Source organism: Achromobacter insuavis, from assembly GCF_902859645.1.
Taxonomy (GTDB): domain Bacteria; phylum Pseudomonadota; class Gammaproteobacteria; order Burkholderiales; family Burkholderiaceae_B; genus Achromobacter; species Achromobacter insuavis.
The window spans coordinates 1-56376 of the sequence record NZ_CADIJR010000042.1; the positions used below are offsets into that span (position 1 = coordinate 1).

At 67.5% G+C, this 56376-nt stretch carries 52 protein-coding genes and 1 pseudogene (1 of these 53 only partly in view); 25 read left to right on the forward strand and 28 right to left on the reverse strand.

The window, feature by feature from the left end:
- From H0523_RS19855 to H0523_RS19865, 3 genes are all read right to left on the reverse strand, one after another.
- The coding region (locus tag H0523_RS19855) for a hydantoinase/carbamoylase family amidase (protein ID WP_180180130.1) at positions 1-789 on the reverse strand (789 nt) is incomplete at its 3' end.
- Between the two features lie 26 nt (positions 790-815).
- Positions 816-2210 (reverse strand): MATE family efflux transporter, encoded by a 1395-nt coding sequence (locus H0523_RS19860; protein WP_054432243.1) that lies wholly within the window; start codon positions 2208-2210, stop codon positions 816-818.
- Between the two features lie 121 nt (positions 2211-2331).
- Positions 2332-3123, reverse strand: a complete 792-nt coding sequence (locus tag H0523_RS19865; RefSeq protein ID WP_054432242.1) for an enoyl-CoA hydratase/isomerase family protein — start codon at positions 3121-3123, stop codon at positions 2332-2334.
- 137 nt (positions 3124-3260) lie between these two features.
- Here H0523_RS19865 and H0523_RS19870 point away from each other — a divergent pair, with 137 nt between their 5' ends.
- A complete protein-coding gene (locus H0523_RS19870) occupies positions 3261-4172 on the forward strand; it encodes an SDR family oxidoreductase (protein WP_054432241.1) in 912 nt (303 codons plus the stop codon).
- Here the strand turns inward: H0523_RS19870 and H0523_RS19875 are convergent.
- A complete protein-coding gene (locus tag H0523_RS19875) occupies positions 4136-4861 on the reverse strand; it encodes a TetR/AcrR family transcriptional regulator (protein ID WP_054432240.1) in 726 nt (241 codons plus the stop codon). The two genes, H0523_RS19870 and H0523_RS19875, sit on opposite strands and share 37 nt — an antisense overlap.
- Before the next feature lie 157 nt (positions 4862-5018).
- On the opposite strand from H0523_RS19875, the gene H0523_RS19880 reads away from it, so the two are divergent.
- The 10 genes from H0523_RS19880 to H0523_RS19925 all read left to right on the forward strand — a co-directional run bounded on the left by H0523_RS19880 (position 5019) and on the right by H0523_RS19925 (position 16044).
- On the forward strand, positions 5019-6641 hold the full coding sequence (locus H0523_RS19880) for an acyl-CoA synthetase (protein WP_054432239.1): 1623 nt from the start codon (positions 5019-5021) through the stop codon (positions 6639-6641).
- Between the two features lie 166 nt (positions 6642-6807).
- Entirely contained in the window at positions 6808-8664 is a 1857-nt protein-coding gene (locus tag H0523_RS19885; RefSeq protein WP_054432238.1) for a phosphoenolpyruvate carboxykinase (GTP), read from the forward strand.
- Positions 8665-8730: 66 nt separating this feature from the next.
- Positions 8731-9360, forward strand: coding sequence for a class I SAM-dependent DNA methyltransferase (locus H0523_RS19890; RefSeq protein WP_054432237.1), 630 nt, complete (start codon positions 8731-8733; stop codon positions 9358-9360).
- Positions 9361-9941: 581 nt separating this feature from the next.
- Complete coding sequence (locus H0523_RS19895; RefSeq protein ID WP_054432236.1) at positions 9942-10730, forward strand: SDR family oxidoreductase; 789 nt, start codon at positions 9942-9944, stop codon at positions 10728-10730.
- 68 nt (positions 10731-10798) lie between these two features.
- On the forward strand, positions 10799-12040 hold the full coding sequence (locus H0523_RS19900; RefSeq protein WP_054432235.1) for a styrene monooxygenase/indole monooxygenase family protein: 1242 nt from the start codon (positions 10799-10801) through the stop codon (positions 12038-12040).
- Positions 12040-12543: a flavin reductase family protein gene (locus H0523_RS19905; RefSeq protein WP_054432234.1), complete on the forward strand. Its 504-nt coding sequence runs from the start codon at positions 12040-12042 to the stop codon at positions 12541-12543. Before H0523_RS19900 ends, H0523_RS19905 begins: the two co-directional genes overlap by 1 nt.
- Positions 12540-14171, forward strand: a complete 1632-nt coding sequence (locus H0523_RS19910; protein ID WP_369817065.1) for a phytoene desaturase family protein — start codon at positions 12540-12542, stop codon at positions 14169-14171. Before H0523_RS19905 ends, H0523_RS19910 begins: the two co-directional genes overlap by 4 nt.
- Positions 14168-15061 (forward strand): SphA family protein, encoded by an 894-nt coding sequence (locus H0523_RS19915; protein ID WP_054432233.1) that lies wholly within the window; start codon positions 14168-14170, stop codon positions 15059-15061. Before H0523_RS19910 ends, H0523_RS19915 begins: the two co-directional genes overlap by 4 nt.
- Before the next feature lie 170 nt (positions 15062-15231).
- Positions 15232-15606, forward strand: a complete 375-nt coding sequence (locus tag H0523_RS19920; RefSeq protein ID WP_054432232.1) for a glutaredoxin family protein — start codon at positions 15232-15234, stop codon at positions 15604-15606.
- A gap of 12 nt (positions 15607-15618) precedes the next feature.
- Positions 15619-16044, forward strand: a complete 426-nt coding sequence (locus H0523_RS19925) for a hypothetical protein (RefSeq protein ID WP_054432231.1) — start codon at positions 15619-15621, stop codon at positions 16042-16044.
- Positions 16045-16199: 155 nt separating this feature from the next.
- Here H0523_RS19925 and H0523_RS19930 read toward each other — a convergent pair.
- From H0523_RS19930 to H0523_RS19940, 3 genes and pseudogenes are all read right to left on the reverse strand, one after another.
- Positions 16200-17269: pseudogene (locus tag H0523_RS19930) on the reverse strand (AraC family transcriptional regulator).
- A 248-nt stretch (positions 17270-17517) separates the two neighbouring features.
- Complete coding sequence (locus H0523_RS19935; RefSeq protein WP_054432229.1) at positions 17518-17820, reverse strand: helix-turn-helix domain-containing protein; 303 nt, start codon at positions 17818-17820, stop codon at positions 17518-17520.
- A complete protein-coding gene (locus H0523_RS19940) occupies positions 17804-18187 on the reverse strand; it encodes a type II toxin-antitoxin system RelE/ParE family toxin (protein WP_082404564.1) in 384 nt (127 codons plus the stop codon). The genes H0523_RS19935 and H0523_RS19940 overlap by 17 nt, the downstream gene beginning before the upstream one ends.
- Positions 18188-18455: 268 nt before the next feature.
- Here H0523_RS19940 and H0523_RS19945 point away from each other — a divergent pair, with 268 nt between their 5' ends.
- A complete protein-coding gene (locus tag H0523_RS19945) occupies positions 18456-18632 on the forward strand; it encodes a hypothetical protein (protein WP_156333417.1) in 177 nt (58 codons plus the stop codon).
- Between the two features lie 37 nt (positions 18633-18669).
- On the opposite strand, the gene H0523_RS19950 is transcribed toward H0523_RS19945, so the two are convergent.
- Together H0523_RS19950 and H0523_RS19955 are read right to left on the reverse strand one after the other, a co-directional pair.
- Positions 18670-19122, reverse strand: coding sequence for a hypothetical protein (locus H0523_RS19950; RefSeq protein ID WP_054432227.1), 453 nt, complete (start codon positions 19120-19122; stop codon positions 18670-18672).
- Positions 19123-19312: 190 nt separating this feature from the next.
- Positions 19313-19774: a Rid family hydrolase gene (locus H0523_RS19955; protein WP_054432226.1), complete on the reverse strand. Its 462-nt coding sequence runs from the start codon at positions 19772-19774 to the stop codon at positions 19313-19315.
- A 218-nt stretch (positions 19775-19992) separates the two neighbouring features.
- Between H0523_RS19955 and H0523_RS19960 the strand changes: the two genes are divergently transcribed.
- From H0523_RS19960 to H0523_RS19970, 3 genes are all read left to right on the forward strand, one after another.
- The gene (locus H0523_RS19960; protein ID WP_054432225.1) at positions 19993-20892 is read left to right on the forward strand and encodes a LysR substrate-binding domain-containing protein; all 900 of its coding nucleotides are present in this window, start codon (positions 19993-19995) and stop codon (positions 20890-20892) included.
- A 153-nt stretch (positions 20893-21045) separates the two neighbouring features.
- On the forward strand, positions 21046-24306 hold the full coding sequence (locus H0523_RS19965) for a hypothetical protein (RefSeq protein WP_156350150.1): 3261 nt from the start codon (positions 21046-21048) through the stop codon (positions 24304-24306).
- Positions 24303-24812 (forward strand): hypothetical protein, encoded by a 510-nt coding sequence (locus H0523_RS19970; protein WP_054432223.1) that lies wholly within the window; start codon positions 24303-24305, stop codon positions 24810-24812. The genes H0523_RS19965 and H0523_RS19970 overlap by 4 nt, the downstream gene beginning before the upstream one ends.
- A 102-nt stretch (positions 24813-24914) precedes the next feature.
- On the opposite strand, the gene H0523_RS19975 is transcribed toward H0523_RS19970, so the two are convergent.
- From H0523_RS19975 to H0523_RS19995, 5 genes are all read right to left on the reverse strand, one after another.
- Positions 24915-26447, reverse strand: coding sequence for a surface lipoprotein assembly modifier (locus H0523_RS19975; RefSeq protein ID WP_231689906.1), 1533 nt, complete (start codon positions 26445-26447; stop codon positions 24915-24917).
- A 168-nt stretch (positions 26448-26615) separates the two neighbouring features.
- Positions 26616-27500: a hypothetical protein gene (locus tag H0523_RS19980; RefSeq protein ID WP_231689905.1), complete on the reverse strand. Its 885-nt coding sequence runs from the start codon at positions 27498-27500 to the stop codon at positions 26616-26618.
- A gap of 254 nt (positions 27501-27754) precedes the next feature.
- Positions 27755-30478: a TonB-dependent siderophore receptor gene (locus H0523_RS19985; protein ID WP_231689904.1), complete on the reverse strand. Its 2724-nt coding sequence runs from the start codon at positions 30476-30478 to the stop codon at positions 27755-27757.
- A 206-nt stretch (positions 30479-30684) separates the two neighbouring features.
- Complete coding sequence (locus H0523_RS19990; protein ID WP_054432222.1) at positions 30685-31680, reverse strand: FecR domain-containing protein; 996 nt, start codon at positions 31678-31680, stop codon at positions 30685-30687.
- Positions 31681-31696: 16 nt separating this feature from the next.
- Complete coding sequence (locus H0523_RS19995) at positions 31697-32218, reverse strand: sigma-70 family RNA polymerase sigma factor (protein WP_054460912.1); 522 nt, start codon at positions 32216-32218, stop codon at positions 31697-31699.
- A 266-nt stretch (positions 32219-32484) separates the two neighbouring features.
- On the opposite strand from H0523_RS19995, the gene H0523_RS20000 reads away from it, so the two are divergent.
- Positions 32485-33726, forward strand: a complete 1242-nt coding sequence (locus tag H0523_RS20000) for a phospholipase D-like domain-containing protein (RefSeq protein WP_156350148.1) — start codon at positions 32485-32487, stop codon at positions 33724-33726.
- 139 nt (positions 33727-33865) lie between these two features.
- On the opposite strand, the gene H0523_RS20005 is transcribed toward H0523_RS20000, so the two are convergent.
- Entirely contained in the window at positions 33866-34591 is a 726-nt protein-coding gene (locus H0523_RS20005; protein WP_156350146.1) for a hypothetical protein, read from the reverse strand.
- 206 nt (positions 34592-34797) lie between these two features.
- Positions 34798-35661 (reverse strand): pirin family protein, encoded by an 864-nt coding sequence (locus H0523_RS20010; protein ID WP_054432219.1) that lies wholly within the window; start codon positions 35659-35661, stop codon positions 34798-34800.
- A 313-nt stretch (positions 35662-35974) separates the two neighbouring features.
- On the opposite strand from H0523_RS20010, the gene H0523_RS20015 reads away from it, so the two are divergent.
- Positions 35975-36532, forward strand: coding sequence for a DNA-deoxyinosine glycosylase (locus H0523_RS20015; protein ID WP_082404562.1), 558 nt, complete (start codon positions 35975-35977; stop codon positions 36530-36532).
- A 46-nt stretch (positions 36533-36578) separates the two neighbouring features.
- On the opposite strand, the gene ccmI (H0523_RS20020) is transcribed toward H0523_RS20015, so the two are convergent.
- From ccmI (H0523_RS20020) to ccmA, 9 genes are read right to left on the reverse strand one after another with little or no spacing between them, the layout of a single operon-like run.
- A complete protein-coding gene (gene ccmI / locus H0523_RS20020) occupies positions 36579-37487 on the reverse strand; it encodes a c-type cytochrome biogenesis protein CcmI (RefSeq protein ID WP_054432218.1) in 909 nt (302 codons plus the stop codon).
- Positions 37484-38059, reverse strand: coding sequence for a cytochrome c-type biogenesis protein (locus H0523_RS20025; protein WP_082385668.1), 576 nt, complete (start codon positions 38057-38059; stop codon positions 37484-37486). The genes ccmI (H0523_RS20020) and H0523_RS20025 overlap by 4 nt, the downstream gene beginning before the upstream one ends.
- Positions 38049-38582 carry a DsbE family thiol:disulfide interchange protein gene (locus tag H0523_RS20030; protein WP_054432217.1) on the reverse strand — a complete coding sequence of 178 codons (534 nt, stop codon included), beginning with the start codon at positions 38580-38582 and terminating at the stop codon, positions 38049-38051. Before H0523_RS20030 ends, H0523_RS20025 begins: the two co-directional genes overlap by 11 nt.
- Positions 38579-40573 carry a heme lyase CcmF/NrfE family subunit gene (locus H0523_RS20035; RefSeq protein ID WP_054432216.1) on the reverse strand — a complete coding sequence of 665 codons (1995 nt, stop codon included), beginning with the start codon at positions 40571-40573 and terminating at the stop codon, positions 38579-38581. Before H0523_RS20035 ends, H0523_RS20030 begins: the two co-directional genes overlap by 4 nt.
- Positions 40570-41016: a cytochrome c maturation protein CcmE gene (gene ccmE, locus H0523_RS20040; protein ID WP_054432215.1), complete on the reverse strand. Its 447-nt coding sequence runs from the start codon at positions 41014-41016 to the stop codon at positions 40570-40572. Before ccmE ends, H0523_RS20035 begins: the two co-directional genes overlap by 4 nt.
- Entirely contained in the window at positions 41016-41204 is a 189-nt protein-coding gene (ccmD, locus tag H0523_RS20045) for a heme exporter protein CcmD (protein ID WP_054432214.1), read from the reverse strand. The genes ccmE and ccmD overlap by 1 nt, the downstream gene beginning before the upstream one ends.
- Positions 41204-42028 (reverse strand): heme ABC transporter permease CcmC, encoded by an 825-nt coding sequence (gene ccmC, locus H0523_RS20050; protein WP_054432264.1) that lies wholly within the window; start codon positions 42026-42028, stop codon positions 41204-41206. Before ccmC ends, ccmD begins: the two co-directional genes overlap by 1 nt.
- Before the next feature lie 5 nt (positions 42029-42033).
- The gene (ccmB, locus tag H0523_RS20055) at positions 42034-42774 is read right to left on the reverse strand and encodes a heme exporter protein CcmB (RefSeq protein ID WP_082404556.1); all 741 of its coding nucleotides are present in this window, start codon (positions 42772-42774) and stop codon (positions 42034-42036) included.
- The gene (gene ccmA, locus H0523_RS20060) at positions 42771-43397 is read right to left on the reverse strand and encodes a cytochrome c biogenesis heme-transporting ATPase CcmA (protein ID WP_054432213.1); all 627 of its coding nucleotides are present in this window, start codon (positions 43395-43397) and stop codon (positions 42771-42773) included. Before ccmA ends, ccmB begins: the two co-directional genes overlap by 4 nt.
- A gap of 400 nt (positions 43398-43797) precedes the next feature.
- On the opposite strand from ccmA, the gene H0523_RS20065 reads away from it, so the two are divergent.
- From H0523_RS20065 to H0523_RS20100, 8 genes are all read left to right on the forward strand, one after another.
- A complete protein-coding gene (locus H0523_RS20065; RefSeq protein ID WP_156333429.1) occupies positions 43798-43959 on the forward strand; it encodes a hypothetical protein in 162 nt (53 codons plus the stop codon).
- Positions 43960-43996: 37 nt separating this feature from the next.
- Positions 43997-45217 (forward strand): pentaheme c-type cytochrome TorC, encoded by a 1221-nt coding sequence (torC, locus tag H0523_RS20070; RefSeq protein WP_054432211.1) that lies wholly within the window; start codon positions 43997-43999, stop codon positions 45215-45217.
- 7 nt (positions 45218-45224) lie between these two features.
- Positions 45225-47735, forward strand: a complete 2511-nt coding sequence (gene torA, locus H0523_RS20075; RefSeq protein WP_054432210.1) for a trimethylamine-N-oxide reductase TorA — start codon at positions 45225-45227, stop codon at positions 47733-47735.
- A 64-nt stretch (positions 47736-47799) separates the two neighbouring features.
- Positions 47800-48462 carry a molecular chaperone TorD gene (torD, locus tag H0523_RS20080; RefSeq protein ID WP_231689903.1) on the forward strand — a complete coding sequence of 221 codons (663 nt, stop codon included), beginning with the start codon at positions 47800-47802 and terminating at the stop codon, positions 48460-48462.
- Complete coding sequence (locus H0523_RS20085; RefSeq protein WP_156350144.1) at positions 48441-49070, forward strand: tetratricopeptide repeat protein; 630 nt, start codon at positions 48441-48443, stop codon at positions 49068-49070. The genes torD and H0523_RS20085 overlap by 22 nt, the downstream gene beginning before the upstream one ends.
- An 87-nt stretch (positions 49071-49157) precedes the next feature.
- Positions 49158-49925 (forward strand): sulfate reduction electron transfer complex DsrMKJOP subunit DsrO, encoded by a 768-nt coding sequence (gene dsrO, locus H0523_RS20090; RefSeq protein ID WP_054432208.1) that lies wholly within the window; start codon positions 49158-49160, stop codon positions 49923-49925.
- Positions 49926-49938: 13 nt separating this feature from the next.
- Positions 49939-50973 (forward strand): NrfD/PsrC family molybdoenzyme membrane anchor subunit, encoded by a 1035-nt coding sequence (nrfD, locus tag H0523_RS20095; RefSeq protein WP_054432207.1) that lies wholly within the window; start codon positions 49939-49941, stop codon positions 50971-50973.
- Between the two features lie 37 nt (positions 50974-51010).
- A complete protein-coding gene (locus H0523_RS20100) occupies positions 51011-54199 on the forward strand; it encodes a tetrathionate reductase subunit A (protein WP_156350142.1) in 3189 nt (1062 codons plus the stop codon).
- Positions 54200-54256: 57 nt separating this feature from the next.
- On the opposite strand, the gene ccmI (H0523_RS20105) is transcribed toward H0523_RS20100, so the two are convergent.
- The 3 genes in view from ccmI (H0523_RS20105) to H0523_RS20115 are tightly spaced (each overlapping or abutting the next) and all read right to left on the reverse strand, a layout consistent with a single transcriptional unit that may run on beyond the window.
- A complete protein-coding gene (gene ccmI, locus H0523_RS20105; protein ID WP_054432205.1) occupies positions 54257-55558 on the reverse strand; it encodes a c-type cytochrome biogenesis protein CcmI in 1302 nt (433 codons plus the stop codon).
- Positions 55555-56121 (reverse strand): cytochrome c-type biogenesis protein, encoded by a 567-nt coding sequence (locus H0523_RS20110; protein WP_231689902.1) that lies wholly within the window; start codon positions 56119-56121, stop codon positions 55555-55557. Before H0523_RS20110 ends, ccmI (H0523_RS20105) begins: the two co-directional genes overlap by 4 nt.
- Positions 56118-56376, reverse strand: partial view of a DsbE family thiol:disulfide interchange protein gene (locus tag H0523_RS20115; protein ID WP_054432204.1) — the 3' end only. 263 nt of this gene lie beyond the right edge of the window; the window shows 259 of its 522 coding nt (coding positions 264-522); its start codon lies off the right edge, out of view; the stop codon is at positions 56118-56120. Before H0523_RS20115 ends, H0523_RS20110 begins: the two co-directional genes overlap by 4 nt.

Consider the following 56376-nt stretch of genomic DNA (forward strand, 5'->3'; position numbering starts at 1 on the left):
GGCGGCGCTGGCCTGGCGGCTGGCGGCGTCGATGATGCGGGCCGCGCCCACCAGGGCGTCGCGGCGGATGTCCATGGGCGTGGTGCCGGCGTGGTCGGGCTGGCCTTCGACGGTGATCAGCACGCGGCGGATGCCGACGATGTTGGTGACCACGCCGATGGGCAGCTGGCGGCTTTCCAGCACGGGGCCTTGCTCGATGTGCAGTTCGACGAAGGCGGCGGTGCCGTCGGGGCCACGCAAGGGCTGGCCCAGCGCGGTCGGATCGCCGCCGATGCGGGCGATGCCCTGCGCCAGCGTCTCGCCGTCGGCGTTGCGGGCGGCCAGCATGTCGGCGCTGAGCTGGCCGCTCAGGGCGCGGCTGCCGACGCAGGAGATGCCGTAGTCGCTGGGTTCTTCGGACAGGAAGTCGATGACTTCGAACGGATGCTCCAGTTCGATGCCGTGTTCCCGCATCGTGTGGGCGACCTCGATGCCGGCCAGCACGCCGATGATGCCGTCGAAGCGGCCGCCGCTCATGACGGTGTCGCAGTGCGAGCCGGTGGCGATGGGCTTGCGCTGCGGGTTGCGGCCGGCGCGGGTGCCGATCAGGTTGCCGCCGGCGTCCAGGCGCGTGGCCAGGCCGGCGGCCTCGAATTCACCGCGCAGCCAGTCGCGCGCTTCGAGGAACAGCGGCGAAAAGGCGCGGCGGGTCCAGGGCTGGTCGGGCAGGGTGTAGCGCGACAGGGTCTCGACACGCGACCACAGGCGTTCGGCGTTCAACAGGGGAAAAACGGGCAAGGCGGTGGGCATGGAAGTTCCAGGAAATGCATCGGCGATTATGGCATGTGGGACACGCGCCGCCCGACCAGGCCCAGCGGCGCGCGCCGGGCCCAGCGTTGCATCATCAGCACCGCCACCACCGCCAGGCCGATCGCCAGCCCGCTCCAGATGCCGACCCCGCGCCAGTCGGCCCGGAACGCCAGCCAGGCGCCGCACGGCAGGCCCACGCCCCAGTAGCCGATGGCCGCGTAGATCATCGGCACGCGCGTGTCGTGCAGGCCGCGCAGCATGCCCGCGCCCAGCACCTGCGCGCCGTCGACGATCTGGAACACCGCCGCCACCGCCAGGTAGCTGACCGCGAAGGCCAGCACCTTGGCATTGGCCGGATCGTGCACGTCCATGAACACCGACACCAGCGCGTACGGCACGGTCAGCATCAGGGCCGCGGCGATCACCATCGAGCCGATGCCCAGGCCGAAGGCGCTCCAGCCGGCGCGCGTCACGCCCGCGCCGTCGCCCGCGCCCTGGGCGTAGCCGACCCGCACCGTGGCCGCCTGCGCCACGCCGTAGGGAATCATGAAGGTCACGCTGGCGATCTGGATGGCGATGGCGTGCGCCGCCAGTTCGGCCTCGCCCAGCCAGCCGATCAGGAAGGCCGCGGCGTTGAAGATGGTGACCTCGAAGGCGGTGGCCACGCCGATCGGCAGGCCCAGTTTCCAGAACGCCTTCAGGCGCGGCCAGTCGGGTTGCAGCAGGTCGCCGAACAGGCGATAGCGGCGGAAGCGCCGGTCGCGCAGCACCACCACGACCATGCCCACGAACAGGCTCAGGCTGGCGACCGCGCTGGCCACGCCCGCGCCGATCAGGCCCAGCGCCGGAAAGCCGAGGTTGCCGAACACCAGCACCCAGTTGCCCAGCACGTTGAACAGGATCGCGCCGACCGCCACGATGAAGGCCCAGCGCGCCTGCTGCAGCGCGGCCACGAACGAACGCAGCACCAGGAACCCCAGGAACGGCGGCATGGCCCAGAGCAGGGCGCGCAGGTACTGGCCGGCCGGCGCCGCCAGTTCGGGCGGCTGGCGCAGCAACAGCAGGATCTGCTCGCCATACCAGAGCGCCAGGCAGCCCGGCACCGACACCAGCGCCGCGGTCCACAGGCCCTGGCGCACGGTGCGGCGCACGTCGCGCACCGAATTGCGGCGCGCGCCTTCGGCCCGCGCCGCCATCGGCGCGGTGGCGCTGACCAGGCCCAGCGCGAAGAAGGCGATGGCCGAATACAGATTGGCGCCCAGCGCGCTCGCGGCCAGCGGCTGCGAACCCAGGTGGCCGATGAACATCACGTCCGTCACCGTCATCGCGATCTGGGCGAGATTGGTCAGCACCAGCGGCAGGCTCAGCAGCAGGGTGGCGACGATTTCACGTTTCCAGGCGGCGCGGCGAAGGGCGGGCATGCGGCTTCTCTTGTGGACGAAGCCCGCATCTTAAACGTCGTTCGGGGTTAACCCGGATATTTCCCCTGGCCCGGGCGGGACATCGCGGCGGCGCGTGCGCGACGGGCGCGTGCGCCGCGCGTCATGTCGCGCGCCAGGCCGGCGGGCGCTTTTCCAGGAAGGCGCTCACGCCTTCCCGCGCTTCGTCCGAGCCGCGCACGGTAGCGATGCGCTCGACCGAATCGGCAATCAGCGCGGCATCCAGCGGCTGGCCGGCGAAATCGCGCACCAGCCGCTTGCTGGCCTGCACCGCCTGCGGGCCGTTGTCGCACAGCGCGCGGCACACGGCCTCGGCTTCGTCCTGCAATTGCGCCGCCGGCGCCACGCCGTGCAGCAGGCCCATGCGGTAGGCCGCCGCGGCGTCGAAGCGCTCGGCGGTCAGGCAATAGCGGTTGGCGGCGCGTTCGCCCAGGGCGCGGATCACGTAGGGGCTGATGGTGGCCGGCAGCAGGCCCAGCCGGGCTTCGGACAGGCAGAACTGCGCGTGGTCGGCGGCGATGGCGACGTCGCAGGCCGCCACCAGGCCCAAGCCGCCGGCGTAGGCGTCGCCGTTGACCGCGGCCACCACCGGCTTGGGGCAGGTCCAGATGACGCGCAACATCTCCGCCAGGCGGGCGGCGTCGGCGCGATTGTCGGCGTCCGTCAGCGTGCCCATCTTGCGCATCCAGTTCAGGTCGCCGCCGGCGCAGAACGCCTTGCCCGCCCCGGTCAGCAGCAGCACCCGCACCGCCGGATCGTCCGCCGCCGCGCGCACCGCGGCGGTCAGGGCCGCGATCAGCGTCTCGTCGAAGGCGTTGCGCAGGTCGGGGCGGTTCAGCGTCAGGTGGGCGATGGGGCCATCGCGGGTCTCCAGCAGCGGACTGTCCGGCGTCATGCGTGTCTCCAGATATTGATTTCAACTCAATTAATAACCCGGACTGATTGAGCGCAGATATAGGGTATTACGCCAAGTCAGGATATTTATCTGGAGGATATTGAGTTATCCTCAAAAAAATAACGATGGAGCGAGACATGAGCCATTTCCCCGACGCCGCCGGCGCCGCGGCGCGCTACGCGTCGGTCTTCCGGCCTGGCCTGTTCGACGGCAAGACCGTCATGGTGACCGGCGGCGGCAGCGGCCTGGGCCGCTGCACCGCGCACGAACTGGCCTCGCTGGGCGCGCGCCTGGCGCTGGTCGGCCGCAAGCCGGAAAAGCTGGAGGCCGCGCGCGATGAACTGGCGCGCATCTACCCCGAGGCCGCCGACCGCATCACGCTGCACGCCTGCGACATCCGCGGCGAAACCGGCGTGCGCGGCGCGGTGGCCGACGCGCTGGCCGCGCATGGCGCCATCGACGGCCTGTTCAATTGCGCCGGCGGCCAGTTCCCGGCGCCGCTGGACCAGATCAGCTTCAACGGCTGGAACGCGGTGGTGCAGAACAACCTGCATGGCACCTTCCTGATGGCGCGCGAGGTCTACACCCAGCACATGCGCCAGCACGGCGGGGCCATCGTCAACATGCTGGCCGACATCTGGGGCGGCATGCCCGGCATGGGGCATTCCGGCGCGGCCCGCGCCGGCGTCTGGAACCTGACCGAGACGGCGGCCTGCGAATGGGCCCATGCCGGCGTGCGCGTGAACGCGGTGGCGCCGGGCTGGATCGCCTCCAGCGGCATGGACAGCTACGACGAGGACTACCGCGCGGTGCTGCGCGGCCTGGCCGCCAAGGTGCCGTTGCAGCGCTTCGGCACCGAGGCCGAATTGGCGGCGGCGGTGGTGTTCCTGCTGTCGCCGGCGGCGGCCTTCATCAACGGCAGCGTCATCCGCGTCGATGGCGGCGTGCCCAACGCGCGCCATTCCTGGACCCTGCCGCCGGCCGCGCGCGGCGACACCTACGACGGCTTTCCTCAGTACGCGCCGCCGTCCTTGTTCTCGGCGGACTGAAGCCGATGCAGGGCGTCTTGCACCTCGCCGCGGAACTGCGCCAGCGCCAGGGCATCGCGCCGCGGCGGCTGCAGCGCCTGCCACAGGAAGTCGACCAGGTGGTCGGCGGTGGCGGCCACGTCGACCCGCGCGCCGCCCAGGATGGCGTCCCACAGCACGTGCTCCATCGGGCCATAGACCGCCGAGCGCAGCAGGCGCAGCGGCATGTCCTGGCGGATATGGCCGTCGGCCTGGCCCTGCGCCAGGATGCGCATCAGCGGCGCGGTGTAGCGCCGTTGCAGGCCGGCGTAGATCTCGCCGAAATCGTCATTGCGGGCGCGGCCTTCGGACAGGATGAACGCGCACAGCCCGGTGCCCTCGGCCAGCAGGTGGCGCAGGTGGGCATGCACCAGGTAATGCAGCCGGGCGCGCGTGCCCTGCACCAGCGGCAGGTTGTCCTCGACCTTGGCGATGATCTCGTCGTACCAGTCGCTGATGACGCGCACGCACAGCTCGCGCTTGCCGCCGAAATAAGTGAACACCGTGCCTTCGGACACGCCCAGCCGCTGCGCGATCTCGGTGGTGGTGGCGGCCTGGAAGCCGGCCTCGGAAAACACCTGCCGCGCGACCCGCAGGATGTCCCGTATCCGTTGCTCGGACTTGGCGCTGGCCGGCGGGCGGCGCATCGGGACGGCGGCGGTTTTCTGCATAGGTGGAGGCGGGGCGATGGGAAGTGGCCGGGGCTTACTATCATAACGACCCGCGGCGCCGCGCCTTAAAGACACGCGAACACGAGACCCGCGACCACCAGAACCGCGAACACAAGAACAGCGAACAAAAGAACAGCGACACGGAGACCTGAGCATCATGCTGTCCAGAACCGAGACCTACGCGCAGTTGGCGTCTTCCTTCCAATGGCGCGTGCCGGCGGCCTACAACATCGGCGTGGACGCCTGCGACAAGTGGGCCGACGGCAGCGGCCGCCTGGCGCTGATCCACGAGAAAAGCGACGGCAGCCAGACGCGCTACAGCTTCGACGATATCAAGGCGCGCGCCAATCAGCTGGCCAACGCGCTGCGGCGCCAGGGCGTGCGGCGCGGCGACCGGGTGGCGGTGTACCTGCCGCAGGCGCCCGAGACCGCCGTGACCCACATCGCCGTCTACAAGATGGGCGCGGTGGCGGTGCCGCTGTTCACCTTGTTCGGCGTCGACGCGATCCAGTACCGCCTGGCCGACAGCGGCGCCGCCGCGCTGGTCACCGACGCCGAGGGCTGCCGCCGCCTGCAGGAGATCCGCGCGACGCTGCCGGCCCTGCAGACGGTCTATTGCATCGACGGCCCGGGCGAGGGCGGGGCGCTGCCGCTGCACGCGTCGCTCGACGCCGAGTCCGAACTGTTCGAGCCCGAGCCCACCGCGGCCGACGACCCGGCCGTCATCATCTACACGTCCGGCACCACCGGCAAGCCCAAGGGCGCGCTGCACGCCCATCGCGTGCTGCTCGGCCACCTGCCGGGCGTGGAGATGTCGCACGAATTCTTTCCCGAGCACGCCACGCTGATGTGGACGCCGGCCGACTGGGCCTGGATCGGCGGCCTGCTGGACGTGCTGCTGCCGGCCTGGCACCACGGCGTGCCGGTGCTGGCGCGGCGCTTCGAGAAATTCGACGGCGCCTCGGCCTTCGACCTGATGGCGCGCCATGGCGTCACCCACACCTTCCTGCCGCCCACCGCGCTCAAGATGATGCGCGGCGTGGCCAGCCCGCCCGCGCCCGGCGCGCTGGCGCTGCGCTCGGTGGCCAGCGGCGGCGAATCGCTCGGCGCCGAGCTGATCGACTGGGGCCGCCGCGTGCTGGGCGTGACCATCAACGAGTTCTATGGCCAGACCGAATGCAACATGCTGGTGTCGTCGTGCTCGTCGCTGTTCGCGCCGCGCATCGGCAGCATCGGCCGCGCCGCGCCCGGACACCGGGTCGCCATCGTGGATGAGCAGGGCGCCGAAATGGCCGATGGCCAGGAAGGCAACATCGGCGTATTGCGGCCCGACCCGGTGATGTTCCTGGGCTACTGGAACAACCCGCAGGCCACCGCCGAGAAATTCGCCGGCGACTACCTGCTGACCGGCGACATGGGCGTGCGCGACGCCGACGGCTTCATCCGCTTCGTCGGCCGCAACGACGACGTCATCACCAGCGCCGGCTACCGCATCGGCCCCGGGCCGATCGAGGACTGCCTGCTGGGCCACCCGGCCGTGCGCATGGCCGCCGTGGTGGGCGTGCCCGACGCCGAGCGCACCGAGGTGGTGATGGCCTACGTGGTGCTGCACGATGGCGTGACGGGCGACGAGGCGCTGGTCAAGGCCCTGCAGGCGCACGTGCGCACCCGCCTGGCGGCGCACGAATACCCGCGCCGCATCCGCTTTGTAACCAGTTTGCCCAGCACCGCCACCGGCAAGATCATCCGCCGCGCATTGCGTGACGGCAGCTATGCCTGAGCCGCGCCGGCCATTGAAAAAAGCGATGACAAACCCGGTGACAAACTCGTCCGTTTGGTCGGGTTGACGGCCGACCGGCCGCTGCAAGTATGATGGCGCAAACATGTATACGGCCCCACTCAAAAGGGGCCGTATCGCCATTAGCCTTAGTATGGAGATAACCCTAATGAATAAGCCCTTGGACGGGGGCCTGGCGGCCTTGAACGTACCCGCGTACGTCAAGCACCGCGGCCTGATCGACTGGGTCGCCAGTGTGGTGGCGCTGGCCAAACCGGATCGCGTCGAATGGTGCGACGGTTCGCAGGAAGAATACGATCGCCTGTGCGAACTCATGGTGCAGGCCGGCACCATGCGCCGGCTCAACCCGGCCAAGCGGCCCAATTCCTTCCTGGCCTGTTCCGACCCGTCGGACGTGGCGCGCGTCGAAGACCGCACCTTCATCTGCTCCGACCGTCCCGAGGACGCCGGTCCGACCAACAACTGGGCCGACCCGGCCGAGATGCGCGCGACGCTCAACGGCCTGTTCGACGGCGCCATGCGCGGCCGCACGCTGTACGTGGTGCCGTTCTCGATGGGGCCGCTGGGTTCGGACATCGCCCACATCGGCGTCGAGCTGTCCGACAGCCCGTATGTCGCGGTCAACATGCGCATCATGACGCGCATGGGCAAGCAGGTCTACGACGTGCTGGGCGCCGACGGCGACTTCGTGCCGTGCGTGCACTCGGTCGGCAAGCCGCTGGCCGCCGGCGAGGCCGACGTGGCCTGGCCCTGCAACGCCACCAAGTACATCGTCCACTTCCCCAAGAGCCGCGAGATCTGGAGCTTCGGTTCGGGCTACGGCGGCAATGCGCTGCTGGGCAAGAAGTGCTTCGCGCTGCGCATCGCCTCCACCATGGGCCGCGACCAGGGCTGGCTGGCCGAACACATGCTGATCCTGGGCGTGACCTCGCCCAAGGGCCGCAAGTACCACGTCGCCGCCGCGTTCCCGTCGGCCTGCGGCAAGACCAACTTCGCCATGCTGATCCCGCCGCAGGGCATGGACGGCTGGAAGGTCACCACCATCGGCGACGACATCGCCTGGATCAAGCCGGGCGCCGACGGCCGCCTGCACGCCATCAACCCCGAGGCCGGCTATTTCGGCGTGGCCCCGGGCACCAGCGAGCAGACCAACTTCAACGCCATGGCCACGCTCAAGGCCAACGTCATCTTCACCAACGTCGCCCTGACCGACGACGGCGACGTCTGGTGGGAAGGCATGACCGACACGCCGCCCGCGCACCTGATCGACTGGCAGGGCCAGGACTGGACCCCGGCCATCGCCCGCGAGACCGGTCGCAAGGCCGCCCATCCCAACGCGCGTTTCACCGCCCCGGCGGCGCAGTGCCCGTCGATCGACCCCGAGTGGGAGAACCCGCAGGGCGTGGTGATCGACGCCTTCATCTTCGGCGGCCGCCGCTCCACCACCGTGCCGCTGGTGACCGAGGCCCGCAGCTGGGTCGAAGGCGTCTACATGGCCGCCACCATGGGCTCGGAAACCACCGCCGCCGCCGTCGGCCAGCAGGGCGTGGTGCGGCGCGATCCGTTCGCCATGTTGCCGTTCTGCGGCTACAACATGAGCGACTACTTCAACCACTGGCTCAACCTGGGCAAGCAGCTCGAAGCCGCCGGCGCCACGCTGCCGCGCATCTACTGCGTCAACTGGTTCCGCAAGGGCCCCGACGGCAAGTTCGTCTGGCCCGGCTTCGGCGAGAACATGCGCGTGCTGCGCTGGATGCTGGGCCGCATCGACGGCCAGGCCAGCGGCGTCGACCAGGTGTTCGGCGTCTCGCCCAGCTACCAGGACATCGACTGGACCGGCCTGGAGTTCAGCCCTGACAAGTTCGAACAGGTCATGTCGGTCGACGCCGGCGCCTGGCGCGACGAACTGGCGCTGCACGACGAGCTGTTCGGCCAGCTGGCCCAGGGCCTGCCCGAAGACCTGCCCGCCACCAAGGTCAAGATCGAAGGCCGCCTGGCCGCCTGAGGCCGCGCTCGATCACAAACCCGCGCACCGTGACGTGCGCGGGTTTTTTTACGGCACAATCGTTCTATGAAACTCGACGCCGAAGACCTCGCCAAGATTACCGAACTGACCCTGGCCCACTACGAAGAAAGCGCCCGGTCCTTCGAGGAAGGCACGCGCGACCACGACGTCAGCCAGAACATCGCCGCGCTGCTGCGCCACATCGAGGGCGAGCCCCCCTGCGACATCCTCGACCTCGGCTGCGGCCCCGGCCGCGACCTCAAGACCTTCGCCGCCCTCGGCCACCGCCCCGTCGGCCTGGACGGCACCCCCAGCTTCGTCGCCATGGCCCGCGCCGCCAGCGGCTGCGACGTCTGGCACCAGGACTTCCTGCACCTGCAACTGCCCGCCGCCCGCTTCGACGGCATCTTCGCCAACGCCGTCCTGTTCCACGTCCCCACCCAGGAACTGCCCCGCGTCCTGCGCGACCTGCGCGCCACCCTCAAACCCCGCGGCGTCCTCTTCAGCTCCAACCCCCGCGGCGGCAACCAGGAAGGCTGGAACCGCGGCCGCTACGGCGCCTACCACGACCTGGACGGCTGGCGCACCCTGCTGCAAGCCGCAGGCTTCGAAGAACTCGAACACTACTACCGCCCCGACGGCCTGCCACGCGAACAACAACCCTGGCTCGCCAGTGTGTGGAGAAGGGCGGACTGACCGCACGACGCGATACACGCATCACCCGCGCGCAGCGCATCCTCCCGCCTTCACACACCCAGACGCCCATCGCGGCCGCCTGCGCGGCCACGATGGGCAGCCCTGAAAATTCCCTTCCCCGATCACAGGTCCAGCAGCGCGACAAGCCAAGACGCACGTAGCCCCTCGGGCGGGCGCAGTCGGTGGCGGGCAACCTCGATGCGCCCGAGGGAATCTGAAGGCAGTCGCCGCAGGCGACAACGAAGATGACAACGGGGGGGGCCGCCTAGGCAAGTCCGGAGCGAACGCTCCGGACCGCAATCGTGGGCGCCCGCCACCGACTGCGCCCGCCCGAGGGGCAGCCTACGAAGCAGAGCCAGCCTACAAAGCCCATCACCCCGATCACCCCCTTCCCCAGGCGAACAAAGCAAAGCAAAAACCGGATACCCACCGCAGCCACCGGCCACTCCCCCTGGATCCCCGTCAACCCACCCCGCAATACCCGCACTCCCCGGATACCCGCCGCCAAATCCGGCTACCGCCCCGCCCGCGCCCGCCCTCAACATCCGCCTCACGATCTCAGCAACCCAAGAGGCAAGCAAATGAAGGGACTGGCCCACAAAACCGCCATCGTCACCGGCGGCGCCACGCTGATCGGCGCCGGCGTCGTCGCCGCGCTGCGCGCCAAGGGCGTGCGCGTCGCCATCTTCGACATCGACGCCGACGGCGCCGCCCGCGTCGCCGCCACCGACCCCGACGGCATCCGCGCCTGGCCGCTCGACATTACCGACGACGCCCAGCTGGCCCGCGCCGTCACCGAGGTCGCCGCCCACTTCGGCCGCATCGACTACCTCGTCAACCTCGCCGCCACCTACCTCGACGACGGCGCCGCCTCCGGCCGCGCCGACTGGCTGCGCGCCCTGGACATCAACGTCGTCAGCGCCGTCATGGCCGCCCGCGCCGTGCATCCGCACCTGGTGGCCGCCGGCGGCGGCGCCATCGTCAACTTCACCAGCATCTCGTCGCGCGTCGCGCAGACCGGCCGCTGGCTCTATCCGGTCTCCAAGGCCGCCTTGCTGCAGGTCACCCGCAGCCTGGCGATGGACTACGCCGGCGACCGCATCCGCGTCAATTCGGTCTCGCCCGGCTGGACCTGGTCGCGCGTGATGGACGAACTGACCCATGGCGACCGCGCCAAGACCGACCGCGTCGCCGCCGACTTCCACCTGCTGGGCCGCGCCGGCGATCCGGCCGAGGTGGCCGAGGTGGTCGCTTTCCTGCTGTCGGACCACGCCAGCTTCGTTACCGGCGCCGACTACGCCGTCGACGGCGGCTATTCCGCCATGGGCCCCGAACAGGCCCGTCCCGCCATCCCGCGCCTGGCCGAATAAGGCCGGCCTTACCGCTCATCGGGCCGCCAGGAACCCGGCGGACCCGCACACCAAACAGGAGATCCATCATGCGTCGAATCGCGATCGTCGGAGGAGGGCAGGCCGGCCTGCCGTTGGCACTGGGCCTGCTGGACAAGGGCTACGAGGTGACCGTGGTCACCAACCGCGAGCCCGATGACATCCGCCGCGGCAAGGTCATGTCCAGCCAGTGCATGTTCGATGCCTCGCTGCAGATCGAGCGCGACCTGGGCCTGAACCAGTGGGAAGCCGACTGTCCGCCGGTCGAAGGCATCGGCCTGGCCGTGCCGCATCCCGAGCGCCCCGGCCACAAGCTGATCGACTGGGCCGCGCGCCTGGACCGTCCGGCGCAGGCGGTGGACCAGCGCATCAAGATGCCGGCCTGGATGGAATTGTTCGCCGCCCGCGGCGGCCGCCTGCTGATCCAGGATGGCGGCGTGGCCGAACTGGAGCTGCTGGCCGCCTCGCACGACCTGGTGCTGCTGGCCGCCGGCAAGGGCGACGTGGTCAAGCTGTTCGAGCGCGACACCGCGCGCTCGCGCTTCGACAAGCCGCAGCGCGCGCTGGCCCTGACCTACGTGCACGGCATGCGCCCGGCGCCGGTGTTCTCGCGGGTCGCCTTCAACCTGATCCCCGGCGTCGGCGAGTACTTCGTGTTCCCCGCGCTCACCACCACCGGCCCCTGCGAAATCATGGTGTTCGAAGGCGTGCCGGGCGGCCCGATGGACTGCTGGCGCGATATCAAGACGCCGCAGGACCACCTGGCCAAGAGCCTGGACATCCTGCGCACCTTCCTGCCCTGGGAGGCCGAGCGCTGCGCGTCGGTCGAGCTGACCGATGCCAACGGCATCCTGGCCGGCAGCTTCGCGCCCACGGTGCGCAAGCCGGTCATGACGTTGCCGTCGGGCCGCCTGGTGTTCGGCCTGGGCGACGCCGTGGTCACCAACGACCCCATCACCGGCCAGGGCTCGAACAACGCCACCAAGGCCTGCGCCGTCTATCTGGAGGCGATCCTGGCGCGCGGCGACCAGGCTTTCACGGCCGAGTGGATGCAGCAGACCTTCGAGCGCTTCTGGGACTACGCCAGCGCCGTGGTCGACTGGACCAACTCGATGCTGCTGCCGCCGCCGCCGCATCTGCTGCACCTGCTGCAGGCCGCCGGCGACGCGCCCGCCCTGGCCAGCGCCGTCGCCAACGGCTTCAACCATCCGCCCAACTTCTTCCCGTGGTGGACCGACGCCACCGCCTGCGAGGCCTTCATCGCCGCCAAATCCACCCGGGCGGCGGCGTGATGGCGGCCCTGGACTGGGGCAGCACCGACCTGCACCCCAAGGTCCTGCGCGGCGTGCTGGGCAGCTACCCGACCGGCGTGGCCATCGTCGCCACGCGCTGTCCGGACGGCCGCAAGGTCGGGCTGACCATCAACTCCTTCGCCTCGCTGTCGCTCGATCCGCCGCTGGTGCTGTGGAGCCTGGTGAACCGCTCGCCCAACCTGGCGGCGTTCCGCGACTGCGACCACTTCACCATCAGCGTGCTGGCCTGCGGCCAGGAGGCGCTGGCGCGGCGTTTCGCCGATCCGGCGGTGCCGGACAAGTTCGAAGGCGCCGAGCTGCACGAGGTGCCCGAGGGCGTGCCTGCCATCGCCGGCGCCGTGGCCACGCTGGTCTGCGCCAACGACCAGCAGAGCCCGGCCGGCGACCACCTGCTGCTGTTCGGCCGGGTGCTGCGCGTGGCCAGCCTGGAGGCCACGCCGCTGGTGTTCCATGCGGGGCGCTTCACGGCGCTGACCCTATGATGCCCTCATCTTCCGCGTCCGGCGCCCAGATCATCGTGGTGGGCAGCGGCATGAATTCGCTGGTGTGCGCCGCGCTGCTGGCGCAGCGCGGCAAATCGGTGCTGGTGCTGGAGCGCAACGACCGCCTGGGCGGCTGCATCCGCACCGAGGAATTGTTTCCCGGCTACCGCCACGACGTGCTGTCGAGCTGGTATCCGCTGTTCGTCGGCGGCCCCGCCTACGCCGCCCTCAAGCCGGCCCTGCAGGCGGCCGGCCTGGAATTCGCCCAGTGCGACTACACCACCGGCCTGGCGCTGCCCGACGGCAGCGGCATCGCCCTCAAGCAGGACATCGCGGACAGCGCGCGGCGCCTGGACGCGTGGGCGCCGGGCGACGGCGCCGCGTTCGGCGCCATGGCGCAACGCCTGTTCGGCGAAGACGCCGCGCTGACCTTCGGCCTGCTGGGCCAGAACCCCTATGGCGCCGGCATGCTCAAGCTGCTGTTCGGCGAGTGGCGCCGGCGCGGCCTGGACGGGCTGATGGCGTTCGCCGCCGATTCGCTGGAGAGTTTTCGCCGCTGGTCCGACCGTGAATTGCAATCCGACGCGGCGCGCGCGCTGATCGCGCCCTGGGTGCTGCACACCGGCCTGGGACCGGACGACGCCTGTTCGGCGCTGATCGGCAAGCTGACCTTCGCCGCGGTGGTGGCCGGCGGCATGCCGGTGGTCAAGGGCGGCAGCCAGGGCGTGGTGGACGCCCTGGCCAAGGTCATCGAGCACCACGGCGGCCGGCTGCAGACTGGCGCCGCCGTCGAACGCATCCTGACGCATGGCGAAGGCCGCCGCCGCCGCGCCGTCGGCGTCATGGCCGCCGGCCGCGAGTACCGCGCCAGCGAGGCCGTGGTCTGCAACGTCACGCCCGGCCAGCTGTACGGCACGCTGCTGCCCGACGCGCCCGAGCCGCTGCGGCGCCGCGCCGCCGGCTACCGCCATGGCCGCGGCGGCATGCAGATCCATTTCGCGCTCGACGCGCCGCCCGACTGGCGCACGCCCGAACTGCGCCACGTGCCGCTGGTGCACCTGACCGAGAGCATGGAGCAGGTCTGCGCCTCGGTCACCGAAGCCAACAACGGCCTGTTGCCGGCGCGGCCGACGCTGGCCATCGGCCAGCCGGTCGCCGTCGATCCGTCGCGCGCGCCGGCCGGCGGCTGGATCCTGTGGGTGCAGATGCAGGAGCTGCCGGTGCGCGTCAAGGGCGATGCCGCCGGCCTGATCGACACGCCCGCCGACGGCCGCTGGACCGAGGCCCTGCGCGAGGCCGTCGCCGACCGCGTGCAGGCGCGGCTGGAACCGGTCATGCCCGGCCTGGCGCAACGCATCGTCGGCCGTCGCAGCTACTCGCCGGCCGACCTGGAGGCGCTGAACTGCAACCTGGTGGGCGGCGATCCGTACGCGGGCATCTGTTCGCCCGACCAGTTCTTCTGGCTGCGACCGTTCGCCGGCAGCCAGGGCGCGCGCGGCCACCGCACGCCGCTGCGCAACCTTTTCCACATCGGCGCCGCCACCCACCCGGGTCCCGGACTGGGCGGCGGTTCCGGCTATCTCGTCGCACAACAACTCGCGCCCCGCGGGGGCAGGAGCGGAACATGAGCAGACACCTGACACGCCGGCTGGCTTGCGCCGCGGCATTGGCGCTGGCCGGCGGCGTGGCGCAAGCCACCGAAGGCGGCGGCCTGGGCATCTATCCGGACGGCCTGGAGAACTTCATGTCGGGCGCGCTGCCGCCGCCCGGGGTGCACATGCTGGTATACGGCGGCGGCGCGCGCTACGACAAGCTGCGCGGCAACGATGGCGAACGCCTGCCGGTGCCGGACTTCAAGGTCGACGTCAACGTGCTGGCCCCGCGCCTGATCTGGGTCACGCCGCAGCAGGTGCTGGGCGGCCAGCTGGCCTTCCATGCCATCACGCCGCTGCTGGACGTCACCTTCAAGGCCGGCGGCCAGCGCTACCGCAGCACCGGCCTGGGCGACATGACGCTGGGCGTGGCGCTGGGCTATCACCTGTCCGAATCGCTGCACTACGTGGTCGGCCTGGACATGTACGCGCCCACCGGCGAATACGACCGCAAGGACCCGTCCAGCCTCGGCAAGAACTACTGGACCGCCCAGCCCGTGTTCGCGCTCAGCCGCATCAGCCCGGACGGCTTCAACGCCGACCTGAAGCTGATGTACGACTTCAACTTCCGCAACTCCGCCACCGACACCCGCTCGGGCCAGGCCATCCACGCCGACTACGCGGTGGGTTGGGGCGTGGGCAAGGGCTGGGTGCTGGGCGTGGGCGGGCATGCCTTCCAGCAGGTCACCGACGACAACGGCCCCAACAGCGCCGCCGGCCGCGCCCGCGCCTTCGGCGTGGGGCCGTCGGTGCGCTACATGAACGACCGCGGCTGGCTGTTCACCGCCAAGTGGCAGCAGGAATTCCAGGTCAAGAACCGGCCGGAGGGCGCGCAGCTGTACGTCAAACTGGCGATTCCGTTCTAGGGCCCGCGCCTGGCTCCTTCCAGGATAGACAGGCCCTGGGGCTGCGTGCGGCGGGCCGGCCCGGCAGCGGGCCCGCCGCGGGGGAAGGGGGCGGCAGCAAGGCGGACGCCGCCCGCCCGTCGCCGCGAATGGGCTAGACTCAAGGCTCTCTTCGTTTCAAGTAGCCATCCATGATTGTCAAAGCCTTGCGTGTCGGTGTGGGTCAACTGATTGTCCTGGGCGATGCGCTGACGCGCCCGCGCCCGCAGCAACGCTCGGCCCAAGGCCAGGCCGCCGTCGACCGCGAGGCGGCCGCGCTGTCGCTCTACCAGTTCCATGCCTGCCCGTTCTGCGTCAAGACGCGGCGCGCCATCCACCGCCTGAACGTGCCCGTTGCGCTGCGCGATGCCAAGGGGGATCCCCAGGCGCGCGCCGAATTGCAGGCTGGCGGCGGCAAGGTCAAGGTGCCGTGCCTGCGCATCGAGGAAGCGGGCGGCACGCGCTGGATGTACGAGTCCAGCGACATCATCGCCTACCTTGAACAACGCTACGCGAACGTGGCCTGACGCGGCGGCCTCATGACACGCCCCGCCCGCCGCCTGGCTCTCCTGACCCTGTGCGCGGCCGTGGCGCTGGCGGGCTGCGACTCGTCGCTGCCGCCGTCGCCCGCCGGGTCCAGGCTCACGGCGGAGACCCTGGCCACCCAGGAAACGCCGCCCGAACTCCAGTTCAAGGGCGCCTTGGCGGGCAAACCCATCCACCTGCTCATGCATGAATGCAAGGTCTACAAGGTGGACCCGGCGGAAGGCGGCAATGTCGCCTGGACGCTGGTGCTGGAAGGCGATTTCTATCTGCTGCCCACCGCCTGCGTGCGCCAGGAACTGACGGCGGGCAAGGGCTTCGTGCAGGCCTTCATCGGCCGCCAGGCGTTCGGCGCCGGCGGCTGCTGCACCGGCACTCCGCAGTACCGGTCGACCGACGGGCTGACCTGGAAGCCGCGCTGAACGCCACGTTGAATGCCGAACTGAATGCCGCAATGAACGCCATCAGCGTGAGCGGACGATCGTTTGCGGTTGGCCATCCCCAGGGTTGTTTGAACGCAAGGCCTGGCCAGTCCTGACAAAGTTGCCGCTTCCGCCGTGCCGCCGCGCGTGCCGCGTCAGCCGTGCCGCCGCACGCTCTGGCTGGGGCTCTCGCCGTAGCGCGCGCCTTGTAGCCGGCGCTGAAACGCCCCAGGTGCGCGAAACCCCAGCGCAGCGCCACCCCCGCGACGTTCTGGCATTCACCCGCCACCAGCTCGGCGCGCGCCCGTTCCATGCGCAGGTCGCGCAGATAGTGCATGGGGCTGATCCCCAGGAATTCCTTGAAACCGGCATACAGGCTGCGCACGCTGACCCCCGCGATGCGCGCCAGCTGCTCGGCGCTGACCGGCTCGTGCGCATGCGCCTGCAGATAATCCTGCACGCAGCGCACGTGGCGCGGCAGCACCGCGCCGCGGCGGCCCGCCGGCGCGGCGCTGTAGTTGTGGGGCAGGGTGGACAGCAGCGTCGCCGCCACCAGCTGTTCCATCTGGTGCACGATCAGCTTGTGCTGGGCCAGGTCGGCGTGCTGCGACGAACAATCCAGCAGATACGCCATCAGGCAGCGCCAGGCCGGACACTCGCGCCAGCGGAACCCCAGCTGGAAGCGCAGCGGCCGATCCAGCGTACAGCCCAGGTGGCCCACCAGCGTGCGCTCCAGCAGCGAGCGGCCCACCCGCAACATGAACTGGTCGTTGTCGTCGGCCCAATGCATCGCCAGGTCGTCATCCGGGCTGACCACCGACGCCACGTCCGGCGTCGAATCCACCCGCTGCGGCCCGCTCTCGATCAGCGCGGTGCCCGACAGCGGCATCTGCACCAGGAAGAAGTCCTCCAGCGGCCCCGGCCGAATCTCGACATTCGCCCCGTAGCGCAGCCGGTTCAGCGACACCTCGCCCAGCGGCTGGTGATGCATGCGCGCGTTCAGGCGCTGCGTCGACCCGACCACGCCCAGGTGGTGCGGCCGCATCACCCGGCCCACCATCGCGCGCGCCTCGTCCAGGTCGCCCGAGGCGAACAGCTGTTGCGCCGGCGTCGCCAGAATGGTGTCGATGCGCCACCCCGCGGCGCCGGCCATTGCCCCGGCGGCCGGGCGCGGCTCGGCGGGTTGCCATGATGTCTCGGCATCGGACTGCGTCGTGTTCAGCATGGCCGGGATTCCTTGCTCAGGTCCTGATGTCCGGCGGGCAGCGGCCGCCGGTTCCCCTGGCGGCCACGTCCGTGGCGCGCCTTTATGATGGTCCTCATAGTAAAACGCCGCGCCCCGCGCGGGACTGCTGGAAAACCCGTCCCGGCGGGCATGGGACTATCCGTTTTTTGCGCTGGCTGTCCGTCGTGTGCGGGAAAGCGGCCCCGGGGCCGGCGGCTGTCGTCAGGGGGCCGGGCTGGCCCGTGCCCTCAGAGGATGGCCTGCAGCCCTTTGTCGGCGATCAGGTTGAGCAGCTTGAGCGCCGGCCCGGTGGGGCGGGTCTGGCCTTGTTCCCATTTGCGCACGGTCGAGGCGGTGGTGTGCAGGTGCAGCGCGAATACCGGCTGGCTGAAGTTCAGGGATTCGCGCAGGCGGCGGATGTCCGTCGCATCGAGGTCACGGACCGGCGGAGGGCAGAGGCTGTCGAATTCGCGCAGGGTGACCTTGCCGACCGCGCCCGCGTCGTGCAACGCGGCCAGATCGTCGCGGATGTCCTCAATGATCTTGCTCACAATGGATCTCCAATAGGATGCCGGATCCGAGCGCTTTCGAGATGGCGTCGGGGGATAGTTCGAGGAATACCCGTCCTGCGAATTGCAGTGCCTTCTGTTCCTCCGGCGCTATGTTTTCCTGGTCGCTCTTGGAAAAGCCATGCAGAAACACATAGCGGTGGCCAAGGCGAGCGGAAAGCAATGCGCGATATCCATGGCTTTTGCCCCCGCCTGGCCAGGCCACTCGTTGTTTGTAGAGCAGGCCTCCCAGGCTGGCGTCGATCAAGCCGTGTTCCATTGCCCTGACCGCCATGCAGAGTGCGGCGTCAGGCAGGCGTTCCTCTGCCTGCCATCGGGCAAAGCGTTTTCGCTTCAGGATGCGTTTCATCAGTGTTCCTAAATGTACCCGCTTCGGGCATGATTTAAAGCACCCGAGTGGATATTTCCTCGAGGCTTTCGTCCTATTCTCGAAAATGCGGCCAAGGGGCCACGTTGGCCCCTGCGCGTGTCGCGTGAGGCGGCCAGTGCTGATGTGCAAACGTAGCGCAGATGGGCAAGCTTTGTGAGGGATACCGTGCTCAACATGTCCACGTTGATGGCGCACTGGAGGACCCGGGAACGGATAGGCGGCAATTGGCGCAACCGGGTGCAAGCTGATGTGGGAGCGCGACATCTGCTATGTCGCCAACAATTCTCGCTGGCGCGTGATGGCCGAGACCTCGAACCTGATCGAGACCGAGTATCCGGACAAGGGCTATTACGGCCTGGCCTACAGCATCGCCCGCGCCAAGCTATACATGAAGACCGGCAAGCAGCTCACTGACGCGCGCTGAGGCGGCGCGGCGGCGTGGCCGGCAGGCAGGCCGCCCATCAACGCTTGAGGCAGCTGGACACCGACTCGGTCAGTCGGGCCATTTCCTGGTCGACGCCGAGATCGGTGCAATAGGCGCCGGCGCCGCGCAACGAGAGCGCGAGCGTGGAGGCGCGCTTCGAGACCTCGGCTTTCAGGCGAAAGCCGCTGGTGTTGGGGCTGCTGTAGTGGGTGGTTTCGAGCACCCCGGTCTTGGCGTCGCGGATGGCATGGCCCTGGTCATATTCCCGCCCGGCCGCCGTGCTCGCGGCGGTTGCGCGGTCGATGCACGCGAACACGTCCTCGGTGGCGGCGTTCTGTGGAATCTGGAGCGTGGCGCTCTGGCTGGGGCCGAGCGCGTCGCAGAGCGTCGAAGACGTCGAGCAGCCGCCCAACAGGACAATGATCGCCGCCATCCCGGCCAGCCTGCCTTTCAGGCGGCCATGCGCCTGGATCCCGCCAATACCCGCCATCGCCGTGACCTCCCCCGATCGCTATGCAAACAGACACCCATGGGCTGGCGCACAGGCGGGTGTCGCGTTGCGCTCCCGGTCGGCATGCCTGCCATTCGAGCCTGCATTCTAGAGACTGCGCGACGTGGCGGTGTAACGAGTGATGGCGGTGTGTCTCTTTGTCCTTGGAAAAGCGTGCGGATCATCGGGCTCACCCGTTCACGACCCTCGCCGCCGTCACCGTCACTTCGACCAGCCAGCCGGGTTCGACAAGGCCCACCACCTGCGCCCGAGTCCGTGTGGGCAGATGGGGTTGCGCGCTTGAGCCGAAGTAGTCGGCATAGACGCTCGAAAACGCGCCGTAGTCCGGCGGGCCGGTCCTGGCGGGTTCCACGACGAAAAGCGCTTGCACGGCAATCACATCGCCCAGCGCATACCCTTTGCCTTCCAGGATGGCCTGAATCTGGTCGAACACGCTTCTCGTCTGCGTGCGCAGGTCGCCGAAATAGCCCACCGAGTGGGGTTCGGCGTCGAGATTCGACGGCAGTGCGCCGACGCCGCTCAACGTGATGGTCCGGGCGCTCGCGGGGACTTCAATCGCTTCCGCGAATTCCCGAGCCCACGATGCCTCGAGGCGCCTGGGGGTAGGGTGCCGCACAATGGCGTCGCTCATTGGATTCTCCAAAGGTGAATTGACCGCCTGCCACGAGCGCCATCCACCTGGGATGCGCCCGCTGATAGCCCGCTCATCGGACCGCCGGAATGCTCAGGGGAGGTCAGCGCATGATGGTACGTAGATGTCGATCATCTGAAAAATGAATTAATTCGATAAAATCGTTCGATCCTGTCGATGGATAGCGCTGCCTTGAACCGGGATTCAATGAGAGACAGATGGAACTGCGCCACCTTCGCTATTTCTTGACCATCGTCGAACTCGACAATCTGTCGCGCGCGGCCGAGAAGCTGTGCGTTGCGCAATCCACGCTGTCGCACGCCCTGCGTCAACTTGAAGAAGAATTGGGCATCGCGTTGTTTGACCGGGTAGGGCGGACCATGCGCCTCACTCAGGCCGGTCGGGTGTTCCGCGACTATGCGGCGCGAACATGCAATGAAGCGACGCGGGCCAAGCGGGCGATGCAGGAGTTGAACGAGCTCGACGCGGGTACCTTCACCTTGGGCGCCATCCCGGTATTTCCCCTGGCATTTCTGCCGCGCACGGTCTCGGCCTTCAACCAGCGACACCCGAAAGTGCGGATCGTGGTCCAGGATCTGCTCGCGGCGCAGCTCGAGGAAAAACTGGCGCTGGGTATGCTCGATCTTGGCATCGCCTTTCATCCGGCCTCACGCGACGACGTCGAATCCGAACCTCTTTTTTCTGAGCGGCTGGTCCTGGCGGTGGGCCGCGAGCACCCGTTCGCACGGAAGCGTCGGGTTCAGTGGAGAACGCTCGATTCGATTCCGCTAGCCCTGTTCCCGCCGAAATTCTCGACGCGCATCCTGATCGAAGACGCGTTCAAGGCCGCCAATGTGCAATTGCAGGTAGCGGTGGAAATGGATAGCACGGAGTCGCTCCTGGCGGTCGCCGCGGAAGGGCAGCTTGCGACCATCGTCCCTGAAACGGCGGCGACGGGCTTCGAGCGCGTCAATCTCATCCCTATCACGCAGCCGGAATTGTCCCGGCAACTCGGCTTGCTGTGGCCGAAGGGAGCAGGGCGGACTCGCGCCGCGACGACTTTCGCCGGGATGCTCAAGGAAATGTCCATGGCCGTGAGAAAGGGCCAGAAAGCGTGAGGGGATAGACCGAGGAACACCTCTCCAGCGAATTGCAGTATCGGTGGCGGATGCAAGCAGACCGCTTGAGCGAATCGTTTTACTATCGCCGTTGACAATTCCCGGCCGCGCTGTGTGAATGGCGCCGCGCCCAATCCTACGCACGCTTACCGAATGACCATGACGCCCTCACGGAAAGAACAGCGCCCGTCCGCGCGGCGCATTCTCGCGGATGTTGCTCCCCTCAGCCATGATCAACGCTACAAACGCATGGTGGCGCTCGGTCGTGAATCCCTCACGAGTGCGCCTCTGGCTGAAGACCTGCGGTCATTGGCGCAATCGGAGGTCCACTACGAGCGGCTGTTGGCGTTGATGTCGGTCAGTGGCTCCCATGCGACGGATCTGATCGTCACGATGCTCGCCGATCCGTCGCCCATGCTGGCATTGCGTGCCGCCCGGCTGGCGGCGCGTGTCGTGCCCGACGAGCTGCTGGTCCGGTTGATGCCGGACATGACGAAGGCGTGCCGCCGGGATCTTTCCAGCCAGCTCTGGCGAGCCGGGCGCGGACAGGTGAACGATGCCGTCTACCCGACACTTGACGGTGCGGCGCGCCGCCATCTTCTGCCGTGGACGACCGATGCGTTCATCCGCGGCAATCTGGACGCGGAGCTGCTGGCCGCGCTCGAGGCGCCGCAGTGGGCGGCATTGGCGCAGCGCTTGCCGGGATTCGTGCGCGACCAGCTGGTGCAGGCGCTGGAGACGTCCGGCAATCCTTCCTACGTGTTGCGGCTTGCCGTCCGAGCTTCGCTCTATCGCATGTTGCGCAGCGACCGGGCGGCTGGGTTGAGCCTGTTGCGCGTGGCGGTTACCCGACTCCCGGTGAGTGATCTTCCCCTGACGCGCTATGCCTCCTTCTTCCCGAAGGAAATCGGCGCCATTGTCGAAGGCCTGGGAAGCAGGCAGCGCATTCCCTTCACGCCGCGAGCCTTGCGGCGCCTGGACGCGCCCGCGCTGTGCAGGCTGTTGTCGGTCGACGCGCTGCCCAATTTGCAGGCGGTCTTCCCGCAGCTGCGCGCAAGCCAGCGGGACGCGCTTTACCGCCATGGCGGCGAAGCCTGGCGCCGGGACAGCGGGGCCTTGCCGTTTGAGTTCGTGCGGGAGCTGTCCAGCGCCGCCCGGCAGGCCGAAGCGCGCCATGCGTTTTCGCTGCGGCTGCTGGCTGCCGAGCCGATGATCCGCTTGCCGTATCTATCCTGCCTGCCGTTTCAGGAAGCGCTGGCCCTGGCCCAGCCTTTCCTGTCGCAGCCTGATGGCGAATTGCGCGCGCAGGCCGTGGCGGCGGTGGTGGGGGCAGGGAGATACGAGGCATCCAGCTTGTCCGCCATCCTGGACTTCTGCCGGGCCCGTGAAAACGAGCAAGACCCGGTGCGGCTTGCCATGCTGACCGCCCTGGCGGCGCTGCCGCCTTCGCGTTGGGAAACCCGGCATCTGCCCGGGTTCTCCGCGCTGATCGATGCCGCGCTGCGTGCCAGGGACTGCTCGCACCAGACCATGCTGGCGGCCACGCAATGGTTGATGGCCATCATCGCCACCCATGCCGCTTTCGTCGTCGAGACGCTGCCTCGCCTGGTCGAGCGCATGGGCAGCATGGGAAATCTCCGCTACGGGTATTGGGAATCCCGTATGAGCGACAACGAATTGCTTGAGATCGCCCCGCATCTGATGGGGTTGCTCCAGACATGGATCCGGCGCGATCGCGGCCAGATTGCGCTGCAACTGGTCTTGGGCTTCGGATGTCGCGCCAAAGCCGTGGATCTGTTCGTCGACATGCTGGCCGGCCTGACCCGGGACAAGCGTGGCCATGTGGCGCGTTCGGGGCTGGAGACGCTGGTGAGGCTCGGACTCAGCAAACGGGTCGCCGAGTTGGTCCCCCAATTGGTGGGAGACGATCCGAGCTGGATCCAGGTTTCGGCGGTTTCCTCGCATCTGCATGTGCGCAGGCAGGACCTGCTGACGCCGTTCCTGAGCGCCCGCGTCTACAAGGGGCGGTTTCCGAGCGGCAAGGCGGCGTTTCTTCCCGCCTATGACAGCGGCTTCTCCCGGTGGACGGCCGCCCAGCAACAATGCTATGCCGGCGAACTGCTCGATATCCTCACGAGCCCGCAACGCAACGCCTGGGAACTCTACGGTTGCGTCCAGCGATACGCGGCCATGCCGTCCATCGATCTGGCGCCGCTCTTCGACTTCGCGCGGCTGGACGCGCCTGACCAGGGACTGCGTGACAAGACGCTGGAAGTGCTCGGGCGCGCCGATGCGGGACGCGGCGTGGCAGCGCTGATGCAGGCATTGGATGACGGCCGGGCCCGCATCGCCATCTATGCCTTGCGTCGATCCCTGATGAACCTGCCCCCCGCGCGGGTCTTGGACCTGCTCGACCGCGTGCCGCGCGGCAAGATCACCGTGGCCAAGGAGATCATTCGGCTCGCTGGCGATCTGAGGACGGACGGCGCCTTCGCATTCCTGACCCGGATCGAAGCTGAACCCAGGCTGCATCCGGATGTGGTGATCGCCTTGATGCGGGCGTACTGGAACTTCCTTGATCGCCCTGAGGTCTGGCAGCGATTGCACGCCGCCGCCCGCAACGAGCAGCCTGCGCTCGCGCGCGCAACCATCCGTATTCCGCCGGTGGGTCTTGCCCCGGACGGCCAGCGCGCATTGAGCAGGCATCTTGCATTGCTGCTTGGACATCCCGACGCGCAAATCCGCAAGGAAACCCTGGAAAGACTGATCGCGATGCCGCCGGGGGAAGGCGAGCCGACGCTGTACCAAGCGCTGGCCGCGCGGCTCGATGACGTCGATGTCGCGCTGGTTGAACTGGCGGCGCGCGCGCTGCTGGGTATCTATGCGGGCAGCTTGCCGCGGGAGCTGGCAGGCGGTTTCGCCGGCTTGACGCGGGCGCAGTCATTGGCTGCCGTTGTCGATGCGTATCTGTGGCAGTTGCACCGTGGCCAGCTGGAACTGGCCGCGTCGGCGAACCTGCTGGTCGAGGCCCTGCTGGCCAGGCGCTGGCATCCGGGGCTGGCGCTGCGGCTCGCATTCTCGGTATTGAGTCCGGAGGCCGCGTTGACGACCGCGCGGCAATTCGATTCTTCGGAATTGCTGCATCCCGGCGTCGTCGGGGATGTCCTGGATTCGCTTGCAGAGACGGCGGCTGGTGCGCGCCCGGATCAACTCATCCAGGTCGAAGCATTGCTGGGGGCCGAGGGCAATGCCCGCATGCGGCGGATCGGCCTGGGCTTGCTGCGCGAAATGTCGACCCGGATTGGCTGGACGGAAGACATGCGCCAGCGGCTGGGGGTCTATCGGAATGACAAGGATGGCTGGGTTTCCGACGCGGCCGACCTGATTACGTATCCGGATGAGGTTTCCGAATGAAGCGATTCCTCGTCGCCCATGATTACGGCATGGGATCCCTGTGGTGGTGGATAGAGGCGCCTTCGGAAGCGGCGATCGTCCAGACCTATGCCGAAGTTGTGGTTGTCGACCAGACCGAGGTGGATCCGGGGAGGTTTACGGACATTCCGTCGATTCGCATCGGCGATCCCGCTCCCGCGGGCCTTGACGACCTGCAAGCGCAGCGCCGCCTCCAGCGCGCCAATCCGAAATTCGGCGCGCTGGTCGGGCGAGGCAACGTCTACATCAAGCAGGAATTTCCTGAAGATCAGGAGACCTATTTCGTCGAGTACGACGAAAAGGGGTATCGCACGCGCCAGGTCGTTGTGTCGGCCAGTGGCGACGCGGAAAGCACGGGTCCCGAGGATTGGTGTTTCAATCCGCCGGAAGACTTGTGGGACCCGGAACTTGCCGAGCGTGAAACCACGCGGGAGGCGTTCGAGTCTTGGTGGGCACGCGCTCGCGCGGCTGGGCGTCTTGCGCCGTGACGACTTTCGCCGGAATGCTCAAGGAGATGTCCATGGCCGTGAGAAAGGACCAGAAGGCGTGAGCATGGACGGATTTGCGTTAGTCGCCGACATGGCTGCCTTCTAGAACCGCCTCTCCAGCATCAGGCTGACCTCGGTCCGGTCCCGCGCATACATGGGCAGATTGCTGGTGATCTTGAGGTAACTGAGGTTCAGCTTCGGCTCCAACCCGGCGATCTTGAAGTCCGGCGTCCAGACCGAGGCGTCCACGCGCAGCTCATGATCGCGCCGCCGCTGGTTCAGGAACAGGGCATAGGGCGCCTCATACGCCTGTCTGCCATAGCGGGCGCTCAAGCGCGTGCCCAACATTTGCCCGAAGGTCTTGACCACGCCCAGCTGCGCCCAGGGAAAGCGATAGGTGTATTCGCCCGCCGCCACCGCCTCGCGCTGCAGCCCGACGCTGGCGTAAGCCAACAGCGCGGGCGAGAACACGCGGATCGCCGTCAGCGACAGCACGTCCAGATGGCCGTCATAGGCGGCATAGGCCCGGTCGTCATAGCCGCGCTTGAGCCACAGCCAGGCCCCCATCAACTGCCACCCCGGCGTTGGCCGCCACCCGTACTCCAGGCTCAAGCCGCGGTTGTGGCTATAGCGCCGGCTGCCCATCCAGCTGCGGCCCGCCTGGGGCGTCGCGGCAAACCAGCGCGTGGCATCCTGCCACTTGTAGCCGCCGCGCAAGGTCAGGGAGCGGTCGCTGTAGTCGCGTTGCACGCGATACGCGGTGCCGTCGATATCCGCGCCCAGCGTGTAGTAGTGATGCCCGCCGAGATTGCGTTCGACATTGGCGCTGCCACTGTATTTCAACCCCCAATCCGCCTTGGGCAACGCGTCGCGGCCCTTCGCGAACGGCACCCACAAGGGACCTTGCCGTGTCGCGACCGGCAGGTACAGCATCGGGTCGCGGTTGGCCGAATTGACGTTGTTGCTGTAGACCGTGCCCGCGCCCAGACGGAAATTCCAGCGGCGCTGCTGCGCCAATGCCTGACGGTAAAGCATGACGCTGCGCTGCGCCGCCGGCTCCAGCGACCCCAGCCGCAGGTCGGCCAGCTCGGCGTCGGACTGCGCGAATTGGCGATCCTCCATCAGCATGGTGGCCAGTTCCAGCCGCACGTAGCCCAGGTCGGGATGCTGCGCCACCAGCCGGCGGTACAACGCGATGGCCTCGGCCAGCCGCCCGTCGTGGCGCAGCAGCGCGCCATGCACGTAGTCGCGCAGGATCGGATCGACGCCGGCCATCCAGGGGTAGAAGCGCATCACCCGGCGCAGGGTGCTCCAGTCCTCTTGCAGCATCGCCTGGTTGAGGATGCGTTCGGTCAGCCTGAGGTCGTGGGCCAGGTCCTGGTCGGTCAGTTCGACGGGCGGCTGGGCCGGTTGGGTGGGCGGGCGGTGCGTGATGGCGGGCGTGGGGCGAGGGGGAGGGGGGAGCGTCGGGGTGTCCGGCTCCAGGGGGCGGACGGGAGCCGGCAGGACGGCGGGTGACGGCGTGGCGGGTTGGGCCTGGAGCGTAAGCGAATAGCTCGTGACCAGCAGGCTGATGACGATTGCGGTGAACAGTGAATGACGGCGAGAGGGGTCGGACGAGAGAGGGTGCGGCACGGGCCTCCCGGATGCGGCGGCTTGAATAGGCAAAAGGACTGCAGGGGAATCCCTGCAGTCCGTGATGGGAGCGATCGCAATTCAGCAACGGCGGTATCAAATAGAAGTGCGACTGAAGTGATATCTATTCAATATTGAAACGTCGCCTGTTGGATCTTTCCGTGATGGTTACTGTTTTGCGCCGATGACAGCGACGGAGCCGATGCGCTCCGGCAGCCCTTCGATGGAGCCGGCAATCTCGGCACCCTGCGGGCCGAAGAGAGTCAGGCTGTAGGTTGGGTTGCTCGTCGGACCTTTGATGGCGTTCCATGCCGCAGGATTACTGACGTCAGCATTGGTGATGGTGACATCGCCATCGAATACCAGGCCGTTGCTGGTAGTGGCCAGCGCGGTGGGGTCCAACTTGCCGTTGGTGATATCGAAGAAGATGTCCATGCCAGTCGATGACTGCGATGCCGGAATCTTGAGTTCGTTCAATGAGAACGACCCTTGACCCGTAGCAGTACTCGGTCCGGTTACTGCCACCTGATAGTCGAACATGCCGCGCGGGAAGTTGCTGAAAGTCACGCCGGCATAGCTGTAGGTACCATTTACAAGCGTGCCAGGCATGGTCTGTTCTCCGACGACGCTCTTTACGAAGTGGCGCGCTTCAGTGCCTCGCGAGAGATTGACCACCGCTGCCGAGTAGTTCTGGCGATAGACGCGGTAGACAACGGGCGCCCGGGCCGACGCCGAGCCATCGTTGGAAGTCAGGCTCAAGTCATCGTTGTGGCCCTGGCCACCCTTGCCGTTCTTGCCATACAGCGTGAAAGGCTGCAAATCCTTCAGGTCGAACAGGTCGGCGACGCTGGTGCCGGCCTGGCCCGGTACCGTTACGGCGGTCGATGGGCCGTAGGTCTGGCCGTTGTAGTTGAACGATCCGAGATAGGACACTTCCGGATCCTGATTACTGGGTTCGTTGAGGTCCAGTTGATTCCAACCGGCAAAGGCGGTGCTGGCAAAACCCAACGCCAGCAACGCGCTGGAGAGGTGGCTGAGCGTGCGCATAGACATGATGACGTTCCTTGATAGAAAGGGTGAACAAGCCTCGCGGGAAAAATTGATCGGTTCAGAGGCTTGATGCCAAGTCCGGCGAGATTGACCCGCCGGGTGTCCGTGTGCGATTGGTTTCGGACGGTGGCAATGAAGAAGACACGCTGCCCACCCCTAAAGGGCAAAGCGAAACGGCATAGCCGCACCGGTATCGCCGAAGATCGGACGCACTCCTGGTCGAGAGTGGCTCCCTGCGGGGTTTGCCCGTTGAACCGTCACAGGCGATAACCCAGCGTCAAAAGCGCATTGCGCGGCGCGCCCGAAATGAAGGATCTTTCGTGTTGGTAGTAGACCTTGTCGAACAGGTTATTGATGTTCAACTGCATGCTGAAGCGCTTGTCAATCTGGTAGCGCGCCATCAGATCGACCACATAGTAGGGGTTCTGATGCATCAGATAGTCTTGGCTCCGGGCAGTGATGTTCACGGGAATCCACGTGGACTGTGTGCGGCTCTGCCAGCGAACGCCCGCGCCCACCGTGAGCCGCTTGATGCGGTAGGTCGTAAATAGCTTGAGGGATTTTTCGGGTGCGCGATAACTATTGGTGTAATCGTCGCGGGCTGCGAGCAGCACTTCACCTGCCTTCAGGGGAGGCGGGATCTGCTTTTGTTTTACATAGCCCGCCGACACGTTCCAGTTAGGCGTGATGGCGCCCGTAACATTGAATTCCCAGCCATAGACTCTCCAGCCGTCGTTATCGGTGCCAGAAGCCGCAGGGTCATTGGTCTGGTGAGGAAAGTCCTTCTGTCGCATTCTGAAGTACGACGCAGCCACATTGAGCCTATCGTCGAAGAACGCGCCTTTGACGCCTCCCTCCTCGGTGATCGAACGCACCGGGGGAAGATAATCGCCGGTCATAATGTTGGTTCCGCCATTTTCATCCGGATAGCGGATATAGGACGTGGCATAGCTGCCATAGGCATTGATCTGAGGCGTTAACTCGACGATCAAGCCTGCGTACGGCAGGAATTTCGGACGCATTGTGGGATTGCTTTTGTTGGGCAGGAAGGTCCAGCCTGGCCCGCAATTTCCTTCGAGGCAGTCGGTCTCGACATGGTCTGCTTCCGTATCCTTGGCCCAGCGGCCACCCATGATCAGATGCACGCGATCAATCGGGCGCAGGTGGCTGGAAAAATAATATCCAGTCTGCCGTGCTTTCGTCGTGTAGCGCTCGCGGGCGGTGTACATGTCCTGTCCCAAATCCTCCCAGGTCTCGGGAGGGCGGTTGGTCCAATCCGCGATAGGGGCGGCATTGGTAGGAAAAAGAGCACGACAGCCGCGACGGGGATTGCACCTATCAAATGAAAGGGTGGAAGAATCGGATGTGCCAGTGCTGGCGTATCCGCCATAGACCATGTGGTGCAGGTTGTAGGCATTGGCCCCGAAGACAAACTCTTGCCGTCTTCCCAGTAGCTCGATACTGCCTTTCAAATGCACGTCAATGGCATTGATGATGTTCTCTTGATTGTCGCGTTTCGCAACGTAGCTGGCGACTCCTGCCTGGGGTAGGTAAAAGCGGGTGCCCATTTCCCCATAGAGTTTGTCGTCCGTGTTGCTGGCATAGTTGTAGCTTGCCTTGAGAGACCAGTCATCGTTGAAATCATGGTCCCAGGTCAGGAAGAGATTGGTGTAGTTGCGATGCGTATGCGACCAAGGCGTGGCGTTGTTGAAGCTGCGTGGGATGCCCGTGGTGGGAAACACGGTGACGCCTTTTGGCACATCGCGCAGGCCTTCCGGCAGATCTTTCGGTACCCGGCTGTTAAACACTTCCGAAAACCGCGCCAAGCCATGCGGCGAGGCGCCATCGAGTTTGAAATCGAATTGCGTTACTCCCGCGGTGATTCGATTGTTTTCGGTCACATCCAGCTGGCCGATCAGCGATACCGCGCTTCGGTCACTCTTGACCCGTTCGACCCAGTGATTGCCTTTTTGTGCGGCGGCCGCGATTCGCACGCGCAACCTGTCATTGATCGGCGTGGAGAGGTCCAGCTCGGCGCGGCGATTGTTCCAGCTGCCGTATTTCAGGTTCGCCGACAGGTGACGATCCAGATAGGGATGTTTGCGCACGAAGTTCAGACTGGCCGAAGCGTCGCCTTCGCCGCCGGTCAGGCTGGTGGAGCCACGAATCACGTCGATACGTTCATATAGAAAGGAATCCTGCATGCCGATGTCGCCATTCGACGAGCCGGACAGGATATAGCTGCTGGCCATGACTCCGTCCATCTGCACCGATCTGACAGGAAAGGTGCGCGAGTAGACCGGTTGGCTGCCAGCGCCTTCAACGCCAGCGGTCACCAACGTGATGCCTGGAGTCTGGTCAAGCACCTCGCTCAGCGTCAACAACCCCTGATCCTGAATCTGCTGCGCCGTGAACGTGGTGATGCTCTGCGGCGTTTCCTTCGGCGCCAGGTCTAGCTTGGTGGCGCTGGACGTGCTGCTGACGGTGTAGCCCCGGTTGGGCGCGTCGCCTTCGCGGTAGCCGCTGACGGTGACGGCGTTCAGCTGGGTCACATCGGTGGCGTCCGAGCCTGCCGCCTTCGGCAAGCCGCGCAGCATGTAGCGCCCCGGCGCACGCGCCACCGCTTCGAATCCGCTGCCTTGCAGGATGCGGCGGAAACCCGCCTCCACCTCAAAACTTCCCCGCAACCCGGCGGATTCCTTTCCCGCGAGCAGCGAGGCGTCGAACGACAGGCTGACGTCGACCGCCTGCGCGTACTGGTTCAGCACCGTGGTCAGCGGACCGGCCGGGATGTCGACCTGCAAGGTGCTGGCGGTGAGGCCTGCCGACGGCGTTTGCGCCTGGGTGGCGCGCAGCGGCGTGAAGGCGGCCAACAGGCATATGAGCGTGAGATTCAGCGTGAACTGGCGCGCGCCCGGCGCGGCATGGTGCGAGGAACGGCCAGGCGCGCAGGCCGGCGAAGCGGAGGAGTGATCGTGCATGGACATATCGCGGCAGAGTGATTGAACGGGAAGCGAGGCCATGGCCGGAACCGGTTCGGTTCGCGTCCATGGCGAGCGCCATCGTCATTGAGGACACGCGACGTGCTACGAAAGTGCAAATGCGATTGAAAAAAATACTTATGTGATCTTTTTGCGCTTGACCCGTGGCGTCAGGCACGAGGCCGCCTCCTGCGCCACCGCCCCGGCTACGCTCCTGGGCGCGCCAGCACCGTCACCCAGTAGCGCGTATGCCGCCGCACCTGCACAGGGAAACTGTCCGAGATTGCTTCCAGCGCCTCGTCGGTGTCCCGCAATGAGAAGACCCCGGAGACCTTCAGATCGGCCACCGCCGGATCGCACCGCAGGATGCCGGGCCGATAACGCGCCAGTTCGGCGACGACCTCGGCCAGTGGCCGATCCTCCACCACCAGGCGGCCGTGCAGCCAAGCCTGCGCATCCACGGACGCGGCGCCCACCGGCCCCGCGCCGTTGGCATCGAACGACACCGCCTGACCGGCGCGCAGCAGCACCGCAGGGATGCGGATCGACGGGTGATCCTGCGTCTGGCCGGGCAGGATGGTGGCCGACTGTTGCAACACCTGCACCCGCGTGTCGCGGGTATCCAGCCGCACCGTGAAGCGGGCCTCCTGCGGCAGGATGTCGCCATGCGGCGTGCTGACGACGAAAGGGCGCGGCATGGCCCGCGAGGTCTGGTCCTGATGGACCTGCATCAGGATCTCGCCGGCACGCAGCACCACCCGACGCCGCGCATCGCTGAAATCCAGCGTCACGCGGGTGGCGGTGTTCAGATAGAGCTGCGAGCCGTCGTCCAGTTGGAATTGGCGCAGCTCGCCGGTCGCGGTCTGCCAGGTGCCCGGCTCCCCTGACCGCATGACGCCATAGGCGCCGGTGGCCAGCAGGCCCATCCCCATCAACGACAGCAGGCTGCGGCGCTGTGCGCGCCGGCGCGCGGACGGGGTGAGCACGGCCGTGGCGACATTGGCCGGCACGCGGCTGAAGGCGCACCGCATCTTCTGCAGCCGTTCCCAGGCCTGGCGATGCGTGGGGCTGGCGTCGAGCCAGGCCTGCCAGTCAACGCGATCGCGCGGCGTCGCGTCCTCTGCCATGAGGCAGGCAAACCAGCGGGCGGCTTCGTGTACGGCCGATTCCTCGGCGGACGACGGCGGGCGGGACTCGGCCATGCAAACTGCCCGGGGATCAGAAGGCCGCCAGGCAGCAGTGCGCCATGGCGCGCGCGATGTAGTTCTTCACCGTGCGCAGCGAGACATTCAAGTTCAAGGCGATCTGCGTGTAGGGCAACCCCTGGAACTGCGACAGCACCAGTGCCTGCCGCACCTTCGGGTCGAGGCCGTCGAGCATGCGATCGAACTCGAACAACGCCTCGCGCACCAGCGCCTGGGTTTCGAGGGAAGGCACGTGCTGCGGCGGCAGGGTGGCCAGGACTTCGAGATAGGCGATTTCCAGCGCCTGCCGCCGGTAGAAATTGGCCACCAGCCGTCCGGCCACGGTAGCCAGATAGGCGCGCGGTTCGCGCAGGGGGGAGGTGTCGATATGGAGGGGAGTGGCGGCGCACAGCACGCGGACGAAAGTGTCCTGGGTCAGATCGTCGGCGTCTTCGGCGCGGCGGACTTTAGTGCGAAGCCAGTTGCGCAGCCAACCGTGATGCTCGCGGTATAGGCCACCGACCTGGTGGGCGGTGGGGGCGAGGCACTTTTTCATGGGGTGGGGACGGCGGGGGTGAAGTGCGAATGGGAATTGGTTTGTTTTTATAGTCGATGGGGTGGGGGGATGGGCGGGGGGTGGGGGAAATCGGGTTTGTCTGACGCCGGAGGCGGACTGGCGCGGTTACGAAAAGTCTATTGCTGGTCTTCGAAGATATTTCGAAACCAGCCACTGGCTTTGATGTCAGTTGTCTCGCACTTAAGTTCTCCAATTATCAGCCGATACAAGAATATAGATAAAGTTCTAATAGAGTAAGAGAGGCGATGATGAGACCGGTGAGAATTTTGACTCAGTCTGGCACGGTGGCAAACGTGATCATTCAGCAGCTCCAGACATGTCAACGAGCCTGGATAGCCGTGGCTTGGGCTACGGAGAATGAAGTTTTTTATGAGTTGCTAAAACAAGAGAGAAAACTTGAGGTCGTAGTAATTGGCACGCACGGGTCTCTTACCGCGCCAAGCTGTATAGAGCGGTTGGCGACATGCAATTGGGTCTCATTTCGTAGCGCGAAGGGTCCGCTCTTTCATCCGAAGCTTTACCTGTTCGAGCATGGTGACCGATACACGGCGATCGTGGGCAGTCATAACATGACGCGAGGAGCTTTTCAAAACAATATAGAGCTCAGTACCGCCTCTGAGTTCGAAAAAAACGATCCTACCGTCCTGGCTCTCCGCCAGTTTGTCGAACAGTCAGCGAAAGGGCCGTGCATCACCCCTACGGCCGCATTCATCAGTCACTATCGAGCGAGCCATCGCGCTGCGCAAAGTCAGCGGAAAACAATCGACGAACTCTATCAAGCCGAACCAGACCGCATGGAAGAAAAGGTGCGAACTGATGCGCCTATTCATATGGAATGGGATGATTGGCTGGCCAAGGTGAATGCCGCACCGAATAATGGCTGTTCTCGCCGGCTCGATATGTTGGATCAAGTGCAGACGTTGCTGAGGCAACCCGGCGGATTCTTGAAGTTGTCCATTGAAGATCGAAAGCGAATTGCCGGTACGACTACAGCACGGCCTAAACAAGCTGACGACATAGACTGGCATTTTTTTGGGGCCATGACTTCTGCGCATCGTTTCGGTCATTCGTACGCCCACTTAATAGAAAAGGAAAATCCCATCGAAGTGGCGTCTGCGCTAGACCTCATTCCGGCTGAATTTCCTCCGACACGGGAGAACTGGTTGGAATATTGGGCAGCGCTGGAACGCGCCGCAGGAGATGAGGGGGGGATTGGCATCGTTGGAGCGACACGGTTGGCCTGCTTGAAGAGACCGGACTATTTCGTGCCTATTTCGAGCACTAATGTCACGAGGCTGTCGGAGCAGCTTGGCGTGCCAAAGGAAGCGCTGAAGGATGCCAGGGATTACTGGGATACGGTGGTCGAGACGATACTGCTTACCCCATGGTGGAATGAGGAACGTCCCGCGGGTTTGGAACAAGCGAGGCTTTGGCGCGCTAGATCAGCGATGTTGGACGCCATTGTGTACGCAGGAAACTCCGTGTAGTTTTCATATATTCCATGGCTGCTTTTTTTGTTCCGGTAGTTAACGCGAATGTGTTATCTATGCAGTTGGTCCGGTGGGGAAGCACAAAGCGCTGCAGATTGTGTTCTTGCTGATACAGTTGGCAACCCAAAGAACACTGTCAAAAATCTTCTACGGAAGTGCGGTCATCCGCTTTGATCAAAACTATCGCAAGGTTGTTGTCCACGAGCGAGCAGTTCTGAGCAGGCCGAGAGACCCGTCCACGGGGATCAGTTGGAATCCGATCTCCATAGACCTTTTCTACGTAAAGCAGCCGCTTTGGCCTTCCGCGTATCGCGCGGAATTTTGGATCATTGGCAATTTCCTCGATCAGGCCTTCAAGGGCTTGGGCTGTGGCTTGCTGCCTGCTCGCTTGTATCAGATGGCGTCGTTCGCATGCCAAGATGATCGCGTCTGATAAATCATTGGCCCAATCGCTTGTAATCCAGCAAATCCTGTTCAATCCGCCTACGGCGTACGTAGCAAGAACCGAACAAGTGGTGCCTGCGTAGTGCGCACACCCAGCGAGTTGCTCGCTCAGTTGTTCTGCCACATCCGCGGGGGATGGCCAAACCGATTGAGGGTCATCCTCGAATGAGGCATCCCAGCCTTCACTAATCATTACAGAACGGATAAACGCGTCTGGATCGTACTGGCGGGCTTGCACAAACACCGTTGGCGGTTTCTCCCTTGCGAGTACAGTGAAAAACGCGGACTCATTCAGATCGAGATAGCAGGAGTCCAGAATCCGATGTATGCCAGCATGCACCACGAGCGATCCGCCTTCTTGGCAGGAAGCTTCAAGGCGATCTAATACCGTGATGGGAGATTCTGATGCGGTCATCATGAATGGAAGCGGTTATAGATTATCGGAATATAGCCTCGGAGCCCTCTTTCCCACCACCGTGACCTGAACCGGTCGCTTCAGGCTTACGGGGCATGGACGTGACGGCAGGGCGCCACCCCATCGCCCCAAAAAAAAGCCGCGTTCCCCAACCCAGGAAACGCGGCCTCATTCACCAGGACCGACAACCCCCCGCCGGTCCCGCCCCTTCAATGCATCTGCCCATACTTCCCGGCATTGAAATCCTGGATCGCCTCGACGATCTCCGCCTGTGAATTCATCACAAACGGCCCATATCCCACCACGGGCTCGTCGATCGGCTCACCGCTCAACACCAGGAACACGGCGTCGTTGTTGGCTTCGACCGTGATCTCGTCACCGTCCTGCGCGAACAGCGTCAGCTGCGCGTCGCGCGCCACTGCTTCGCCGTTGACCAGCACCGTGCCGCGCAGCATCACGAGCATGCTGTTGCGGCCCGCCGGGATCGCGAAGGTCGCGGTCTTGCCGGCGGACAGGCGCACGTCCCACACGTCGATCGGCGTGAAGGTGCGGGCTGGGCCGGTCTGGCCGCCGTAGCCGCCGGCGATGACGCGCAGCGAGCCGGCATCGTCGGGCAGCGACACCACCGGGATCTCCGCATTCAGCAGGCTCTGGTAGCCGGCGGGGGCCTTCTTGTCCTTGGCCGGCAGGTTGACCCACAGCTGCACCATCTCCAGCTCGCCGCCCTTGCGGGTGAACGCGGGGGAGTGGAACTCTTCATGCAGGATGCCCGAGGCGGCCGTCATCCACTGGACGTCGCCGGGCCCGATGACGCCGCCGTTGCCGGTGGAGTCACGGTGCTCGACCTCGCCGCTGTAGACGATGGTCACGGTCTCGAAGCCGCGGTGCGGATGCTGGCCGACGCCGCGCGGTTGCGTGGCCGGCGCGAATTGCGCCGGGCCGGCGTAGTCCAGGAGCAGGAACGGGCTGACGTTCTTGCCCTTGTCGTTGTACGAGAACATCGAGCGCACCGGAAAGCCGTCGCCCACCCAGTGGGGACGCGGGCTGGCATGCACACCCAGAATCTTCTTCATGATCGTCATTCCTGTTGCGCGGCCCCTGCGGGGCCGTTGGTCATACCTATCAAGATAAGGGCGCGGGGCCGCTTTCGGTAGTCCCCGCGATTGATAAGCACTGTTCCATGAATAGGACACTACAGGGAGGTGAGATTCAAATTGGTTCCAGTTTGCGAGGCGGCGAGACAACCGGCATCAGTTCCGGCGCGTCGTTCCTTGGCTTGTTCGTCCTGATATCCGCGGCTGCCGCCCGAGCCTGCCGCGGCCGCCTGCAGGTGGGCCCCTGGCTCGCAGCAGAAGCGATGCGTCGACCCCGGGGTATTCTTGCGCCATGCCACGACAATCCGATATCGCTGACCCCGGGCAGTCCTCCCACGTCCAGGGCTTTGCCCCGGTCGCCGCCGCCGACGCCCGCATCCTGGTGCTGGGCTCCATGCCCGGCGTCGCGTCGCTCAGGCAGGCGCGCTATTACGCCCATCCCCGCAACGCCTTCTGGCCGATCGCCGCCCAGGTCCTGGGCTTCGACGCCGCCGCCGACTACCCCGCGCGCCTGCAAGCCCTGCAACAGGCCGGCGTCGCCCTCTGGGATGTGCTACAGGCCTGCGAGCGCCCAGGCAGCCTGGACGCCGACATCCGCGCCGACACCTTGGTCCCCAACGACTTCGCCGCCTTTCTCCAGGCCCATCCGCGCCTGATCCGCATCTGCTTCAACGGGGGCAAGGCCGCCGCGCTGTTTCGGCGCCATGTCCTGCCGGGGCTGCCGGGCCTGGCGCTGCAATACGTCGACCTGCCTTCCACCAGTCCGGCTCATGCCGCCGCGTCGTTCGAGAAGAAGCTGGCCGTCTGGCGCGAGGCTTTGACGCCGCCCGGTTGCGCGCGCGGCGATTGATGCGGGGGGCTGCCGGCCGGGCGGTGGCCGCGCGGGGGCTTCTTGTTCAGGGGGCGGCGGGTTCTACCGCGCGTGCGCCGTCCGGGGTTGCCGCCGTGCCAGGTGCCCGGTCGAGCTGTTGCCGGGCCTCGTCCAGTCCGGTCTGGATCTGGGCACGGACGGGGTCGTCGGGTTCGACCCGGGTCAGCAGGCGCTCCCAGTAACCGATGGCCGCCGGGTAGTCGTGGCGGAAGAATGCGCTGGTGCCGGCCAGGGCCAGGCCTTTCACGTCATCGGGCGCGCGCGCCAGCACGCGGCCGATCAGCCGGTCGGGTTCGCCGGTGAAATCGCCGTTCGCGGCGGTGGCCAGGATGTCGGCCCAGTCGGCCAGCACCGTGGGGTCGTCCGGCGCGTTGGCGCCGATGCGCTGCCAGGTCGCCGCGCCGCCGGCAAAATCCTCCAGGGTCAGGTAGGTGTTGGCCAGCATGGTCCAGCCGGCGGGGGCGGCGGGGTTGGCTTCGAGGCGCTGGATCAGGCCGGCCAGCAGATCGGTCATCTGGCCGGGGGCGTCATGATCCGCGCTGGCGGTGACCATGGGATCGCCGCCGGCCGTGATGCCGGCGGGGTTGCCCAGCGCGCCGTACAGGGCGGCGGTAATCAAGGGCAGCAGCAGCGCGATGGCCGCGGCCCAGCGCCGCGCGGGCCGCGCATCGACGGCGGTGGCGGTGGCGCGGCCTTCCTGTAGCGCGCGCCGTTCCAGCTCGGCGCAGGCCAGGGCGTAGTCGGCCGCTGCGATGCGGCCGCCGGCGTGGTCGGCCCGCAGTTGCGCCCATTGTTCCCGCAGGACCCGCAATGATGCCTGCGCCTGGCGTGGCGCCTCGGGGGGGGATGGGGCGCCCGATCCCAGCAGGGGCGGCAGGACAAAGAGCAGGGCGAGCAGGACCAGGGCGGCCGCCATGATGAGAAACAGCGTCAAGGTTGGCCCTCCCGATGACGGCAATCGACCCGCGGCGCGGCCTCATCGGCCAGCAGGGCCCTGGCCTCGGCGGCGTCGGTCTGGCCCAAGGGGGGCTCGGCATGGCGCGCATGGCGTCGCAAGCGCCACAGCAGGCCGCCCAGCGCCGCGGCCAGCAACAGCCCGGGGCCGGTCCAGAGCAGGGCGGTGCTGGCCTTGAGCGGCGGATCGTAGAGCACGAAGTCGCCATAGCGGGACACCAGGAACTGGCGCACCTGCGCCTCGCTGCGGCCTGCCAGGAAAAGCTCGCGCACTTCCCGGCGTAGATCGCGCGCCAGCGGTGCGCGCGAATCGGCCAGGGATTCGTTCTGGCACACCAGGCAGCGCAGGTCCCGGGTGAAGGCCTGGACGCGAGCCTCCAGCGCCGGGTCCGGCGCGGCGGCGGGGGCTTCGTTGGCCGCCTGGGCGCCGAAGGCCAGGGTCAGCGCCAGCGCGGTCGCCCAGGCGCGGGCGCGGTGGCGTGCCGGACTGGACCGGCGGGACGGTGCTGCGCGCAGGCCGGGGCGCAGTGAAAAGGCGCGATCAGCGTTCATCCCGCGCCTCCCGCGCCCGCGGCATCAGGATGGTGTCAAGCACCTCCTGGGTGACGGGGCCGATATGCTTGTAGCGGATGATGCCGTTGGCGTCGATCAGGAAGGTCTCGGGCACGCCGTAGACGCCGTAGTCGATGCCGACCCTGCCGTCAGGGTCGGCCACCGAGACGTCGTAGGGGGTGCCCAACCGGGCCAGCCAGGCGCGCGCGTCGGCGGCGTCGTCCTTGTAGTCGAGGCCGATGATGGGGATGCGGCCGTCGCGCGCGGCGCGCAGCAGCACGGCATGTTCGGCGCGGCAGGCGACGCACCAGCTGGCCCAGACGTTGAACAGCCACACCTTGCCGCGCATGTCGTCCAGGCCGAAGTGGCGCTCCGGCGCATCCAGCCGCGCCAGGCGGAATGGCGGCGCGGGCTGCGCGATGAGGGGCGATGGCAGTTCACGCGGATCGCGGCCCAGGCCCATGGCGAGAAAGCCGGCCAGCCCCAGGAACAGCAGGAAAGGGATGAGGAACCTGAGCTTCATGGCGCGCCCGCCGTGCCCGCGTCCGGGACCGCCCGGGCGGCGCCGCCAACGTCCCGTTGCGCCAGTTTGCGGTAGCGCCGGTCGCTGGCCGCGCACAGGCCGCCCAGGATCATCAGGCCGCAGCCGGCCCAGATCCAGCTGATGAACGGCTTGTGGAAGAGATTGACGATCCAGCTGCCGTCGGGCAGCGGTTCGCCCAGGGCGGTGTACACGTCGCGCAGCGGGCCGACGTCGATGGCCGATTGCGTCATCGGCATGGCGTGCGCCACGTAGGTGCGCGTTTCGGGCCGCAGGGTCGCGACGTGGCGGCCGTTGCGCGCGACCTCGAGCGTGGCGCGCGCCGCGACCCAGTTGGGGCCTTGTTCCTGCCGCACGCCGTCGAAAGTAAAGGTGTATCCGGCCAATTGCGCGGTCTGCCCGGGCAGCATCTTCACGTCCAGGCTGGACTGGAAACTGTTGACCATGGTGACGCCGATGACGAACACGCCCAGGCCGAGATGGGCCAGCCACATGCCCCACCAGGCCGCGGGAATGCCGCGCAGGCGCGTCGCCAGCGCGGCTCGGGCGCCGCTGGCGAGGCGGTCCCTGAGCAGTTGCGCGCTGCCCAGGACGAGCCAGGCCGCCAGGAACAGGCCCAGGCAGGTGCGCCAGGTGAAATGCCCGAGTCCGCCCGCCAGGCCCATCGCCATCAAGACGCTCGCCAGCAGTGTGGGCCCCAGGCGCCGCGCCAGCCGTTGCCCGGTATCTGCCTTCCAGCGCACGAAGGTGCCCAGCACGACCAGCGCCAGCACCGGCGTCATCAAGGGCACGAACGTCGAGTCGAAGTAGGGCGGACCGACCGAGATCTTGCCCAGGTCCAGCGCGTCCAGGAACAGCGGATACAGGGTGCCCAGCAGCACCGCGGCGCAGGCGACCGCCAGCAGCGCGTTGTTGGCCAGCAAGGCGGCGTCGCGTGATATCAGCTGGAAGCTGCCGCCGCCCTGCAGCCTTGGCGCGCGCCAGGCGAACAGGATCAGCGACGCGCCGATCACCGCGACCAGCAGGCACAGGATGAACAGGCCGCGCGCCGGATCGGTGGCAAAGGCGTGCACCGAGGTGACCACGCCGGAACGGACCAGGAAGGTGCCCAGCAACGACAGCGAGAAGGCGCCGATGGCCAGCAGCACGGTCCAGCTGCGGAACGCCCCGCGCTTTTCGGTCACGGCGAGTGAATGGATCAGGGCGGTGCCCAGCAGCCACGGCATGAACGAGGCGTTTTCCACCGGGTCCCAGAACCACCAGCCGCCCCAGCCCAGTTCGTAGTAGGCCCAGCTCGATCCGACCGCGATCCCCGCCGTCAGCAGGACCCAGGCGGCCACGGTCCAGGGCCGCGACCAGCGCGCCCAGGCCGCGTCCAGGCGACCCGTGAGCAAGGCGGCGATGGCGAAGGCAAAGGCGACGCTGAAGCCGACGTAGCCCAGGTACAGCAGGGGCGGGTGGATGATCATGCCCGGGTCCTGCAGCATCGGGTTCAGGTCGTTGCCCTGGGCGGGCGCGGGCAGCAGTCGTTCGAAGGGGTTGGAGGTCAGCAGCGTGAAGGCGATGAAGCCGGCGCTGACGCAGCCCATGATGCCGAGCACCCGCGCCATGAAGGCCTCGGGCAGGTGGCGGCTGAACCGCGTGACCGCCGCCGTCCATAGCGACAGCGAGACGATCCACAACAGCATGGACCCTTCGTGGTTGCCCCAGACGCCGGTGATGCGGTAGATCAGCGGGGTCTGGGTGTGCGAGTTGGCGGCGACCAGCCGCACCGAGAAATCATTGCCGATGAACAGCAGGTTCAGGCAGGCATAGGACAGCAGGATGAAGAGCAACTGCCCGCGCGCGGCGGCGCGGCCGACCGCCATCAGCGCGGCGCGGCCGCGCCAGGCGCCATACAGGGGCGGGATGGCCTGGACCAGCGCCAGGGCGAACGCGATCATCAGCGAGAAATGGCCCAGTTCCGCAATCATCGCTGTAGCGTCTTTTCGGCGTCGTGGGCGCGGTCGAGGGCATGTTGCGCCTCGACCGGGGTGTAGTTTTCGTCGTGGCGGGCGAGCACGCTGGTGGCGACGAACACCCCGTCGCCGCCCAGCATGCCCTGGGCCACCACGCCCTTGCCTTCCTGGAACAGGTCGGGCAAGGACCCGCGGTAGGTCACGGACACGCTGCGGGCGGTGTCGGTGATGACGAAGCGGACGGTCAGGCCATCGGCCTGGCGCCGCAGCGATCCGGCCTGCACCAGGCCGCCGATGCGCAGCAGCCGTTCGCGCGGGGCCTCGCCGCGGGCGATCTCGCTGGGGGTATGGAAGAACACCAGGTTCTGGCGCATCGCCGTCAGCATCAGGGCGACGGCCGACGCCAGCAGCGCCAGCGCCCCGAGCAGCAGGAACAGGCGTTTGCGGCGCGTGGGCATCAAAGCGGTTCCCCGGGGGCGCGGCGGGCGCGATGGCGCGCGGCGATGCGGCGGATCGCGCGGCGGCGGCGCCGCGCCAGCGCCACGCACTCGGCCAGCGCCAGCAGGGCCAGTGCGCCGTAGCTGCCCCAGACGAAGGCGCCGCTGCCGCCCATGTGCCAGAACGCGGCCCAGGATTCCCATTGCATCAGGCCGCTCCTTGCTTGAGGGCGCGCGCGTCCTTGCTGTCCGGGATGCCGCGCGGCTCGATCAGGTCCCGGACCCAGCCGGCGTGGCAGTCCCGCTCCAGGATCAAGGTGCGCGCGCGCATCAGCGCGATGGCCGCCGTGTAGGCCCAGGCGGCGAGCGTCATGAGCAGCATGGCGACCAGCATGGTGGTCGCCATCGAGGGCGCCCGGGTCAGGCTGACCGAAGCGCCCTGGTGCAGCGTGTTCCACCACGTCACCGAGAAGTAGATGACGGGAACGTTGATGGCGCCGACCAGGGCGAGCAGGGCCCCGGCGCGGTCGCCGCGGCGCGGATCGGCATGCAGGGCGGTGAGCGCCAGGTAGCCCAGGTACAGGAAGAACAGCAGCAGTTGCGAGGTCAGGCGGGCATCCCAGACCCAGTAGGCGCCCCAGGCCGGCCGTCCCCACAACGCGCCGCTCCAGAGCGCCACGAAGCAGAACATCGCGCCGGTGGGCGCCAGGGCGCGGGCCATGATGAAGGACAGGCGGGTCTGCAGGATCAGGCCGAGCGCCGACCAGAAGGCCATCAACAGATAGACGAACATGGACATCCAGGCGGCGGCCACATGGATGAAGATGATGCGGTAGACCTCGCCCTGGGTCGCATCGGTGGGCGCGACGAAAAAGCCGGTCCAGCACGCCGCCAGGCCGAACAGGGCGGCCAGGGCCGCGCACCAGGGGATGAGCCTGCCCGCCAGCGGATAGAAGACCTGCGGCGCGGCGAATCGCAGCAGGCGCGCGGGTCGGCGCGGCGGGGCGGGAAGGTCGGGGGGCGGTCTGTGCATCTTCATCATTCGACGGCGAACCGCAGTGCCAGCGCACAAGCGGGAGGAACCAGGGCCAGCGCCGCCAGCAGCGCGGCGCCGAGCAGCAGGAACGGCGTTGCGTGGACCTGGCCCGCCGCGCACGCCGTGACCGATCCGGCGCCGAAGATCAGCACCGGCGCGAACAGGGGCAGCAGCAGCAGGGCCTGCAGCACGCCGCCGCCGCGCAGTCCCAATGTCAGCGCGGCGCCGAGGGCGCCCAGCAGCGCCAGTACCGGCGTTCCCAGCGCGAACGATATCGACAGGGTCCAGCGGGAACACTGACTCAGGTCAAACAGCAGGCCCATGGCCGGCGCCATCAGCACCAAAGGCAGACCGGTTCCGATCCAGTGCGCGAGGATCTTGGCCAGCACCCATAGCGCGGCGGGCTCGGGCGACAGCAGCCATTGTTCGAGCGCGCCGTCGGCGTGGTCCTGCGCGAACAGCCGGTGTTGCGACAACAAGGCCGACAGCAGGGCGGCGACCCACAGTATCCCGGGCGCCATCGCCCGCAGGCGCGCGGCGTCGGCGCCCACGGCCAGGGGAAACAGGCAGGCGACCAGCACGAAAAAAAGCAGGGAGACGACGAGGTCGGCCCGCGCCCGGCAGGCCAGCAGCAGGTCTCGCCGCAGAACGGCGAAGAAGGGGGTGGACCACAGCGATGCGGCGGACCGGGACGCGGCGGTTGCGGGCGCGGCCTGGGAGGCGGGCTGGGCGGACGGCTTCATGCCGTGCCCCCGGCCAGGTCGAGCACGCGCGGCGCGCGCTCGAGCGGCACGTCCTGGTGGGTGGTCAGGACGACCCGTCCGCCGTCATCGCAATGACGCGTCAGGAGGCGCGCAAGGTGCGCCACGGTGGCGGCGTCGAGCGCGGTGAAGGGTTCATCCAGCAACCACAGTGCACGCGCCGGATGCAGCAGCAGCCGCGCCAGCACGGCGCGCCGCCGCTGGCCTTGCGACAGGACGCCCACGGGCAGGTCGAGCCCGGCTTCCAGGCCCATCCGGCAGAGCGCGTCCCGACAGGCCGCCGCCGTCGCGGGCAGGGCCTGGGCCTGGCAGAGCAGGCGCAGGTTTTCCAGCGGCGTCAGCAGGTCGTTGAGCGCATCGGCATGGCCGAGGTAGAGCAGATGCTGGCGGAAGCCGGCGCCCAGGCGCTGGATGTCCGTGCCGCGCCACCACACCGCGCCGCTATCCGCGCGGGCCAGGCCGCACAGGGTGCGCAGCAGGCTGGTCTTGCCATGGCCGTTGGGCGCGACCACGCGCAGCATCTGCCCGGCCCGCAATTGGAACGACAGGGGCGGGAACAGCAGGCGGTCCCCTTTCGAACAGGTGAGATCGCGCGCTTCAAGCATGGCCGGCGCCCATCCAGATATTCATGTAAACAACCCCCGCTTGGCCAAGGTGGCGCGACGCCGACAACGGAGTGGGATATTAAATAATCCGCGCCGCCGGTTTGCCCCGTTCAGGCCGTTTTTCGACTTTGTCGGACTGATTTACCTGTAGGCAAAAATGCCCGCGGTTCGCGCGAATTCAAATGCTGGCGGGTGGCCGATTCGGATCGGTCCGAGTTGTTCCGCTGAGGCCGTGTTGCGGGGTCGACGATTGACCGAGATCAACATGAATGTCGCACCGTCGCGTCAAATAAAAAAAGGCGACGGTCTGGCCACAGGCCGCGCTGGTTGTAGCGGTCCCGCGTCGTGCAAGCGCACGGCGCGCGGCCGGTCGTAGATGAAATTTGCAAAGTCGTATCCAGTGAAAAACAAATCAAAGCATCAAACCGGCATGGCCGCGGAGTGGGCGAAATTCCTGTCGCTGGCCTTCGTCGCATGTCCCGTCGTGGCCTTCCTGATGATCTGCGTGTTTGGATTCATCGTGTGGTTCGGACAGATTCTGTTTTGGGGCCCGCCGGCCTGAAAACGAAATCCGAGAAACCAGCCGGTTGGGCCTACACATGAAAAATCGCTTCAAGGCAGTCAAGACTGCAATTCACTGGGTGCTCGCGTTGTTGCTGCGCCCCTCCACCAGAATCGGACTGGGCGTCCTGGTCATCGGTGGATTCATCGGCGGCGTGACGTTCCTCGCGCTGTTCAATACCGGCATGAACGCCACCAATTCCGAGGCCTTCTGTATCTCGTGCCACTCGATGAGCGACACGGTGCTGCCCGAGCTGAAGCAGACGGTGCACTGGAAGAACCGCTCGGGGGTGCGCGCCCATTGTCCCGATTGCCACGTGCCGCACGACTTCACGTCCAAGGTGGCGCGCAAGATGCAGGCCTCGCGCGAGGTGCTGGGGCATCTGATGGGAACCATCGGCACGCCCGAGAAATTCAAGGAGCACCGCATCGTGCTCGCCACGCGCGAGTGGGCCCGCTTCAAGGCCAACAACTCCAAGGAATGCCGCAACTGCCATGACTACGCCAGCATGGACTTCGACAAGATGCGCGTGACGTCGCAGACCATCATGCATGGCGCGGCGGAACGCAACGCCAGCTGCGTCGACTGCCACAAGGGCATCGCGCACCACCTGCCCGAGGTCAAGTCGCAGGGCAATCCGGCGCTGGCGGCGCTCACATCCGAGGCCCGCGGCGCGGCCATCGAGACCGGCAAGCGCTATTACAGCGTCATGCCCCAGCCGCTCTACGCGGACCCGGAACTGACGCGGGAGATCGGCGCCATCGAGATCGCCACCGACGCCAAGGTGCTGCAGAAAAAGAACGACGCGGTGCAGGTCGAGCTGCAGCTCTGGCGGAAGAACAAGGGGTATGCGCGCGTGTTGTACGGCCGCTTCGGCCTGAACATCACCAGCGCCGTGCTGGCCAAGGAGGTCTCGCGGGACGATGACCTGATCCACGTGCTCGAGACCCAGGTCGACAAGGTCACCGGCCTGGAGTGGCAGAAGATTTCCGCCACGGTCTGGCTGCGCGGCGGCGGGCTGGTCGACAACGTCGAGCCGATCTGGGGCGTGGCCCGGCAGAGCTATTCGCAAAGCTGCAGCGTGTGCCATCGCCAGCCGAACGAGGCTTCGCACGACGCCAACCAATGGCCCGGGCTGTTTGGCGGCATGGTCGGATTCACCAACATGGACGACCCGACCGCGAAGCTGGTCCTGAAGTATCTGCAATTGCATTCCTCTGATTTCGTTGTAAAGGACGGTGTGGCCTCGGCCCACTGAGATAGTCATGAAGATTTCCCGTCGCCGGTTCATGGGCGGTATCGCCGCTTCGCTGGGTTCTTTCGCCATCCCGCCGCTGTTGCGCAATGGCAATGTGGTGCGCGCCGCGCAGGGGGGCTCGGGCGATGCCGGCCCCGGGCGCTGGCGATTTTCCGGCGCCCACTGGGGCGCCTTCCGGGCGCGCGTCGTGGCCGGCCGCGTGGTCGAAATCAAGCCGTTCGAGTTCGACAAGCACCCGACGCCGATCCTCGATGGCACGCTCGACGTGCTGTACAGCGCCTCGCGGGTGCGCTATCCCATGGTGCGGCTGGACTGGTACCGCAAGCGCGGCCAGTCCGGCGGCCTGCGCGGCGACAACCGCTTCATCCGGGTGGGGTGGGACGAGGCGCTGGACCTGGTCTATAGCGAGGTCGAGCGGGTCCAGAAGGACTACGGACCGTGGGCGCTGCACGTGGGCAACGTGGGCTGGCGTTCGGTGGGGCTGATGCACAGCTGCGGCAACCATATGCTGCGGGCCATGGGGATGCACAGCTACAGCGTGGGGACGGCGGGCGATTACTCGACCGGCGCCGGGCAGACCATATTGCCTTACGTGCTGGGGTCGACCGAGGTGTATTCGCAGGGCACGTCCTGGGACATCATCCTCAAGGAAACCCAGGTACTGGTTTTCTGGGCGAGCGATCCGATCAAGAACCTGCAGGTGGGTTGGAACACCGAGACGCACGAGGCCTACGCGTACTTCGAGCAGTTGAAGCAGAAGGTGGCCAACAACGAGATCCAGGTGATCTGCGTCGATCCGGTGAAAAGCAAGACGCGCAATTACCTGGAGTGCGAGCAGCAGTACGTCAACCCGCTGACGGACGTGGCCTTCATGCTGGGTATCGCCCATACGCTGTGGAAGGAAGGTCTGCACGACAAGAAGTTCCTCGAGACCTATGCGGTGGGCTTCGACGAATTCACCGCCTACCTGGATGGCAAGACCGAGGACAAGATCGAAAGAACGCCGGAATGGGCCGAGTCCATCTGCGGCGTGCCGGCGGCGCGGATACGCGAACTGGCGCGCCTGATGGCGGCCCATCGCACCCAGCTGATGTTCGGCTGGGCGATCCAGCGCCAGCAGCATGGCGAGCAACCCTACTGGATGGGCGCCATCCTGGCGGCGATGCTGGGCCAGATCGGCCTGCCCGGCGGCGGCATCAGCTTTTCGCATCACTACAGTTCGGTGGGCGTGTCGTCCTCCGGCGCGTCGATGCCTGGCGCCTTTCCCCTGAATCTGGATACCGGGCGCACGCCCCGCCACGAGAACAGCGACTACCAGGGATACAGCGCCGTCGTGCCGGTGTCCCGCGTCATCGACGCACTGCTGGAGCCGGGCAAGGAAATCAACTTCAACGGGCACAAGGTGAAACTGCCGCCGTACAAGGTGGCCCTGTTCTCGGGGTGCAACCAGTGGCACCGGCAGCAGGACCGCAACCGGATGAAGGCGGCCTACCAGAAGCTCGAGACGGTGGTGGCCATCGACTACAACTGGACCGCCACCTGCCGTTTCGCCGATATCGTGCTGCCGGCCTGCACGCCGTACGAGCGCAATGACATCGACGCGTATGGCTCATATTCGAACCGCGGCGTGATCGCCATGCACAAGCTGGTCGATCCGCTGTATCACTCGCGCTCGGATTTCGACATCTGGACGGACTTCTGCAAGCGCATGCAGCGCAACGTCGAATACACCCGCAACATGAGCGAGATGCAGTGGGTCGAATCGCTGTACGAAGACTGCCGCAAGGAAAACGCCGGCAAGGGGTATGCGATGCCGCCGTTCGCCGAATTCTGGGAGACAGGCTATGTGCTGTTCCCCGAAGGCCAGCCCTGGGTGCGGCACGCCGATTTCCGCGAGGACCCGGAGGTCAACGCGCTGGGCACGCCGTCCGGGTTCATCGAGATCTACAGCCGCAAGATCGCGGGGTTCGGTTACCGCGACTGCAAGGGGCATCCGGTCTGGATGGAAAAGGCCGAGCGTTCCCACAACGGGCCGCATTCGGACAAGTATCCGCTCTGGCTGCAATCGGCGCACCCGGATACCCGCCTGCATTCGCAGACCTGCGAATCGCCGACGCGACGCGCGACCTATACGATCCAGGGGCGCGAGCCGGTCTACCTCAGCCCCGAGGATGCCAAGCGGCGCGGCATCAGGCACGGAGACCTGGTGCGCGTCTTCAACGGCCGGGGCCAGTTGCTGGCGGGGGCGTCCATTTCCGCCAACTTCCCGCCGGGCGTCGTCCGCATCCAGGAAGGGGCCTGGTACGGGCCCACCGGCCCCGAGATCGGCGCGCTGGATACCTACGGGGATCCCAACACGCTGACGCTGGACATCGGCACCTCCGAGCTGGCGCAGGCGCCGAGCGCCAATACCTGCCTGGTGGAAATCGAGCTGTTCCAGGGAGCCGCGCCCGCGGTGACTGCGTTCGGCGGCCCCATCGAGGTGGACATCGGCGGCAAGGTCCTGGCGGGGCATTGACGCAATCGCCGGGCCGCCATCCGCGCGCGTGCCCGGCCGGCACCCGGTTTTCCTGGAGCATCAATTGGATAACGCTCGTATCGATCTGGATTGGGCCGCGATCTCCCATGCGCGGTCGCAAATCTATGGCTGGTTTTCGACGGTCTTCGCCAAGGAGCTGGGCCGTGAAGCCATGGCGCTTTACCTGGCGGGCGGCGTCGAGCCGCTGCTGTCCGTCTTTTCGAACCTGGGGCTGGCGCGGGAGGCCGAGGCGGTGGACGGCGTGCTGCGGGAGTGGGCGCAACACGGTGACGCCTTGCTGGAGAACGCCGCCGACTTTGCCGCGCTGTTCCTGCTGGAAGGGCGGCATTGCCCGATCCCCTATGCCTCGTACTACCTGGGCGACGGGGGGCTGCTCTATGGCAAGCCGGCGCAGTTGATGCGGTCGTTCCTGGCGTCCAGTCAGTTGCGCCTCGATGAACAGTTCAAGGAACCGGAAGACCACCTGTCCGTCATCCTGGCGTTGCTGTCGTGGTGGACCAAGGCGTGCGACCGCGCCGCGGACATCACGGCGCAGGCGCGCGATCAGGCGGCATTCATCGAATCCGCCCTGACGTCCTGGCTGGCGGCCTGGCAGGCCCGGATGGACGCGGTCGATGGCCTGGCCTTCCGTTTCTACCCGGCCGTGGGCGCCTTGCTGGCCGCCTTCGTGCGCGTGGACCTGGAATGCCTGAACACCTTCCGCTGAGCCTGACGCGGCGCATGCTGCGCGCGGCGCGGCCGTCGCGCCGCGTGGCCATCGTGCTCGTGGCCGGCGCGTTGACCTGCTATGGCGCGGTGCAGTTCTGGTCATCCCGCGACCCGGCCGTCGCCTTCCGTGAAAGCGGCGACGTCGCCCAGCTCATCGCCGCGGTCACTCGCCTGGAGCAACGCACCGCCCAGGCGCCGCAGGACTACGCCGCCCAGCGGCTGCTCGCGCACGGCTATCGCGCCATGGGCCGCCATGCCGACGCCGTCCACGCCTTCGGCAAGGCGTGGCCCCTGGTGCAGGACGACCCCGACGAACTGGCCCTGTTCGCCGCCACCCTCGCCATTTACCGAGGCGGCTTTTCCGGCAAGCCCGATGAGCTCCTGCAGCGCGCCCTGGCGGCCGACCCGTCCCACGCCAACGCCCTGATGCTCAAGGGCGCCTCGGCCTACGAGCGAGGCGACTTCGGACTTGCCCGGCGCACCTGGGAGCGCGTCCTGACCCAGGGCGGCCTGGACGACGAGGACCTTGAATGGGTCCGCGCGCAGATCGCCCGCCTCCCGGACCCGATGGTCACGACCGCGCAGGCTAAGACAATTCCTAAATAAACCCGTCCCCCATTGACCCGTATCAACTCTCTATATAACCAAAAGCGATAAGTTAATGACACAACAACACAATTCGCGGAGAAGTCTGTGTCTCACCCCCCACCCGAAGTCCCCCTCCCGGGCAAACGCGGTTTCCTGAAGAACCTGCTCGGCCTGAGCGCCGCCGCCACCATCATCCCCATCCGTGCCGAAGCCGGCACCGGCATCAACCAGCAACCCCCTCGTCGTCCCGGCATCCCCGGCAAGCGCTACGGCATGCTCGTCGACCTGCGCAAATGCATCGGCTGCCAGTCCTGTACGGTCAGCTGTTCGCTCGAGAACCTGCCGCCGGTCGGCCAGTTCCGCACCACCGTTCTGCAATACGAAGTCCAGCCCGACAGCGGCAGCCCCTGCGCCATGGTGATGCTGCCGCGCCTGTGCAACCACTGCGACAACCCGCCCTGTGTGCCGGTCTGTCCGGTGCAGGCCACGTTCCAGCGCGAGGACGGCATCGTGCTGGTCGACAACCAGCGCTGCGTCGGCTGCGGCTATTGCGTGCAGGCCTGTCCGTATGACGCCCGCTTCATCAATCACGACACCCAGACCGCCGACAAGTGCACCTTCTGCGAGCACCGGCTCGAAGCCGGCCTGCTGCCGGCCTGTGTCGAAAGCTGCGTGGGCGGCGCCCGCGTCATCGGCGACCTGAACGACCCCGACAGCGCCATCTCGCAACGGCTGGCCGAGCACCGTGCCGACATCAAGGTGCTCAAGCCCGAGATGAAGACCGATCCGCACGTCTATTACATCGGCCTGCCCGATGCCTTCGTGCACCAGATCGACGGCCAGGCCGGCGTGCGGCTGGCCGGTGGCCATTGAGAAGGGGAGCGCCATGCAGATCACCGAATTGCTGACGCCGGTCTACGACGCCGCCTGGCTGCCGTGGGCCGTGCAGTACTTTTTCCTTATCGGGATTGCCGCGACCGCGGCGTTGACCGCCGCCGGCGCCGCCTTCGGCGAGGCCGGCTCGCCGGCGCGCCGCCTGCTGCCGGCCGCGGTCACCGTGTTGCTGGTGTGCGCCATCGCGGCGCCCGTGTCGCTGCTGGCCGACCTGCACCAGCCGGGCCGGTTCTGGCATTTCTATACCCGGCTGACGCCGTGGTCGTGGATGTGGCTGGGGGCGTTGCTGCTGCCGGTCTTCACCGGACTGGCGGTGCTGTTCTGCGCCGCCTGGTGGTGGGGGCGCATGGTCTGGGTGCGGCTGCTGGGCATCGCGCTGGCGCTGTCGGCGGTGTCGATCCTGGTCTACACCGGCGCCGAGGTGATGGTGCTGCGGGCGCGGCCGCTGTGGCACACGCCGTTCCTGCCGCTGAATTTCGCGCTGACCGCGTGGCTGGGGGCGCTGGGGGCGATGTTCCTGGTGGCGCGCTGGCTGCCGGGCGGCCTGAAGGCGCTGCCGGTCGAGCTGCTGCGCCGCCTGAGCGTGACGGCGGTGGTGATGATGCTGATCGGCGCGGGCGCCTGGGTGCTGCTGGGCCTGCTCGGCCAGGACCCCTCGTTTGATGCCGCGTTGCGCCTGTTCGGCGAATTCCCGGTATGGCGCGCCAGCCTGGCCGGCGCCGTGGCCACCGGGTTCTGCATGATCGCGCTGCTGCAACGCGCGCCGCGCGCGCTGGCGGCGCCGCTGCCGTCGGCGGCGCTGGCGCTGACCATGCTGGCCGCCGCCTGGATCTTCCGCTGGGTGGTGTTCATGAGCGTGCAGGGCGTGCCCAAGTATGGCGCCGGCCTGTACCTGTACGACATGCCCTGGGGCAGCGACGGCCTGCTCGGCATGATCGGCGTGCTGGGCCTGTGCGCCGCGCTGGTCGCCGCCGTGACCTACGCGCTGGAACTGTTCCCGGCCCGCACCCGCGGCCTGGTCGCCTGAGGGCGCCGGCCCGACACGAATTCGCATCGAGATGACCATGGACAAGCGACACCAAGACGACAAGCCCGACGCCCACGCGGACGGACCCGATCAACCCGACAACGCCGCGCGCCGCAAGCTGATCGCGCGCGGCGGCGTGGTCGCCGGCGGCATGGCCGCGTTCGCGGCCGGCTACGGCGAGACCGTCGCCAAGGCCGTTAAAGGCCTGGCCCAGGGCACGGCCGGCGTGCCCACCGCGCACGCCGTGCGCGGCAATTCGCTGACGCCGGAATTCCGCATCGATCCGGTCAGCGGGCTGCTGTCGGCTCAGCCGGGCCAGACCGTCAGCCCCTCCAGCTGCCTGGGCTGCTGGACGCAGTGCGGCGTGCGCCTGCGCGTCGATACCGCGGCCAACCGCATCCTGCGGGTGGCCGGCAACCCGTACCACCCGCTGGCCACCACGCGGCCGGCGGCGATGGAGACGCCGGTGCGCGAGACCTACGCGCAACTGGGCGGCGACAACGGCCTGGAAGGGCGCGCCACGTCCTGTGCGCGCGGCTCGGCCATGCTGGAGCAGATGCACAGTCCGTACCGCGTGCTGCAGCCGCTCAAGCGCGTCGGCGGCCGGGGCGAAGGCAAGTGGCAGACGATTTCGTTCGAGCAGCTGGTGCAGGAGGTGTGCGAGGGCGGCGACCTGTTCGGCGAGGGCCACGTGGACGGCCTGCGCGCGATCTTCGACCGCGACACGCCGCTGGACCCGGCCAACCCGGAGTACGGCGCCAAGGTCAACCAGTTCCTGTTCACCGATGCGTCCAACGAAGGCCGCACGCCGCTGATCCAGCGCTTTGCCGGCCAGTCGTTCGGCACCGTCAACTTCAGCAACCACGGCTCGTACTGCGGCCAGAGCTTCCGCGTCGGCGCGGGCGCGGCGCTGGGCGATCTGAAGGGCATGCCGCACGGCAAGCCGGATTGGGACAACGCCCGCTTCGGCCTGTTCATCGGCGCGGCGCCGGCGCAGGCCGGCAACCCGTTCCAGCGCCAGGCGCGCCAGCTGGCCGAGGCCCGCACCCGGCCGGAGGAAACCGGCTTCACCTATGTAGTGGTGTCGCCGATGCTGCCGGCCTCGTCCAGTCTGTCGGCGGGCTCCGGCAATGAGTGGGTGCCCGTCAATCCCGCCAGCGACCTGGCGCTGGCGATGGGGCTGATCCGCTGGATCCTGGACAACGAGCGCTTCGATGCGCGGGCGCTGGCGCAGCCGGGTCCCGCGGCCATGAAGGCGGCGGGCGAGGCGGCGTGGACCAATGCCACGCACCTGGTGATCGCCGAACCTGGTCATCCGCGCCTGGGCAGCTTCCTGCGCGGCGCCGACCTGGGTTGGGCCAGGCCGGCCGATGCCGGCGAGAAATGGGAAGACGTGTACGTGGTGCGGCGAGAGGACGGCACGCTGGCGCCGCATACCGGCGCGCTGCCGGCCACGCTGTTCGTGGACGAGGCGGTGGCGGCGCCGGGCCTGGCGGGCGCGCCGGCCGCGCTGCGGGTATGCAGCGCGCTGGCGCTGCTGCGCGATGAAGCGCGGCGCAAGTCGCCGGCGGAATACGCCGCGCTGTGCGGCGTGCCGGCGGCCAAGATCGCCGAGCTGGCCGAACGTTTCACCAGCCACGGCAAGCGCGCCGTGGCGGATGCGCACGGCGGCACCATGAGCGGGGCGGGCTTCTACACCGCGTATGCCATCGCCATGCTCAACACGCTGGTGGGCAACCTCAACGTCGAGGGCGGCCTGGTGCTGGACGCCGGCCCGTTCCCGCCGTATGGCGCGGGGCCGCGCTACAACATCGCGGGCTTCGCCAACCGCGCCACGCCCAAGGGCGTGGGCCTGTCGCGCAACCGTTTCCCGTACGAGAAATCGAGCGAGTTCAAGCGCAAGCAGGCCGCCGGCCAGCCGGTTTATCCGGCCGCGGCGCCCTGGTATCCGGCCACCGGCGGGCTGAGTTCCGAGATGCTGGCGTCGGCGCTGGCGGGCTATCCGTACCGCGCCAAGGTCTGGTTCAACCACATGAGCAACCCGGTCTACGGCATCGCCGGGCTGAAGAACGTGCTGCTGGACAAGCTGAAGGATCCGAAGCTCCTGCCGCTGTCGGTGTCGATCAATCCGTTCATCAACGAGACCAACGCGCTGGCCGACTACATCGTGCCCGACACCGTCACCTATGAAAGCTGGGGCGTGTCGGCGCCGTGGGCCGACGTGGTGGCCAAGGCGTCGACGGTGCGCTGGCCGGCGGTCGAGCCGCGCGTGGCGCGCAGCGCCGACGGCGCGCCGGTGTGCCTGGAGTCGTTCCTGATCGCCTGCGCCAAGCGCATCGGCATGCCGGGCTTCGGCGCCAACGCCATCGCCGACCAGGATGGCAACCGCTATCCGCTGGACACGGCCGAGGACTTCTTCCTGCGCGGCATCGCCAACATCGCCTTCGGCGCGGGGCGGCCGGTGCCCGAGGCCAGCGATGACGACCTGGAACTGACCGGCGTGGCGCGCTATCGCGATACGCTGCAAGGCAAGCTCAAGCCCGAGGAATGGCGGCGCGTGGCCATGGTGATGAGCCGGGGCGGACGCTTCGACCGCATGCCGGATGCCTGGAACGATGCCGGCCAGACGCGTCAGGCCTGGGCCAAGCCGCTGCAGGTCTGGAGCGAGGAACTGGCGGGCTTTCGCCACGCGATGACGGGCGAGCGCTATAGCGGCTGCCCGACCTGGTATCCGGCGCGGCTGGCCGACGGGCGCGATGTGCGCCAGCAGTATCCGCGGGCGGACTGGCCGTTCCTCTTGAGTTCGTTCAAGTCCAACCTGATGAGCTCGATGTCGATCGGGGTGGACCGGTTGCGCCAGGTGCATCCGCACAACCCGGTGTCGATCAACCGCCAGGACGGCGAACGGATGGGTTTGCGCAATGGCGACCGGGTGCGCATCGTCACGCCGGGCGGGGCGGTGACCGGTTTGGCGTTGCTGCGCGACGGCATCCAGCCGGGCGCGGTCGGCATCGAGCATGGCTACGGCCATACCGAGCTGGGCGCGCGCGCCCATCTGGTGGATGGTCAGCCGATGCCGCACGATCCGGCGCTGGCGGCGGGCGTGAACCTGAACGACCTGGGGTTCGGCGATGCGACGCGCGGCGAACATGCCAACGTCTGGATCGACTGGGTCTCGGGCGCGGCGGTGCGGCAGGGGTTGCCGGCGCGCATCGAGCGGGCCTGAGGCTGCGTCGCGGCGCCGGGCAACGCCGGCGCCGCGATGGGCGACGGCGCTGGGACGCTAGCGCAGCACGGTGTCGGCCACCAGTTCCAGCCCGCTGGCCGGCACGTCGGTTTCCACCGGCGTGCCGCCCACGTCGCCGGGCTGCGGCATCGCCGTGCCCGAGCGGCTGACGCGGATTTCGACGCGCACGCGGCCGGCGCTGGACAACAGCGCCTGCGGCGACATGGCGTTGCTGTCGTCGAGCGTGAAGGCGCGCGGCAGGTCGGCGGCGCGCAGCCGCAACACGGCCAGCGGCATGCGCGAACCCGAGGCGGGGCGCGCCAGGATGAAGACGGTGTCGGTCGGTTGCACCTGGGCCATCAGGGCGGGGGCGATCCGCGCCTGGCCGCTGAGGCGGCCCGGGGCGGCGGCCTGGCTCGCCGGTGGCGTGGCGGCGGACGCTTGCGAAGGCGAGGATTGGGCGGTCACCGGAGCCTGGGCCGGCGTCGCGGGCTGCGCGCCGCCAGCCGATGCGACCGCGCGGGCCTGGGCGATGTTGGATTCGATCTGGCGCGCGGCCTCGGAATCCGGCGGCAGCAAGCTTTGCAGGCGCTGCCAGTATTCCAGCGCCTGGGCGGCGTCGCCGCGCCGCAGGGCCATCATGCCGGCCAGCGCCAGGGCCTTGGGCTGGTCGGGGTTGACCGCCAGCGCCTGCGCCACCGCCGCGATCGAGGCCGCGTCCGGCGCGCCCTGGTTGGCGGACAGCAGCGCGTCGGCCAGGTCGGCCAGCACCTGCGGCTGCGCCGGCGCCAGCCGCAGCACTTCGCGGTAGGCGGCGGCCGCGTCGGTGTAGCGGCCCAGGGTTTCGTAGGAGCGCGCCAGCGTGTACCAGCCCTCGGCGTCATCCGGCGCGGCGCGCAGGCGCTGGGCCAGCGCGTTGATGGCCAGCGCCATGGCGTCGCCGTCGTCGCCGGCATGCGGTTCGGCGGCGCCGGCCGTGGCCACGGTGGCGGCGGCGCGCGGGTTGCCCAGGTGCTGATAGAGCAGGGCCGCCGCCAGCGGCACCGCCAGACTCAACAGGCAGGCGACGGCGATGCCGGCGCGCTGGCCCGCGGCCGACGGCGCCGCCGTGCCGCGCCGGGCCAGGTCCTGCAGCAGGTCGCGTTGCAGTTCCTCGTCGGCGCGCATGGCCGCGTCGGCGCTCAGGGCGCCATCGCGCTGGTCGCGCCGCAACTGCTCGCGCTGCGCCAGGTAGAAGGCGCGCAGGCCGGCATCGGCCGCGTTGTCCTCGGCCGGCGGCGGACGGCGCAGCAGCGGCGGCACCAGGCACAGCAGGGTGGCCAGCAACAGTACCAGTACGGATAGCCAGAGCGCGGTCATGGGCCGCTATCCAGGTAGCGCGCCGCGCGGGCGCGTTCGTCGGTGGTCAGCGGCGGCCGGCTGCGGGGCCGCCGCGCCACGGTGCGCCACAGCACCGCGAAGCCCAGCGCCAGCAGCGCGAACGGGCCCAGCCACAGCAGCCAGGTGATGGGCTTGAAGGGCGGCTCATAGCGCACGAAATCGCCGTAGCGGTCTTCGAAGAAACGCATGATCTGCGCGTCGCTGCGGCCCTCGGCCAGCTGGCTCCGGATCAGGTTGCGCATGTCGTGCGCCAGCGGCGCGTTGGATTCGGCCAGCGACTGGTTCTGGCACACCAGGCAGCGCAGGCCATGGGCCAGGTGCTCGGCGCGCTGCTCCAGCGCTGGCGGCAGCGGGGGCGACGGCACCTGGGCCCGGGCCGGCGCCAGCGACCCCAGCGCCAGCAGCAATGCCAGCAGCGGCGCGGCCAGGCCATGGCCCGGGCGGCGCCGCGGCGGCTGGCCGCCGTGACCCTCCTGGATGCCCGGCGATTGCGCCGGGCGCCAGGCCGGGGCGGGCGCGGGATGGCGGGACCGCGTCATCATTGCAGCGCCTCGATCATCGGTTGCAGCCGGGTGCGCCAGATATCCGGCGTGATCAGGCCCAACTGGCGGTAGCGGATGCGGCCGGCGCTGTCGATGACGAAGGTCTCGGGCACGCCGTAGACGCCGTATTCGATGCCGACGCGGCCGTCGACGTCGCTGGCGGACGCAATGTACGGATCGCCATGACGGCCCAGCCAGGCCAGCGCGTCCTCCGGCTTGTCCTTGTAGTTCAGGCCGTACAGCGGCACGTTGTGC

Bases quoted from the DNA above. Each gene is read 5' to 3' on its own strand.
- H0523_RS20000 (WP_156350148.1), top strand. From the start codon at position 32,485: ATGATGAGACCGGTGAGAATTTTGACTCAGTCTGGCACGGTGGCAAAC.
- H0523_RS19870 (WP_054432241.1), top strand. From the start codon at position 3,261: ATGAGCCATTTCCCCGACGCCGCCGGCGCCGCGGCGCGCTACGCGTCG.
- H0523_RS19940 (WP_082404564.1), bottom strand. From the start codon at position 18,187: ATGAAACGCATCCTGAAGCGAAAACGCTTTGCCCGATGGCAGGCAGAG.
- ccmB (WP_082404556.1), bottom strand. From the start codon at position 42,774: ATGAAGCCGTCCGCCCAGCCCGCCTCCCAGGCCGCGCCCGCAACCGCC.
- H0523_RS19995 (WP_054460912.1), bottom strand. From the start codon at position 32,218: ATGAAAAAGTGCCTCGCCCCCACCGCCCACCAGGTCGGTGGCCTATAC.
- ccmE (WP_054432215.1), bottom strand. From the start codon at position 41,016: ATGCCCACGCGCCGCAAACGCCTGTTCCTGCTGCTCGGGGCGCTGGCG.
- H0523_RS20085 (WP_156350144.1), top strand. From the start codon at position 48,441: ATGCCTGAACACCTTCCGCTGAGCCTGACGCGGCGCATGCTGCGCGCG.
- H0523_RS19865 (WP_054432242.1), bottom strand. From the start codon at position 3,123: ATGACGCCGGACAGTCCGCTGCTGGAGACCCGCGATGGCCCCATCGCC.
- ccmC (WP_054432264.1), bottom strand. From the start codon at position 42,028: ATGCACAGACCGCCCCCCGACCTTCCCGCCCCGCCGCGCCGACCCGCG.
- H0523_RS19895 (WP_054432236.1), top strand. From the start codon at position 9,942: ATGAAGGGACTGGCCCACAAAACCGCCATCGTCACCGGCGGCGCCACG.
- H0523_RS19860 (WP_054432243.1), bottom strand. From the start codon at position 2,210: ATGCCCGCCCTTCGCCGCGCCGCCTGGAAACGTGAAATCGTCGCCACC.
- H0523_RS20005 (WP_156350146.1), bottom strand. From the start codon at position 34,591: ATGATGACCGCATCAGAATCTCCCATCACGGTATTAGATCGCCTTGAA.
- H0523_RS19985 (WP_231689904.1), bottom strand. From the start codon at position 30,478: ATGCACGATCACTCCTCCGCTTCGCCGGCCTGCGCGCCTGGCCGTTCC.
- H0523_RS19965 (WP_156350150.1), top strand. From the start codon at position 21,046: ATGACCATGACGCCCTCACGGAAAGAACAGCGCCCGTCCGCGCGGCGC.
- H0523_RS19925 (WP_054432231.1), top strand. From the start codon at position 15,619: ATGACACGCCCCGCCCGCCGCCTGGCTCTCCTGACCCTGTGCGCGGCC.
- H0523_RS19890 (WP_054432237.1), top strand. From the start codon at position 8,731: ATGAAACTCGACGCCGAAGACCTCGCCAAGATTACCGAACTGACCCTG.
- H0523_RS20100 (WP_156350142.1), top strand. From the start codon at position 51,011: ATGGACAAGCGACACCAAGACGACAAGCCCGACGCCCACGCGGACGGA.
- H0523_RS19910 (WP_369817065.1), top strand. From the start codon at position 12,540: ATGATGCCCTCATCTTCCGCGTCCGGCGCCCAGATCATCGTGGTGGGC.
- H0523_RS20035 (WP_054432216.1), bottom strand. From the start codon at position 40,573: ATGATTGCGGAACTGGGCCATTTCTCGCTGATGATCGCGTTCGCCCTG.
- H0523_RS19960 (WP_054432225.1), top strand. From the start codon at position 19,993: ATGGAACTGCGCCACCTTCGCTATTTCTTGACCATCGTCGAACTCGAC.
- nrfD (WP_054432207.1), top strand. From the start codon at position 49,939: ATGCAGATCACCGAATTGCTGACGCCGGTCTACGACGCCGCCTGGCTG.
- ccmI (WP_054432205.1), bottom strand. From the start codon at position 55,558: ATGACCGCGCTCTGGCTATCCGTACTGGTACTGTTGCTGGCCACCCTG.
- H0523_RS19915 (WP_054432233.1), top strand. From the start codon at position 14,168: ATGAGCAGACACCTGACACGCCGGCTGGCTTGCGCCGCGGCATTGGCG.
- H0523_RS19885 (WP_054432238.1), top strand. From the start codon at position 6,808: ATGAATAAGCCCTTGGACGGGGGCCTGGCGGCCTTGAACGTACCCGCG.
- torC (WP_054432211.1), top strand. From the start codon at position 43,997: ATGAAAAATCGCTTCAAGGCAGTCAAGACTGCAATTCACTGGGTGCTC.
- H0523_RS19955 (WP_054432226.1), bottom strand. From the start codon at position 19,774: ATGAGCGACGCCATTGTGCGGCACCCTACCCCCAGGCGCCTCGAGGCA.
- H0523_RS19945 (WP_156333417.1), top strand. From the start codon at position 18,456: ATGTGGGAGCGCGACATCTGCTATGTCGCCAACAATTCTCGCTGGCGC.
- H0523_RS19970 (WP_054432223.1), top strand. From the start codon at position 24,303: ATGAAGCGATTCCTCGTCGCCCATGATTACGGCATGGGATCCCTGTGG.
- H0523_RS19920 (WP_054432232.1), top strand. From the start codon at position 15,232: ATGATTGTCAAAGCCTTGCGTGTCGGTGTGGGTCAACTGATTGTCCTG.
- H0523_RS19880 (WP_054432239.1), top strand. From the start codon at position 5,019: ATGCTGTCCAGAACCGAGACCTACGCGCAGTTGGCGTCTTCCTTCCAA.
- ccmD (WP_054432214.1), bottom strand. From the start codon at position 41,204: ATGCAATGGGAATCCTGGGCCGCGTTCTGGCACATGGGCGGCAGCGGC.
- H0523_RS19900 (WP_054432235.1), top strand. From the start codon at position 10,799: ATGCGTCGAATCGCGATCGTCGGAGGAGGGCAGGCCGGCCTGCCGTTG.
- H0523_RS20110 (WP_231689902.1), bottom strand. From the start codon at position 56,121: ATGATGACGCGGTCCCGCCATCCCGCGCCCGCCCCGGCCTGGCGCCCG.
- H0523_RS19990 (WP_054432222.1), bottom strand. From the start codon at position 31,680: ATGGCCGAGTCCCGCCCGCCGTCGTCCGCCGAGGAATCGGCCGTACAC.
- H0523_RS20030 (WP_054432217.1), bottom strand. From the start codon at position 38,582: ATGAAGCTCAGGTTCCTCATCCCTTTCCTGCTGTTCCTGGGGCTGGCC.
- H0523_RS20010 (WP_054432219.1), bottom strand. From the start codon at position 35,661: ATGAAGAAGATTCTGGGTGTGCATGCCAGCCCGCGTCCCCACTGGGTG.
- torA (WP_054432210.1), top strand. From the start codon at position 45,225: ATGAAGATTTCCCGTCGCCGGTTCATGGGCGGTATCGCCGCTTCGCTG.
- H0523_RS20025 (WP_082385668.1), bottom strand. From the start codon at position 38,059: ATGAACGCTGATCGCGCCTTTTCACTGCGCCCCGGCCTGCGCGCAGCA.
- H0523_RS19980 (WP_231689905.1), bottom strand. From the start codon at position 27,500: ATGTCTATGCGCACGCTCAGCCACCTCTCCAGCGCGTTGCTGGCGTTG.
- H0523_RS19875 (WP_054432240.1), bottom strand. From the start codon at position 4,861: ATGCAGAAAACCGCCGCCGTCCCGATGCGCCGCCCGCCGGCCAGCGCC.
- H0523_RS19950 (WP_054432227.1), bottom strand. From the start codon at position 19,122: ATGGCGGGTATTGGCGGGATCCAGGCGCATGGCCGCCTGAAAGGCAGG.
- H0523_RS19905 (WP_054432234.1), top strand. From the start codon at position 12,040: ATGGCGGCCCTGGACTGGGGCAGCACCGACCTGCACCCCAAGGTCCTG.
- ccmA (WP_054432213.1), bottom strand. From the start codon at position 43,397: ATGCTTGAAGCGCGCGATCTCACCTGTTCGAAAGGGGACCGCCTGCTG.
- H0523_RS20015 (WP_082404562.1), top strand. From the start codon at position 35,975: ATGCCACGACAATCCGATATCGCTGACCCCGGGCAGTCCTCCCACGTC.